The sequence below is a fragment of the Streptomyces sp. NPDC002790 genome (assembly GCF_040295505.1).
Taxonomy (GTDB): domain Bacteria; phylum Actinomycetota; class Actinomycetes; order Streptomycetales; family Streptomycetaceae; genus Streptomyces.
Map to the genome: position 1 here is coordinate 1 of NZ_JBEOVM010000029.1, position 57,671 is coordinate 57,671.

Here is a 57,671-nt window from a genome sequence, read left to right on the forward strand (position 1 = left end):
ACCGGGGCCGCCCGCCCCGCAGGGGGGGAAGGCGCGCCTGCTCCCTACCGGAGCCGCCCGCCCCGCAGGGGGGGGGAAGGCGCGCCTGCTCCCTACCGGAGCCGCCCGCCCCGCAGAGGCTTGAATGGTGCGCCTGCTGCCTACCGGGGCCGCCCGCCCCGCAGGGGGGAAGGCCTACTCGTCCTCGTCGTCGTCCTCGTCGTCGAGTCGTGCCAGCCATGTGGCGAGGCGCTCCACCGGGACCTCGAAGTCCGGGTTGAGGTCGACGAAGGTCCGCAGCTGCTCGGCGAGCCACTCGAAGGTGACCTCCTCCTCGCCGCGCCGCTTCTCCAGCTCTTCGATGCCGCGGTCCGTGAAGTACATGGGCTGTTTCTCCTGCGTGCGGGGCCCGCGCGGGCGCGCGGGCGTGGTGTCGACTGCCCACCAAGCCTATGGGGGCGGGCGACCATGAAGCCCGCCCGAGGGGTAGCCCCTGCTCATCCTGGGAAGGACCCTTGTCCCGCAAGGCAGGTCGCGGGGAACGGGAAACGGGGGAGCGGTATGGGGCAGGAAGTGACCAGGGTTGCGCGGATCGCGCTGCCGGACGGGACGCCGGTGTGGGCCCGGATATCCGGTTCGGCGGATGAACTGGGCGTACCCGAAGGGGAGTTGTCGTTCTCCGACACCGGATTCACGGATCGCGTGGAGGCGAGTGTCGAGAGTCTGCACGGGTTGGTGACGGGGGTCGCGCGCTCCCTCGCGCGGCCGCTGCGCGCCGTGCGCCCCGACGAGGTGAGCGTCGAGTTCGGTGTCGAGCTGACGGCGAAGGCGGGCAAGGTCGTAGGACTGCTCGCGGACGGTGAGGCGAAGGCGGGCATCAAGGTCACGCTGACCTGGAACGAAGGGCCGCCCGACCTGGAGAACCCGCAGGACCCCGCCGCCCGCGCGGCGGCCGCCGCACCACCCGCACCGCGCGCGGCCACGGGCGCGTCACCCGGCGCCCCGGCGCACGGGGGAGCCGACCCGACCGTCGCCGGGGCCGGGGCATGACACTCGGACGCGACGGGGGCGCACCGGGCCATCGGGATGCCGCCCTCCTTGCGCTGCGTGAACTCGTCATGGCGTCCACCGTGCGCATTCATCGCGTGCGGGCCGGGTATGCAGCGGACGAACCCGAAAGCTTCGTCGGGAGCGGCTTCTTCGTCGCCCCGAGCTGGGTTCTGACCTGCGCGCATGTGGCTCTCGGCGGGGAAGGGGGCGAGCTGACCGTGGCCTACGAGACCGGTCCCGGCCGCGGCACGTCCCGCGTGCCCGCGGAAGTCGTCGCCACGCTCCCCGAGCGCGTCGAGCAGGCAGCGCCCGGTAAATGGCCCGCCCCCGACCTGGCCCTCGTGCGGCTGCGCGAACCCGTGGACCATGAGTGCGCCTACGTAGCCGAGCGACCTGCCTCGTACTACAACGAAGGGGAGGTCTTCTACGCGGGCTGGACCGTTGTGGACGGACAGGTGTGCCGCCTCGACGGACCGATCGCGGTCAAGGGCACCATCGGCGACTGGTCGTCCGGCGTGCAGCTGCGCCTCGGCGAGAACGACCTGCCGTACGGGATCTCGGGTGGCCCCGTCGTCGATCCGGTGCGCGGCGAGGTCATCGGCGTACTGAAGTCGCGCGCCGACCACGGGCGGGGCGGCACATCCATCGGGATCGAGCAGCTGCGCACGCTGCCGGTGCCGGGGCAGGCGGTGCGGGCCGAGTACGACGACCTGTACCAGGCGGTGTTCCACGCGCACGACCGCTACCACCGGGACCGCCAGCGGCAGTCGGACGGTGGCAGGAAGACCTGGGCCGACGTGCAGAGCAGGCTCGGCGCGCGGCCGGGACGGACCCTCACTCCGGGCGAGCGCGCCCAGTTGCTCGGCCGGCTCGCGGATCTGCCGCCGCCGGTGAGCACGCGCGGTCTGCTCGACATCCTGGTGTCGCTCCCGGAGTACGAACCGGGCACGTCGCTGCCCGCGCCGCGCGGTTGGCGGGACGGCCTCGGGGCCCTCTACGAAGGCGCACACGACGACGGCGTGCGCGGGCTCGTACTCGACTACGCGATGCGGGCGCTGTCCGCCGAGCGCCCCTTCGTCACGCCGGGCACCCAGGACGCCGAGGCGGCCCTGTGGGAGTGGGTGCGGCAGGCCGGTGAGGGGTGTCTGGACGTCGGGCGCAGGCGGCGCATCGAGGCCCAGCGGAGCGAGCGCTTGCAGCGGCGCGGCTCGTCGGACGCCACGACGGCCGACCCGGCCGCCGACCGCGCACCCCGGCCGTCCGCCATGCTCGAACTCGTGGAGCGGGGCTGGGAGCGGGAGTACTGGGACTGGCAGGTGTACGTCGCCCGCCCTGACGGCTCGCGCGACTGCGTGCGGCAGGACGAGCGCACTCCTACGGAGGCGCTGCCCGGGCTGCTCGCCGCGCCGCTCGCGGAAGCGTTCCGCCAGTGCGACGAACCGGGGTGGCCCGCGGTCCTCCAGGTGGCGCTTCCGCACAACCGCCTGGACCTGCCGGTGGACGCCTGGCGGCTGGGACCCGGGGGGCCGCCGCTCGGCGCGCGCGGCCCCGTAGTGCTGCGCTGCGGCGACCGGGACCGGCTCCCCGGGGGCGGCGGATTCGCGGAGTTCGACCGGGCGTCGCCCGAATCGGGCACGGACCGGGTGGACCGCTGGCGCTGGCTGCACGCGCACGCCGCCAGGGCCGAGATCCTCGACTGCGACGGCGGGGTACCGCGGCCGGTCCCGGAGAGCGGCGAGTTGCGCAATCTGTCGCCCGCGTCCGTACCAGTGATGTGCCGCTATGGAGAGCACCGCTACGAGGACGACACCGAGGCGCTCGCCCGGATACTGCTCGGCGGGTTCGGAGTCGCCCTGTGGCGTCGCGGTCAGGCGCGGACCGCGGCGGTGTGCGGCGAGTTCCACCGCGGCGCCTCCGTCATGGTCGCCGACGCGCGCGGTGCGCGGCAACTCCCGGAGCGCGTCCACGAGTTGCGCAGAAAACTCCTGTCGAGCCGCACAGAGGCCTACTGGGCCGACGGGATCGCCCTCTACTACGACGATCCGCACCACGACCTGCCAGGCGCCGATGATCTTCTGGAGGCCCCGTGACATCAGTGTCCCGGCGACCACCCCTCTTACGCGGCCCACGATCCATCGATACCGTGAGGCACGTCCCTTCGACTGCCCCGCTGGACGAGCGACGACGAGGACCGGATCATGACCGAATCCAGTGAGTGGCTCATATACCGCGGCGCCGGCGAACCCCACGACGGGCTCGAGCGGTTGCCCGCGCCACCGCCCTGGCGCGACTTCTCGGGCCGGGACGCCGAGGGCACATCGGGCGGCTCCGAGGACCGCAGGCTCGGCGCGCACCGGCACCTCGCGGAGCTGCACAGGCCCGGTGCCGAAGAGCTCGAAATGATCAACGCGGCGCTCTACTTGCGCCGTCCGCTGCTCGTCACGGGAAGCCCGGGCTCGGGCAAGAGCACCCTCGCGCACTCGGTGGCGTACGAGCTGGGGCTCGGCAACGTACTGCGGTGGTCCATCGTCAGCCGCTCCACACTCCAGGACGGGCTCTACCACTACGACGCGATCGCCCGCCTCCAGGATGTGCAGATCGCGGCGCAGGGCGGGTACGGGTCCGCGGCCGGATCGCCGGGGGCCGTCGAGGGCATCGGGAGTTACATCCGGCTCGGTCCGCTGGGGACCGCGCTGCTGCCGTCGCCGACGCCGCGCGTGCTGCTGATCGACGAGCTCGACAAGAGCGACATCGACCTGCCGAACGACCTGCTGAACGTCCTGGAGGAGGGCGAGTTCGCGATACCCGAACTGGAGCGGGTCGCCGACCGGTTGCCGGACGGCGAGGCGGAGGTGCTCACCGACGACGGCGTGAAGGTGCGCGTCCGCGATGGCCGGGTGCGGTGCAACGCGTTTCCGTTCGTGGTGCTCACCAGCAACGGGGAGCGCGATTTCCCCGCCCCGCTGATGCGCCGCTGCATCCACCTCGAACTCGGCAGGCCCGACCACAACCGGCTCGCCACATTCGTACGCGCCCACCTCGGCGACGCGCTGGCGCGCGAGGGCGACGACCTGATCAACCGCTTCCTGGAGCGCTCCCGCAGCGAACTGCTCGCGACGGACCAGCTGTTGAACGCGATCCACCTCACCGCCGCAACCGGCACCCTCAGCCGCGACCGCCTCGCCGACCAGCTCATCCAGCGACTCGACCGCCCGAGGTGAACCGGTGAAACCCGACGCGACGGCGCGTCAGGGTGTCGGCGAGCCCGCGGAGCCCGGCCGCCCCGCGGGCGACCCCTTCGCCGATCTCATCGCCAGGCTGCGCCGGATCGGGCTCGACCCGGACGCGGAGGACCTGTGCGACGCGCTCTGGCTGGCCCGCCACGCCCGCCCCGCGCACGCCGCGGACCCGGCGGACACCGACCCCGGCGAACGGCCCGCCCGCGAAGGCGCCCGGCCGTCCCCGCTCCCGGCGACCCCGAGCCCCGCGCCCACGGAGCGCGAGCCGGAGCCACCGGCGCCCCAGGCGTATGAGGAGAGCGGCGACCGGCGCGTCGCGCTCTACCCCGTGCCCCGCACCACGTCGGGACCGGGGCGGAGCGGCCGCGCCACGCCGCTGCCGGTCGGCGTCCCGGCCGCGCCCGCGTTCCCCGCACCGCTGGAGCTCCAGCGCGCCCTCAGGCCGTTGCAGGGCTATCGCAGCGCCGCGCCGCCGCTGCGCGCGGTGCTCGACGAGACCGCGACCGCCGAGCGCACCGCACGGGCCGGCGGTCTGGTGCTCCCCGTGTACCGCGCGGTCACCCGGGCCGACGCGCGCCTGCGGCTCGTGATGGACGCCTCCTCGTCGATGCGCGTGTGGGACCGGATGTTCATCGAACTGGAGCAGGTCTTCGGCCAGTTGGGTGCCTTCTGGGACATCCAGGTCAGCTATCTGCACGAGGGCCCCGACGCGCAGGCCGCCGTCAGTCACAGCCCGGAGCTGTACGCGGCGCCCCTGCACTCCACCGACCGGCTCAGCGACCCCTCGGGCCGCCAGATCACCGTCCTCGTCAGCGACTGCGCGGGCCCGCTGTGGCGCAGCGGCCGGGCCCACCGCCTCCTGCACCAACTGGCCAGGCAGGCCCCAGCCGCCGTACTTCAGCCCCTGCCGCAGCGCATGTGGAACCGGACCCGACTGCCCGTCTCGTACGGGGAATTGAGCCGCGGCGAGGCCCTCGGAGGCGCCGCCGCGCTGCGGGTGCGGACGGCGACGGGGCCTTCCGCGCGGGACCGTGCGGGGGCGCTCCCGGTGCCCGTGCTGCCGCCCGAACCGGCGGCGCTCGGCGCCTGGGCACGGCTGCTCTCCGGGGCGGGCGCGGGGCCGGTCGCGGGGGCCGTCGGCTGGGTCAGGGCGGACCAGCGGCCGTCCACGGCGGGGCGGCAGGCGCAGCGTCCCTCGGTGCTCGAACTCGTCAGCCGGTTCCGCTCCACCGCGTCACCGGACGCGGGCCGGCTCGCCGGATTCCTCGCGGCGGCCCCGCTGTGCCTGCCCGTGATGCAGCTGGTGCAGCGGACGATGCTGCCCGGCTCCGGCCCGTCCGAGCTGGCCGAGGTGCTGCTCAGCGGCCTGCTCACGCGTGCCAAGGGGGAGCACGGCACGGACGACGTCCAGTGGTACGAGTTCGCTCCCGGCGTGCAGGAGGCGCTGCTCGGGCCGCTCGGCAGGGACGAGGCGATGCTGGTCCTCAAGCACTGCTCGGAGTACATCGAGGCCCGCTTCGGCAAGGGCGGCCCCAACTTCCCGGCCCTCGCCCTCGCGCAGCTCGGCGACGGCCGCGACGGCGCCGAACGCCCCACCGGCACCGGATACGGGCCGCCGCGCGCCGTCGACGGGGACAACGGCGACGCCGACCTCGTCCCGCAGCCCTTCGCCGAGGTCGCCGCGCGCGTCCTGGAGCGCTTCATGCCGCTGCCCGAACAGTTCGCGCTGTACGGGACCCCGGGCCACGGAGGGCCGTTGGAGACGCGCCCCACCCACCCCGCCGTCGTACGCGCACGCGCGCTGGCCGAGCGGTTCGACAGCGAGGGCATGGTGCAGGCCCTCATCGACGCCGTCCAGCTGCTGCGCGGCGCCACCGAGCACGAGCCGCCCACCGAGCGGGACTTCGAACTGTGGTCCGAGTACGCCCACTGCGTGCTGCGTCTGTGGGAGGTGCAGGGCGGCGCGGACCTGCTGCGCGAGGCGGAGCAGGCGGCCGAGCGCGCGGCCGCCCACCCGCACGCCCTGCGCGAACGCGCCGTCCTCGCGCGCGTACTCAGCACCGCCGCCACCGACCGCAGGCGCCGCGGCGACCGCCAGGGCGCCCTCGAACTGCTGCGCAGGGCCGACCGGGAGTACGCGGTGGCCTGCTCGGCCCCCGACCTGCCGGAGCCGGAGGCACTGCGCCTCACTCTGGAACGCGTCGGCGCACTGGAGGCGCAGTGGCGGCTCGGCGGGGACAGTGCGTTGCTGCAGGGGGCGGTCGGGATGCTGGAGGCGTTCGTGGACACGTGGCCGGATCGCCGGCACCCGCCCGAACTTCCGCTCACCCACGGCCGGATCCTGCTGCGGCTCTCCGGCGTGACGTCGGACGGCGAACAGGCACGCCGGTACGCGCGACAGAGCGCGCGATCGCTGCGGGACGGGCTCGACAGCGATCCGGCGGCCACCGCCCACCTGCCGCGGGTGCGCATCGTCCTCGACCTGGTGGACGCGCTCCTCGCGGCGGGCGGCGCGCTGGACGAGGCGCAGGCGCGCGTCGACGCGACTCTGCCGCTCGCCACCGACCAGGGACTGCGCGCCGGCCTGCTGGTACGCGCCGGACGCATCCGGGTGGCGCACTTCGACGAATCGGGCGACCCCCGCGAACTCCAGGAAGCCGCCGTGCATTTCGGGAGCGCGGCTCAGCGCATGTCCCGGGAGTCACCGGCCCACGCCGACGTGCTCGCCGAATGGGGCGAAGCCCTGCTGCGCCGGGCCGCGCTGGAACCGGTGCTGGTCACGCAGGCCGAGCCCGTCTCCCGCGCCATCCGCGTCCTGCGGGACTGCCGCACCGAGACAGCGGCGGGCAGTCCCAAGCTGGCCGGCCGGCTGCTGCTGCTGGGCCGCGCGCTGATGCTCCGTTACCGCACACGTGCCGACCGTGTCGACCTGCGCGAGGCCGAGCACCTCTTCGGCCTCGCGGCGGCCGGGGCCGACGATCCGCTGCTCGCCGCGCGGTGCCGGCTGGAGCTGGGCCAGGTGCAGTACGAGGTGTACCGGAGCCTCGGCCGGCCCGCCCGCCTCGACGAGGCCGTTGAGGCGTTCCGGTCGGCCGCGGACTGCGCCCGGGAGGCCGAGGAGACCGCGACGACCCACCAACGGCGCCGGGACGCCGTGGAATTGGGTGCGCAGGCGTTGCACTGGCGGGGTATGTCCTATGAGGCGGCGGCCCGCCCGCGGGCCGCCCGTGAGTCCTACCGCGCGGCGCGCGCTCGATGGTCGAAGCTGCCGGAGGGCAGCCTGGCCACAGGCGCGCCGACGGCTTTTGACACGGCGAAACGGCTGGCCGCGCTGGAGTGAGCGGACGGCGTAGGGACGCGAGGGGGACGGTGTGAACGGACACGATGAGCCAGTGGAAGCCGCGGCAGGGCCGGAGCCGGAGGGGCCGCTGCCCGATCTGACGACGCTCGCCCTGAAGGACCTGACGTCCATTCAGCATCCGGTACTGCGTGAGGTGTTGGCGGAACTGCGCGAACGTGCGGGGCATCCCGGCGAGACACTCTGGGGGTGGAACAACTCCTTCAGCTGACGCGCGGTGAGGGCGCCGTGCGGATTCGGTCGCGCGGTTTCGGTCGCGTGGTCAACCGAATCGGACAGTTCGACGGCACGGCGTTTGAGCCCGCCACCGCGACGGTAAGGGGTTCTCTGCCGGGGCGGTCGTGACACGGGCGTACGACATGGGGGTGCAGGTGTGTCCGGACAGACCGCTGCCCAGCCGAGCCCCGAACCGCCGTTCCCGTTCCGGCAGTTCGTCGTCAAGGTCCACGGCCGTTGCAACCTCGCCTGCCGGTACTGCTACCTCTACGAAGGCCCGGACGACACCTGGCGTACACGGCCCGCCGCCGCGTCCCGCGAAGTCCTGGACCGCACCGCGTCCCGTATCGCCGAGCACGCCCGCACCCATGGGCTGACCGCGGTCTCGCTGGTCTTGCACGGCGGAGAGCCGCTGCTGGCCACGGCCGCCGTGCTCGGCCGGTTCGCGGACCAGGTGCGCGAGCGGACGCCCGCCGGATGCGCGGTCCGCGTCACCGTACAGACCAACGCGACCCTGCTGACCGAGGGCCGCATGACGACCCTCGCCCGGCACGACATCAGCGTCGGTATCAGCCTCGACGGCGGCACCGCCGGCCGCAACGCGCTCCGTGTCGACCACGCGGGCCGCCCGTCCTGGCCTGCCGCCGCACGGGGCGCGCGGCTGGTCGCCGACCGCTTCCCGGCGTCCTACGCCGGGATCCTCGCGGTCGTGGACCCCGCGCAGGACCCCGTGGCGACGTACGAATCCCTGCTCACCCTGCGCCCGCCCGCCCTGGATCTGCTGCTTCCGCACGGCAACTGGTCGAACCCGCCGCCGCTCTGGGACCCGACGGACGCGGTCTACGGGGACTGGCTGTGCGCCGTCTTCGACCGCTGGTGGGAGGCCGGACACCGGGCGACACGCATCCGCCTCTTCGAGGAGTGCATCGCGCTGCTGTGCGGCCTCCCCGCGGCCACGGAGTCGCTGGGGCTCGCCCCCTTCGACGCCGTGGTCGTCGAGACGGACGGCTCGATCGAGCAGGTGGACTCCCTGAAGTCCGCCTACGAGGGCGCGTCCGCGACCGGCCTCGACGTCTTCCGGCACGACTTCGACGAAGCCCTCGGCCACCCGGGGGTGATCGCCCGGCAGTCGGCCGCGACGGCGCTGGCCGCGCGGTGCTTGGCCTGCCCCTTGCTGACGGTCTGCGGAGGCGGTCACTACGCCCACCGCTATCGGGTGGGCAGCGGGTTCCGCAACCCGTCCGTGTACTGCGCGGACCTGCAGCGGTTCATCCACCACGTGGCCGCGCGGGTCGCTGCGCCGCCCGCTGCCGCAGTCCCGGTCTCCCCCGGAAGGAGCACCCCGTGACGCTCTCGGAGATCCCGGACCGGGCCCTCGACGAACTCGGCAGGACCGAAGGAGGGCCGGACACCCTTGCGCTCCTCGTGCGCGACCAGGACTCTCGGCGCCTGCTGCTGCTCCGTGCACTGCTCGACGCGGCCGAAGCGGCCGACCCGATGCTGTGCTCCCCGGCGCAGAAGGCGCGGTTGAAGGACGACTGGGCGCTGCTGACCACGACAGAGGGGCCGGTGCGGGTGCCCGGACAGCCGCCCGCGTTCCCCGCCAGGGACCGGCTCCACTACCCGCTCACCGGCCCCTGGGCCCTGCGCTGCCTGCGCGGCCTCGACCGGCCCGCCGGAGCTCCCGGTCCGGGCGAGGCGCGCCAACTGGCCGCTGCCCTCGACCACTTCAGCGCCCTCGCCGTGGCATCCGCCGCCCGCGCCGGAAACCCCCTCACGGCGCGGCTGACCGCTCATGGCGGAACGCTCGCCCTCCCGTCCCTCGGTCGCCTGCGCACAGTCGGGGCCGGCGACGTACGGGTCGAAGTTCGGGTGAAAGACGGTCGGTTGACGCTGCGTCAGGACGGGGCGGACGACGTCACCGTCTGCCTGCAGGCCGGGTTCGGGGCGTGGTCGGGGACGCGCGCGTGGACGCCCGCGCACGCGCTTCCCGGGCTGACCCCGGAGGCCGCTCCCATGCCTCTGGACGACCTCGACCCGTACCGCGCGGGCCCCGAGCCCCGGCACCGCACCCAGAGCGGCCCGACGGCGCTGGACGACGCGGAGCGCAAGCGCTGGCTGACGGCCTGGTCGGGCACCGCCGGCGCCCTGTGCGCGGGCGGTGAACGTCGGCTGGCGGAGGCTCTGACGCTCATGCGCTGCCTGGTGCCCTTGGAGATGCCCCCGGGCGCGGAGGGTCGAGGGGGATGCAGCGCCACCCGGCGGGAGGCGTTCGGCGCGCTGTTCACCAGCACCCCGCCCTCGTCGGCCGCCTTCGCGGCGACGGTCGTCCACGAACTCCAGCACGCGAAGCTGGCCGCGCTGAGCGACACCCTGGTGCTCCATCAGGACGACGGTGTGCCAAGGCACTTCGCGCCGTGGCGCCCCGACCCACGCCCGTACGACGGCCTCCTGCAGGGCGCCTACGCGCATCTGGCGCTGGCGGACTTCTTCCAGCGTTGGGCGCTCACCGGGCCCTCCCGCAGGGAATCCGCATGGACCCAGTACAGCCGCTACCGGTCCCAGGTGGGGGCCGTGCTGCCGGTGCTCGTCGGATCGCCGTCCCTGACCGGCCGGGGACGCCGGTTCGTCGACCAGATGGTCGTCGCCCACGAACGGATGGCCGAGCATCCCGCGCCACGCGGCCATACGGCACGCGCGGAGGCGTACGTAGGTGCCGTCCGGGACCTGTGGAGGCAGCGGCAGTCCTCGACCGTCCGGCCGAATGAGTGAAGATGTCGGACGAGGGGTGTTCCGCTGCGCGAAGATCCTGGAACCAAGGCGTAGTTGGCGGTGTGACACTTACCAGCATCGCGCCGAGGTTCTACGATTTTTTTGCGACTACGCGCAGGAGGCCGCTGCATGCCTGGAACTCGTAAGCCGGTCGGCTCGACCGTGGGAGAAGCCGAGAGGCGGACGGTCACGGTCAGCTTCGCCGGGTTCAACCGTGCTTGGGCAGCCTGGATCGGGGACCGCTTGGAGCGGCGCGGCGTTCGAGTGGTGTACCAGCGCTGGGAGACCCCGGCCGAGACCCCGCTCGTCGACCTGCTGCGCGACCTGAGCCTGGCGGAGGGCCGGATTCTCATCATCGTCAGTGAGTGGTACTTCCAACTCGGCCCGCGCACGCACGAGGAGTGGAACGCCGCGCTGCGCGAGGTCGTCGCGCCCGACCCGTCCCGCTTCGCGGCTGTCTCCCTGACCACGGCCGCGGTGCCGTCCGCCGCCCCCGTGCTCGGCGCGGTCGGACTGATCAACCTGGGGGCGGAGGAAGCCGAGCGACGTCTGCTCGAACGGCTCGACCTGCCGACCGACCCGCTGCCCGCAGCCGCCGACGGCGCGCGGCGCGGCCCCCGGTTCCCGGCCACGATGCCCGAGGTGTGGGGCGGCGTGCCGCGGCGCAACACCCGGTTCACCGGCCGCGAGCCCCTCCTCAACGAGGCGTACCACCGGCTGACTTCGGCCGAACCGGGCGCGGGGGTGCTCACCCTCCACGGCATGTCGGGCGTGGGCAAGACACAGCTCGCCGCCGAGTACGTCTACCGCTTCGGCTCCGAGTACGACGTCGTCTGGTGGGTCAACGCGGAGAAGCGCGTCACCTACCGCCGCGGCCTCGCCGAACTCGCACCCAAGCTCGGTCTGCAGACCGGCCAGGAGTACGGCGAGCGGCTGCGCGCGGTCCGGGACTCACTGCGCCGGGGCGATCCGTACGCCCGGTGGCTACTGATCCTCGACGGCGCGGACGAGCCCGACCAGATCTGGGATCTGGTGCCGACGGGCCCCGGCCAGGTGATCATCACCTCCCGCAACCCGGAGTGGAGCGAGCACAACAGCATGCTGCTCGACGTGCCGGTCTACCAGCGCGAGGAATCGGTGGCGTTCATCAGGCGCCGGGCGCCCCGGCTGAAGGAGCGAGAGGCGAACCGGCTCGCGGAGGCCCTGGAGGACCTGCCGCTGCTGCTCGACCAGACGGCCGGCTGGCTGAACGACTCGGACCTCTCGGTCGAGGAGTACATCGGCCTCCTCGATGGCGGCGTCGACCAGGATGTCGTCAAGGTCTCGGCGGACTTCCCCGTCGCCTTCCAGACCGCCTGGTCGATACTGCTGAACAAGCTCCGCGACACCGTCCCCGAGTCCGTCGACCTGCTGCGCCTGTGCACGTTCTTCGCGCCCGGGTTCATCCCCGTACGGCTGCTGAAGGAGATGCCGAGCGACGACCTGCCCGAACAGGTCGCGGGACTGCTGAACGATCCGTTGCTGTGGAACAAGGCGGTCAACCAGCTGCGCCAGTACTCCGTGGTCCGCCTCGAATCCCACGAGACGGGGGCGGACGAGACGACGTCCTCCGGAGAGTCCCTGTATCTGCACCGCATGGTGCACCAGATCGTGCACGCCGACATGCCGGAGTCGGACCGGCGCGAGTTCAACGACGTGGTGCGAAGGGCGCTGGCCGCCGCGGACCCGCGCAGGCCGAGCGACACCCGCCTGTGGCCCGGCTACGCGGAGATCGCGCCGCACCTGAAGTACGCGGACGTGCTGGAGACCACGGATTCCGGCGTGCAGCGCCTGGTGCTCAACTGCCTGCGCTACATGTACTTCTCCGGCGAGTACACGGCCGGGATCAAGCTGGGCGAGCGGGCCATGAAGGCATGGCGGGCGCTGCTGGGCGAAACCCATCCGCGGATCTGGGAGCTGTCGTTCCACTACGTCAACCTGCTGCGCGCCGCCGGTGAGTACGCGCGCACGGAGGTCCTCAACCGCGCCGCTGTCGAGCATCTGCGTCAGGAGCGCGGCGCGGACGACCTGGAGCACCTGCGCGCCGCCAGCGGGCTCGCCGCCGACCTGCGCGGACTCGGCCGCTACGACGAGGCCCTCGAACTGTGCCGGTGGGTCCTGACGGCGTACCAGGGCCTCCTCGGCGACCAGGACTCGCGCACGCTGAACGCGCAGAACAACGTGGCAGTCACCCTGCGCCTGCTCGGCGTCTACTCCGAGGCCCTCGACATCGACCGCCAGGTCCTGGAGTCACGGCGGACCCTGCTGAAGGGGCGCCACCCCTGGACCCTCGACTCCCAGATCTCCTACGCCATCGATCTGCGGCTGACCGGCCGCTACGACGAGGCCGAGTCGAACCAGCTGCAGAGCCTGCGCGAGAACCGGCTCGTGATGGGGGAGAGCAACCCGCAGACACTCAAGGCCGAGTACAACCTGGCGCTGTGCCAGTACCGCAAGGGCGAGCGCGTCAAGGCGGGGAAGGTGCTCGCGAGCGTACTGGAGCGCGGCGAGCGTGTGATGGGCGAGACCCACCCGTGGACCCTCGTCTTCGCCTGCGCCCAGAGCTGCTTCGCCCGCGAGGACGGGGACATCGACGAGGCGAGGGAGCTCAGCGAGGCCATCATCTCCCGCTACGAGGTCACGCTCGCCGAGAGCCACCCCTTCGTCGCGGGCGTCCGTGCCAACCACGCCCTGATCCTGCGCAACGTGGGGGAGCGGGAGCACGCGCACGACCTCATCGAGCGGGCCCTCGCCGACATGACCGCCGCGGTGGGTGAGAACCACCCCTGGACGCTGGGCTGCGCCGTCAACGCCTCGGCGCTGCGCAACCTCGTCGGTGACACCGAATCCGCGGCCGAGCTCAGCAACGCGACGGTCACCCGCGCCATCGAGGCGCTGGGCCGCACCCACCCCCTCAGCCTGTCCGCGCGCATCGCGTTCGCGGCCGACCTCCGCGGCCTGCGGGAACGTCGGCAGGCGGAGAAGACCGAGCAGGAGGCCCTCTCGGACCTGGAGTCGACGCTCGGCAAGCAGCACGTGCACACGATCTCGGCCCGCGCCCGCAACCGCCCCCACTGGGATTTCGAACCCCAGACGACCTGAGCACAACCGAGCACGCACGCCAAAAGGCCCGGCCCCCGGAGAAGGGGGCCGGGCCTTCCGGCGTGCTCGTCGCGGTGTCGAGACCTACGCCTCGAACACCTCACGCACCAACTGCTCCTGCTCCGCCTGGTGCCGCTTGGCCGAGCCGACCGCCGGGGACGAGCCGTGCGGCCGCGAGATGCGGCGCAGACGCTCGGCGCCCGGGATGTCGGCGCCGACGGCCAGGTCCAGGTGGTCGATCAGGTTGAGCGCGATGAACGGCCAGGCACCCTGGTTCGCCGGCTCCTCCTGCGCCCAGAGGTACTTCTCGGCGTTCGGGAACTTGGCGATCTCGGCCTGGAGCTCGGCACCCGGCAGCGGGAACAGGCGCTCCACGCGGATGATCGCGGTGTCGGTGACGCCGCTCTTCTTCCGCTCTGCCTCGAGGTCGTAGTACAGCTTGCCCGCCACGAAGACGACCTTCTTGATCGCCTTCGGGTCCGTCGCACCCGAGTCGACCTCGGTGTCGCCGATGACCGGACGGAAGCCGCCCGTCGTGAACTCGTCCACCTTCGACGCGGCGGCCTTGAGGCGCAGCATCGACTTCGGCGTGAAGACCACCAGCGGCTTGTGGTGCGGGTTGTGCACCTGCCACCGCAGGAGGTGGAAGTAGTTGGACGGGAGGGTCGGCATGGCGACCGTCATGTTGTTCTGAGCGCAGAGCTGGAGGAAGCGCTCCACGCGCGCGGACGAGTGGTCCGGGCCCTGGCCCTCGTAGCCGTGAGGGAGGAGGAGGGTGACGCCGGACGTCTGGCCCCACTTCTGCTCGGCGGCCGAGATGTACTCGTCGACGATGGTCTGCGCGCCGTTGACGAAGTCACCGAACTGCGCTTCCCACAGGACGAGGGACTCGGGGCGCGCCAGCGAGTAGCCGTACTCGAAGCCCATGACCGCGTACTCGGAGAGCAGCGAGTCGTAGACGTTGTAGCGGGCCTGCTCCGGCGACAGGTAGAGGAGCGGGGTGAAGTCCTCGCCCGTCTTGTTGTCGATGAGGACCGCGTGGCGCTGGCCGAAGGTGCCGCGGCGCGAGTCCTGGCCCGACAGCCGGACCGGCGTGCCCTCCAGGAGCAGCGAGCCGAGGGCGAGGGTCTCGCCCATGCCCCAGTCGATCGTCCCGTCCTCGATCATCGACGCGCGGCGCTGCAGCTGCGGCAGCAGACGCGGGTGCACCGTGACGTTGTCCGGGATGTTCACCTGGGACTCGGCGATGCGCTTGACGACCTCCTGGGAGATCGCCGTCTGCACGGCCACCGGGAACTCGGCCTGCGGGTCCGGGACCTCGGCCGCGGCCGGGTGCGAGACGGCCTCGCGGACCTCGGTGAAGACCTTCTCCAGCTGGCCCTGGAAGTCCTGAAGCGCCTGCTCGGCCTCTTCCAGGGTGATGTCGCCGCGACCGATGAGGGACTCGGTGTAGAGCTTGCGCACCGAGCGCTTCTTGTCGATCAGGTCGTACATCAGCGGCTGCGTGAACGCCGGGTTGTCCGACTCGTTGTGACCGCGGCGGCGGTAGCAGATGAGGTCGATGACGACGTCCTTGTTGAACGCCTGGCGGAATTCGAACGCGAGGCGTGCGACGCGGACGACGGCCTCGGGGTCGTCGCCGTTCACGTGGAAGATCGGGGCCTCGATCATCCGCGCCACGTCCGTCGCGTACATCGACGAACGCGACGACTCCGGGGCGGCGGTGAAGCCGACCTGGTTGTTGATGACGATGTGGACCGTGCCGCCCGTGCGGTAGCCGCGCAGCTGCGACATGTTGAGCGTCTCGGCGACCACACCCTGGCCCGCGAAGGCCGCGTCACCGTGCAGGGCGACGGGCAGGACCGTGAAGTCCGTGCCGCCCTTGTTGATGATGTCCTGCTTGGCGCGGACGATGCCCTCGATGACCGGGTCGACCGTCTCCAGGTGGGACGGGTTGGCGGCCAGCGAGACGTTGATCTGCTCGCCGTCCAGGCCGGTGAAGGTGCCCTGGGCGCCCAGGTGGTACTTCACGTCGCCGGAGCCGTGCATCGACTTCGGGTCGAGGTTGCCCTCGAACTCCCGGAAGATCTGCGCGTACGACTTGCCGACGATGTTCGCCAGGACGTTCAGCCGGCCGCGGTGGGCCATGCCGATGACGACCTCGTCCAGACGGTTCTCGGCGGCGGAGTCGATGACCGCGTCGAGCAGCGGGATGACGGACTCGCCGCCCTCCAGGGAGAACCGCTTCTGACCGACGTACTTGGTCTGCAGGAAGGTCTCGAAGGCCTCCGCCGAGTTCAGCCGGCGCAGGATGCGCAGCTGCTCCTCGCGCTCCGGCTTGGCGTGGCCGCGCTCGACCCGGTCCTGCAGCCACTTGCGCTGCTTCGGGTCCTGGATGTGCATGAACTCGATGCCGGTGGTGCGGCAGTACGACTCACGCAGGACGCCGAGGATGTCGCGCAGCTTCATCATCGACTTGCCGGCGAAGCCGCCGACGGCGAACTCGCGCTCCAGGTCCCACAGCGTGAGCCCGTGCTCGGTGATGTCCAGGTCGGGGTGCTTGCGCTGCTGGTACTCCAGCGGGTCGGTGTCGGCCATGACGTGGCCGCGGACCCGGTAGGAGTGGATCAGCTCGAAGACGCGGGCGGCCTTGGTGACGTCGTCGTCGTGCGAGGCGTCGATGTCCTTGAGCCAGCGGACCGGCTCGTAGGGGATCCGCAGGGCCTTGAAGATCTCGTCGTAGAACTCGGACTCGCCGAGGAGCAGGTTCGCGACGACGCGCAGGAACTCGCCGGAGGCGGCGCCCTGGATGACCCGGTGGTCGTAGGTCGACGTGAGCGTCATGACCTTCGAGATGCCGAGCTTGTTGAGGGTGTCCTGGCTCGTGCCCTGGAACTCCGCCGGGTAGTCCATGGAGCCGACGCCCATGATGACCGACTGCCCGGGCATCAGGCGCGGGACCGAGTGGACGGTGCCGAGGCCGCCGGGGTTGGTCAGGGAGACCGTGACACCGGCGAAGTCGTCCATGCCGAGCTTGCCGTCACGGGCGCGCCGGACGATGTCCTCGTAGGCCTGCCAGAACTCGAAGAAGTTCAGCGTCTCGGCCTTCTTGATGCCCGCGACGACCAGCTGGCGGTCGCCGTTCGGCTTCACGAGGTCGATGGCCAGACCGAAGTTGATGTGCTCCGGCTTGACCAGCGTCGGCTTGCCGTCCTTCTCCGCGAAGGAGTAGTTCATCGACGGCATGGCCTTGATGGCCTGCACCATGGCGTACCCGATGAGGTGCGTGAAGGAGATCTTCCCGCCGCGGGCGCGCTTCAGGTGGTTGTTGATGACGATGCGGTTGTCGAACAGCAGCTTCACCGGGACCGCGCGCACGGACGTCGCCGTGGGGACCTCGATGGACTTGTTCATGTTCTTCGCGACGGCGGCGGCGGGGCCGCGCAGCGTCACGAGCTCGGGGCCGGTGGGGGCCTCGGTCGTCACTTCTTCAGCCTTCTTCGGTACGGGGGTGGCGGCAGCAGCCGGCTTCGGCGCGGTGGGCGCGGCCGGAGCGGCGGGCTCCGCGGGAGCGGCGGCAGCCTGTGCGGGAGCTGCGGCTGCGGCGGGCTTCGCGGGCGCGGCGGGTGCCTGCGCTGCGGGGGCGGCCGGAGCCGCTGGCTTCTCGGCCGGCTTCGGGGTCGTCGCGGCCCCCGCGGCCGCGGCACCTGGCTTGTAGTCGGCGAAGAAGTCCCACCAGGCTCGGTCAACCGAATTCGGGTCCTGGAGGTACTGCTGATAGATCTCGTCGACGAGCCACTCGTTGGGTCCGAACGCGGACGCAGGGTTTTTACCCTGCCCTGCTTGGTCGGTCTCGGTGGAGATGCTCGAGTTACTGGGGGACTGTGGCGACACGGCGTGAACCGCCCTCTTCCGCTTCTCACAAGGTGATGGACAGCGGGAATAAAGGCTACGCCTCCATCGGCGGGAGTTGCAGACCGGGCCGGTCATCCGTCACGTAAGTCACATCGGAAGTTGCGTTTCGGGCCGGGAAATGGCGGGAAACAACCGGGGTTTCGGTACGTTCGGATGCGCGCCCGGCGTGTTCGTGTGTGCCCGGCGCGCTCTTGACCCTTGCCTGACCGAAACCCTACGTCAACTTTGCGTTCCGGGCTCTCCCGGAAGGGTGACCTTGATCCGGCAGCCCCGAGCGGATTCGGCCACCCGGATCTGCCCGCCGTGCAGTTCCACGGCCCAGCGGGCGATGGCGAGGCCGAGGCCCGTGCCGCCGTCGCCCTTGTCGCCCGTGGCTGCGCCTTGGTTGAAGCGCTCGAAGACCTTGTGCCACTCGGACTGCGGGATGCCGGGGCCCTCGTCGAGCACCTCGAGTTCGAGGGACTCCGGGTAGGGGCCGCGGCGGGCGCTCACGGTGACGCGGCCGTGCTGCGGCGAGTGCTTCACCGCGTTGTCGATGAGGTTCGCGACGACCTGGTGGATGCGCTCCGGGTCCGCGTTCGCCGTCAGCTCGGGCGGCGAGACGTCGAGGTGCAGATGGACGTCCGTACGCGTATGGGTGCCGGAGCCCGAGGCGAGGCCCGCGCGCTGGGAGACCGCCATGTTGGCCTCCTTCAGAACGCCCGACAGATACGGCCAGACCTCGAAGCGGCGCGACTTCAGCGGCACGACACCGTTGTCCAGGCGGGACAGGTCGAGCAGCGTGTCGACGAGACGGCCGAGCCGCTCCGTCTGCTTGAGCGCCGTGCGCATCGTCTCGGGGTCGGCGGCCATGACGCCGTCGACGACGTTCTCCAGGACCGCGCGCAGGCCCGCGATGGGCGTGCGCAGCTCGTGCGAGACATTGGCCACGAGCTCTTTGCGCTGCTGGTCCTGGGCCGCCAGCTCGTCGGCCATACGGTTGATGGTGACCGCGAGGTCACCGATCTCGTCCCGCCGGCCCGCGCCGCGCACCCGGCGCGAGTAGTCGCCGTTGGAGATGAACCGGGCGACCGTGTTCATCTCGTCGAGCGGAGCCGTCAGCGAGTGCGCCACGAACTGCGTGATCAGCAGCGTGGCGATGATCGAGAACACCGTGATGAAGCGCAGCTCCGTCGCCGTGTACATCGCCACCATGAGCAGGCCCGTGGTGATGAAGACGGAGACGACGACGAGCGTGCCGAGCTTCGCCTTCACGGAGAAGGGGCGCAGACCGCCGGACGCCCACTGAGGGTTGAACGGCGGCCGGTGCGGCCGCCCGCCCGGTACCAGGTTCCGGTCCCCACCGTTCACGGGTTCGGCGTCTCCAGCGCGTAGCCCACGCCGTGCACGGTACGAATGCGCTCCGCGCCGATCTTCCGGCGCAGCGCCTTGATGTGGCTGTCGACCGTGCGGGTGCCCGAGGCGTCCGCCCAGTCCCACACCTCGGCGAGCAGCTGCTCACGGGAGAGGACCGCGCGCGGCGTGTTCGCCAGGCACACGAGAAGGTCGAACTCGGTGGGAGTGAGGTGTACGTCCTCGCTCCTGACCCGCACGCGGCGCTGCGCGTGGTCGACCTCCAGCTCGCCGAGCCGCAGGATGCCGCTGCGCGGCGTCGTGGCCGCGAGCGCCGCCCGCTCGACACGGCGCAGTAGCACGTGCACGCGCGCCGCCAGTTCCCGCATGGAGAACGGTTTGGTCATGTAGTCGTCGGCACCGACGCCGAGCCCCACCAACATGTCCGTCTCATCGTCGCGCGCCGTGAGCATCATGACCGGCACAGGCCGCTGGGCCTGAACGCGCCGGCAGACTTCGAGCCCGTCGAACCCGGGCAGCATGATGTCAAGGATCAGCAGGTCGGGCTGCCAGGCCTCGGCCGTGTCCACCGCCGCCGGACCGTCCTGCGCGGTTTGCACGAGGAATCCCTCGGCGCGCAGTCGGGCGGCGATGGCATCGACGATGGTCGGATCGTCCTCGACGACAAGGACCCGTCGCTGGGCTCCCTGAGTCGTCGTGGTGGTGTTGTGGGAGGTGTGTGTCTGCTCCATCGCCCCGCCCCTGAGTGCGCGCCGTCGTGACGCGCTTGACGCTTGAATGATCGGGTTTCGGACGTCAGCGTACGGGGAGTTACCGCCGGTCGGCTACGTGGGCCTCAGTGCGAGGTGCACCACGTCAGGGACGCCCCGGACAACCGGGATCTCTTCGGTGCGCACCGCCTGGAATCCGGCATTCCGCAAGGTTTCTTCGAAATTTGCTGACGGCTGTGCGGACCATACGGCGAGAACACCACCCGGGTCGAGTCGGTCCTTGCAGGCGGCCAGGCCGGAGGGTCCGTAAAGGGTGTGGTTGTCCTCGGTGACGGTCCAGTCGGGACCGTTGTCGATGTCGAGGCAGAGCGCGTCGTAGGTGTCCGTGGCCGTGTGCAGATGCCGTACGAGGTCGGCCTCGACGATTTCCGTACGGGGGTCGGCGAGGGCCTCGGCGGAGAGCTCGCGCAGCGGGCCGTTCCGATGCCAGTCGATGATCGCGGGCTCCCGCTCGACGACCGTGATGCCGCCCCAGCGCGGGTCGGCGGCCGCGTGCGCGAGGGAGAAGCCGACGCCGAGGCCGCCGATGAGGACGTGCGGCTTCTCGCGGGCGTCGGGGGCGGCTCGGGCGGCTCGGGCCGAGAGCGCCGAGTCGACGAGGCGCCGTTCGGAGCGGCCGTCGGAGGTGTCCATCAAAAACGTGCCGTTGGCGATGATCTGGAGCAGGTCGCCGTGACGGCGCAGGACCACCTCACCGAAGGGGCCTTCGCGGCGATCGAGGACGACGGGTGGAGCGGGGTCGTGCAGGGTCGTCATGACCGCCATTGTGGCCGACGAGGTGGGCGGCCCGCGGGGAGTTTCTGTGGCTCACGTCTCACATGGCACGCGTCACAGAGGGTGACTCATTCAAGCCCCGCCGGCGATTGAGGCGCGGGGTCCGGGGCGGAGCCCCGTGGCGTGGGGCCGGTCGACCGCTCCCAGTCGCGATCGCTGACAGCGAACGCTCCTGCCGGAACATCTCGGCGCCGCCGAGCATTGAGTCCATGTAACTCAACTTGACTGCCAAAGGGGAGATCATGGCATCGACGTCCACACCGCTCACCCTGCCCGTGCTGCCGCTCGACGACGAGGTCGTGCTGCCCGGAATGGTGGTGCCCCTGGACCTCAGCGACACCGACGTACGAGCCGCGGTGGAGGCCGCACAGGCCGCCGCGCGTACTGGACCGAGCAAGCCGAAGGTGCTGCTTGTTCCACGCGTCGACGGGACGTACGCGAACACCGGCGTGCTCGGCACCGTCGAGCAGGTCGGCCGCCTCGCCGACGGCGACCCCGGCGCCCTGATCCGCGGCGTCGGCCGCGTGCGCATCGGCGCCGGCACGACCGGGCCCGGCGCCGCCCTGTGGGTGGAGGGCCTGACCGTGGAAGAGGAGGTACCCGACCCGCTGCCGGGTGCGGTGACCGAACTCGTCAAGGAGTACAAGGCGCTCGCCACGAACTGGCTGAAGAAGCGCGGCGCCTGGCAGGTCGTGGACCGCGTCCAGGCCATCGACGACGTGTCCGCGCTCGCCGACAACTCCGGTTACTCCCCGTTCCTCACCACCGCCCAGAAGGTCGAGCTGCTCGAAACGGCCGACCCGGTGGAGCGCCTGAAGCTCGCGACCGGGCACCTGCGCGACCACCTCGCCGAGCAGGACGTCGCCGAGTCCATCGCCAAGGACGTCCAGGAAGGCGTCGACAAGCAGCAGCGAGAGTTCCTGCTGCGGCGCCAGCTCGACGCCGTCCGCAAGGAACTGCGCGAGATGAACGGAGAGAAGGACGACGGCGAGGAGTCCGACGACTACCGGACGCGCGTGGAGGCCGCCGACCTCCCGGAGCCGGTGCGTGAGGCCGCGCTCAAGGAGGTCGAGAAGCTGGAGCGGGCGAGCGACCAGTCGCCCGAGGGCTCCTGGATCCGCACCTGGCTGGACACCGTCCTCGAACTTCCGTGGAACGAGCGGACCGAGGACGAGTACGACATCCAGGGCGCCCGCACCGTCCTCGACGCCGAGCATGCGGGTCTGGACGACGTGAAGGAGCGGATCACCGAGTACCTGGCCGTGCGCAAGCGCCGCGCGGACCGCGGCCTCGGCGTGGTCGGCGGGCGGCGTGGCGGCGCCGTGCTCGCGCTCGTCGGTCCGCCCGGCGTCGGCAAGACCTCGCTCGGCGAGTCCGTCGCGCACGCGATGGGCCGAAAGTTCGTCCGCGTCGCCCTCGGCGGCGTACGGGACGAGGCCGAGATCCGCGGCCACCGGCGTACGTACGTGGGTGCGCTGCCCGGCCGCATCGTGCGCGCCATCAAGGAGGCCGGGTCGATGAACCCGGTGGTCCTCCTCGACGAGGTCGACAAGGTGGGCTCCGACTTCCGCGGCGACCCAGCCGCGGCGCTGCTCGAAGTGCTCGACCCGGCGCAGAACCACACCTTCAGGGACCACTACCTGGAAGTCGAACTCGACCTGAGCGATGTCGTGTTCCTCGCGACGGCGAACGTCCTGGAAGCCATTCCTGAGGCGCTCCTCGACCGTATGGAGCTGGTCCGGCTCGACGGCTACACCGAGGACGAGAAGGTCGTCATCGCCCGCGACCACCTGATGCCGCGCCAGCTGGACCGCGCGGGGCTCGCGGCCGACGAGGTCACCATCGACGACGACGCGCTGCGCAAGCTCGCCGGTGAGTACACGCGGGAGGCGGGCGTACGCAACCTGGAGCGGTCCGTGACGCGCGTGCTGCGGAAGGTGGCCGCGCAGCACGAACTGGGTGAGCGGGAGCTGCCGTTCACGGTTGGCGAGAGTGACCTGCGTGGGTTGATCGGGCGGCCGCACCACGTGCCCGAGTCGGCGCAGGATCCTGCCGAGCGGCGCACGTCCGTGCCGGGCGTGGCGACGGGGCTCGCGGTCACCGGGGCGGGCGGCGACGTGCTCTTCGTGGAGGCGTCCCTCGCCGACCCGGAGACGGGCGCGTCGGGTCTGACCCTGACTGGTCAGCTGGGTGACGTGATGAAGGAAAGCGCGCAGATCGCGCTCTCCTTCCTGCGCTCGCACGGCGCCGAACTGGAGCTGCCCGTCGCCGACCTGAAGGAGCGCGGCGCGCACATCCACTTCCCGGCGGGCGCCGTGCCCAAGGACGGGCCGAGCGCCGGCGTCACGATGACGACGGCGCTGGCGTCCCTGCTGAGCGGGCGGCTCGTCCGTACGGATGTGGCGATGACCGGTGAGGTGTCGCTGACCGGGCGGGTGCTGCCGATCGGTGGCCTCAAGCAGAAGCTGCTGGCCGCGCATCGGGCCGGGATCACGACTGTCGTCATCCCGAAGCGGAATGAGGCGGATCTGGACGATGTACCTGCGGAGGTGCTGGAGAAGTTGGAGGTGCACCCGGTGAACGATGTGCGGCAGGTTCTTGAGCTGGCGCTTGCGCCTGCCTCGGCGGATGTGTCGGTGCCGATCGCCGCTTGAGCCGCACCGGGGTTGAGGACGCGGGGCTCTGCCCCGGACCCCGCGCCTCAATCGCCGGCGGGGCTGGAAAAGATCGGGGCTGTGCCCAGGGCCCCGCTGTCTCTCGTCCGACAGCGGGGCTTGAAATGCGGGGCTGAAGCGGGTCAGCCGTTGGCGAGGGCGACTATGCGGTCGAGGGCGCCGTTGAATTTGTTGTGGTCGCCGACCGTCGGGCCCGTGGAGGTGTACTGCCACATCGTGTAGAAGCCCCAGCCGGCCGGGAGCGTCCCCACGGTGGAGGCGTACCGGGCGATCCACAGCGGGTTGTTGGCGGCGAAGGCGCTGGAGTTGCCCGTGCACTCCGTCCACCAGCTGGTCGCCGTGTAGATGACGGCGTCACGTCCCGTGCGGGCCTTGTACTGGTTCACGAAGTCCCGGATCCACGTCACCATCGCGGACTGCGACTTGCCGTAGCAGGAGGCCCCGTACGGGTTCCACTCGATGTCCAGCGCACCCGGCAGCGTCTTGCCGTCCTTGGACCAGCCGCCTCCGTGGTCCACGAAGTAGTTGGCCTGTGTGGCGCCGTTCGTGGTGTCCGGGGTCGCGAAGTGGTACGCGCCGCGGACCATGCCCACGTTGTAGGAGCCGTTGTACTGCTGCGCGAAGTACGGGCTCGTGTAGTACGTGCCTTCGGTGGCCTTGGTGTAGGCCCAGCGCACGCCGCTGTTCCAGAGCGTCGACCAGGCCACGTTGCCCTGGTGGCCGGAGACGTCGACGCCTTCGGTCTGTACGGCGTTGGTGCCGTTGGTGGGCGGCGGGGAGCCGACGCCGTCGTGTGCGGCGACCCCCATGCCCATGTGGGCCTCGCCCCGGGCGGGGGTGTCCGCGGCCTGCGCCGCGCCGGGCAGGGCGAGGAGGAGGGAGAGCGACGCGAGCAGGGTGCCGGTGATTCCGAGGCGGCTGCGGCGTCTGCGACGGGTGGGGACAGGTCTCTGCACGGGCATGAGCGGCCTCCGAGAACGACGTGGGGTGACGTGCGGTGGCGCCAGTGCGCTAGATGGTGTGTGCATGCCACGAATGGGCAGTGAAAAAACTCTACGCATGTAGACCCGTGGGTGGGAAGAGGGGTCGGTGTGTGCCGTTGGTCTACTCCTGCGAAATACTGGTGGAACTGCGGTGATGCCCGTGATGGGCGATAACTTTCAGACCCGGGAACCCCCGGGAAGTAGGGGAAAATCTGGTCATGGGTGCTGACGTGGGCGAAGACGGAAGCGGCGGGCGACGGAGCGCGGAAACCGAACCGCGACCCGCGGCCGTGCCGACGGCTGTGGACGGTGAGTTCCTCGCTCTTGAACGCGAGTTGACCGTCTTCCTGCGCCGGGCCCGGGCCAACTCCGGCGAGATGGCCCGCGAGGTCCACCCCGACCTGGAGCCGGCCGCGTACGGGCTTCTGGTGCGCCTGGAGGAGTGCGGGGCGCAGCGGGCCACCGAGCTCGCCGGGTACATCGGCGTCGGCAAGGCGACGATGAGCCGGCAGCTGAGGGCCCTGGAGGAGCTCGGCTTCGTCGACCGCGAGCCGGATCCCGCCGACGGGCGGGCGTGGCTGGTCTCGCTCACGGAGTCCGGGCGCGAGCACTTCGGGGAGGTGCGGGATGCGCGGCGGATGCGGTATGTGCGGCAGCTGGACGGGTGGGATCGGCGTGAGGTGGCGGAGTTGGCGCGGTTGTTGCACCAGTTGAATGTGGGCGCCGAATAGAGATTGCGCCGCACCGGCGTTGCGGTTGCGGGACTCTGCCCCGGACCCCGCGGGCTCTCGTCACAAGAGCGGGGCTTAACCGAGCTCTACGTAAGCCAAGGTCGCGTCGTCGTGGGTTTTGCTGCGGCGCAGGTACGTGCGGGTCTCCGCGTCCGCGTCCTCCAGGGCGCGGACCCGGGACACCACCGCCTCCGCGCCCTCCTTGCGTACGAGGGTGAACAGGTCCGCCCAGTCGCCCTCGCGGAACTTCTCCACCCAGCGCGTCACGCCGTCGGTCATCGCGGCGAGCGCCCGCACCTCGGCCCGGGGGAGCGTGCCGGTCACCGCGCGCCGTGCGACCGATGGATCCGCGGCGGCGGTGAAGAAGCCGCCCTCCTTGTTGCGCACCGTGGCGTCGGCCACCTCGTTCGATACGAGGTTGGCGCGCGGGACCCGGTCGAGACGGTCGTCGAGCAGCGGCGTGACCGCTCCGTCGGGGGCCTCGACGAGCAACGCCGAGTCGGAGAGCACCAGATGCTCCACCCGCTCCGCGTCCCAGCGAGCGATCACGATGGTTGCCTGCGGAGTACGCGGGTGAGAAAGGTCACACGTGTCGCGATGGGCGTCGGCGGTCCGGGTGATCGCCGCGCTGAGGGCGTCGGCCAGGCTCATGTCCCGCCGCGAAACGGACAGTTCGGCCAGCGCGCCGCCGAGCCGGGCGGTGAACCACGGCACGGAGTGCAGGCAGCCGGCGTCGGTGGCCGGAGGGGTGACCCCATCGAGCACGACGAGCGAACCGCCGTGCCCGGCGGCCGGTGCGGCAACCGATACGTAGTCCTCGTTGGGTCGTCCGGTAGCGCCCGGCTCGGTGGTCAGTTCGATGCGCATGCCGTCAGTCTGCATGAGGTGCCATCACGGGGTGGTGGCGCGCCACGAGTTGGGCCGGGTTCGACCGGTGGGGATTCCGGGCGGATCGCGCAGTGCCCCGAAGGGGCCCTCTGGGCGCCGGGATTGCGCGGAATGATCACTTCCGTCGGTGGTGTGGCGGGGCATCCTGCCAAAGGCCGCCGAAGACGTCCAACCGGCGCGCGGTTGACGGAGGGTGATCGCCACACGGGAACTTGCTCCCCAACTCCCGCTCGATGTTCACTCCTTCGGGTGGCGGGCTCGGTGATGAGCGCCCCCTGCTCACCGGCACTGGGAGGGTCAGGGGCCAGGCCAGGAGGGTCACGAGTGTTGACGCAGCGTCACCCGGGCCCATGCTGTAGGACGAGTCAGGAATGCGAGCACCAGTGGGGAACACCTCCGGCGGTAATGGGGCCATTGGGCCGGGCGGTCCGGACGCTGCGGCCGCACCGGGGTCGACGACTCGGGGCTCTGCCCCGGACCCCGCGACCCAATCGCCGGCGGGGCTTGATGGTTCGCCGGCGGGGCTGAATGTGGCGGGGCCGAAGGTGAAGGGCAAGCCCGCCCGCGTCCGGAATCGCTTGATCGTGGCGGTGGCTGTCGTTGCCGCGGCTGTCGTCGGTGCCGGGGCGCCGGTGATCGTCGGCGCCTCCGATCGCGTGGGCACGTCGCAGACCCTCGTCGACGACGCCCAGCAGACGCAGCGCTCGCTCGCCCTGTCGCACGCGCTCGCGGACGAGCGGGACGAGGTCACCCGGTTCATCGCAGCCGGCCGCTCCAAGGGGCAGGGGCTGAGCGAGGAGCGCGGAGCCCGCGTCGACCGGCAGGTCGACGAGCTGCGCGTGGACGCGCCCGCCCCGCTGCGCCGCACCCTCGACGACGTCGCCGCCGTGCGCCGCTCCGCCCTCACCGGCAAGGGCTCCGCCCTGGAGGCGCACACCGCGTACTCGCGCTCCATCGGTGAACTGCACGCGCGCGCAGAGGATCTGGCGGAGCGCATACCCGTGCGCGCCGGCTCCGGGGCGTACGCCCTCGCGGACCTGGACCGCGCCGTCGAGCAGGCGTCCGCCGCGCGCGGCCTGCTGCTCGCCGCGCTCGCCGTGCCGCGCACCACGACGACTCAGGTCAACCCGGCCACCGGGCTGCGTGAGCCGGTCGTCGGCGAGTCCTCCACCGCCGACGGGCAGCGCGACGCGCTCAGCGCCGCCGGCCAGCGGGCCAGGGTGCGCGAGCAGGCCGCGCTCGACGACTTCCACGACTCGGGGACGACCGCGGCCGTCGGTGCGTACGACTCCACGGTCACCGGCCCGGACGCCGCCCGCGCCGAGACGTACCTGAAGCACCTCGCCGACGCCCCGACGCTCAGCGCGGCCGAGCTGCGCTACAACCCCAAGAGCGTCGAGGCCGCCCTCACCGCCCGGATCGACCTCATGCGGGGCGCCGAGGCCGCGCTCGGGGACCAGCGGGTCAAGCGCCTGGAGCAGCTCCGCGACGACGACGTCACGGCGCTCGAGATCAGGATCGCGCTCGTCGGTTTCTGCCTGCTCGTCGCCGTCGGCGTGGCCATGGCGACGGCCCGCTCGCTGACCCACCCGCTCGCCGCGCTGCGGATCGGTTCCGCGCGCGTCGCGGGCGACCCCGCCGTCCAGGAACCGGTCAAGTACAAGGGGCGCAACGACGAGTTCGCCCAGGTCGTCGACTCGATCAACGCCCTGCACGCGCACGCCGTCGGGCTGCACGGACGCCTCGGCACCCTGGAGACCGACCGCAAGCACCTCGTCGGCGAGCGCCAGCGGATGGCCGACGAGCGGGACCGGCTGCGCGGCGAACTCCGCGACACCGCCGGCAAGCTGGACCGGGTCAAGCACTCGATCCACGGGACGTTCGTCAATCTGGCGCTGCGCACCCTCGGGCTCGTCGAGCGCCAACTCGGCATCATCGAGGGCCTGGAGGAGCGCGAGCAGGACCCGGACCGGCTCGCCACGCTCTACAAGCTCGACCACTCCGCCACCGTCATGCGGCGGCACAGCGAGAACCTCCTCGTCCTCGCGGGCACCGAGCGCGGGCCGCAGCACGGGGGCTCGGTGGCGCTCGTCGACATGGTGCGCGCCGCCGTCTCCGAGATCGAGCGCTACGAGCGGGTGCGGATCGCCGCGCTGCCGCCGCACGCCCACATCGCCGGATTCGCCGCCGACGACCTCAGCCACCTCATCGCCGAACTCCTGGAGAACGCCACGTCGTTCTCGCCGCCGGACGCCTCCGTCGAGGTCTCAGGCTGGCTCCTGGAGAGCGGCTCGGTCATGCTCTCCGTCCAGGACGAGGGCATAGGGATGACCGACGAGCGGATGCGCGAGCTGAACACGCGGCTCTCCTCCTTCGCCGTCGAGGAGGCGCACGACCCCGAGGACGTCGACGGGTTCGGGCTCGGCCTCTACGTCGTCGCGCGGCTCGCGGTGCGGCACGGCGTGCGCGTACGGCTGCGCGAGCAGAAGCAGGGCGGGGTGGCGGCGGTCGCCGTGCTGCCCGCCTCGCTCTTCGCCTCCGCGCCCGCCGCCTCGGTGCCGCCCGCCGTCCTGGTGCCCGGCGCCGCGCCCGCGGTCCGCCTCGCGGGCTCCGAGGCGGAGGCCAACTCCAATGAGCTGTACGGGCGTACGGAGCCGGAGCAGCAGCTTCCGGAGTACGGCGACCCGCTGATCGAGGCGGCCGAGCAGGCCGTGCGCGAGTCGGCCGACGCGGTCGAGGCCGCCGACGTGGTCGAGGCCGCCGACGTGGTCGAGCCGCCCGTGGAGTCTCCCGCGGAGACCCCCGCGGAAACGACCATGGAGCTGAGCACACCGGTCCCGCCGGAGCCGAAGCCGGAGCCGGAGCCCGTCGACCCGGAGCCGGAGCCGGAGCCGGAGCCGGAGCCCACCCCCGAACCCGTCGCCGAGCTGCCGCACCCGCGCGCGCCCCGCGATGAGCAGGACGGCCCCGCCGGACACCCCGAGCAGCCCGACCAGCTGCCCGAACGGGAGGCCGAGCCGGAGCCCGAGCCGGCCGAGCGCGTCACCGCCAAGGGGCTGCCCAAGCGCACCCCGAAGGTGGCCGCCCCCGCCTCCGCCCCGAAGCCGCGCGCCAGCTCCGTGGACGCGGAGGCGCTGCGCCGCAAGCTCGGTGGGTTCCACCGCGGCGCCACCGCGGGCCGTCGTGACGTGACGGCGGAGTTCGCCGAGAACCCGGGACGTAGCAGTGAATCCGAGGGGGACACAGCCGAGGAGGCAAGCAGTTGACTGCGCCCACCCCTGCACTCAACGGACCCAAGGGAATGAACGGTCTCAGTAGCGAGGCACGCAATCTGCACTGGCTGCTGACCGACCTGGTCGAGGAGGTGCCAGGCCTGCAGTCCATCGCGGTCGTCTCGTCCGACGGGCTGCTCCTGCTCTCCTCCGACCCGGGTCGGCACGACGCGGCCCCGGCGAACGACCCGAGCACGGGACCCAAAGGGTCGAGCGCCGACCTGGCGGCCATCGTGGCCGGGCTCGGTTCGCTGACCATCGGCGCCGCCAAGCTGATGGACGGCGGCGGCATCAAGCAGACGATGGTCGCGATGGACGAGGGGAGCCTCTTCGTCATGTCGATCAGCGACGGCTCCCTGCTCGGCGTGCACGCGTCCGCGGACTGCGACATGGGCGTCATCGCGTACCACATGGCGCTCTTCGTCGGCCGTGCCGGGCACGTCCTGACGCCCGAACTCCGCAGCGAACTGCGCCAGTCGATGGAGGCCACCCGATGACCCCGGGCACTTCAGGCAGTGCACACAGTACGAACGGAACGAGCAGGGCGTACGGCGCGAGCAGGCTTCCCGTGCGCGGTGGCGACCGCAGGCCCGCCCGCGTCCGCCCCTACTCGCTGACCGGCGGCCGCACCCGCTTCGGCCATGTGCTGCTCGTCGAGACGTTCATCTCCAGCACCGCGGCGATCGAGGGTCCTGAGGACCGTCCCGAGCTGGGGAAGGGCGGGCTCGCCGGCATCATGCCGGAGATGCGCGCCATCGTCGCGCTGTGCCGTCGCATGCGCACGGTCGCGGAGATCGCCGCGCTGCTCAAGATGCCGCTCGGCGTGGTGCGCGTGCTGCTCAGCGACCTCGCCGACCAGGGAAAGATCCGTGTATACGGAACAGGCCACGGCCCCGGACAGCCGGACCGGGCACTCCTCGAAAGGGTGTTGAGTGGACTCCGCCGCCTCTGAACTGCTCGACGAACTGCCCATGGAAGAGGAGCAGTTGCAGGCCTGGCAGACCGACAGGACCCGGGCCCCCGTCGCCACGAAGATCATCGTGGCGGGCGGCTTCGGCGTCGGCAAGACGACCCTGGTCTCCGCCGTGTCCGAGATCCAGCCCCTCGAGACCGAGGCGCTGATGACCCAGGCGAGCGAGGAGACCGACGACCTCACCGCGACGCCGGGCAAGACGACGACCACGGTCGCCATGGACTTCGGCCGCATCACGCTCGACGACGACCTGGTCCTGTACCTGTTCGGCACGCCGGGGCAGCAGCGGTTCTGGTTCATGTGGGACGACCTGGTGCGCGGCGCGATCGGCGCGGTCGTGCTCGCCGACACCCGCCGCCTGAAGGACTGCTTCCCGGCGCTCGACTACTTCGAGAGCTGCGGACTTCCCTACGTCGTGGCGGTCAACCACTTCGACGGTACGACGGAGTTCGCGCCCGACGACGTACGGGAGGCGCTCACCGTGCCGCCGCACGTTCCGGTGCTGATCATGGATGCGCGGCGCCGCATCGCGGCGGTCGAGACGCTCCTGACGCTGGTCGGCCACGCCCTGGACGCGACCCCCGAGTAGTCGCGCGCCGCCGTGTCCGCACGGCGGCACCGGACCCGCACAGTGGTCAAGATCCGCCCCTCACACACTAGTTACGGCAGTTAAGGCAGTCTCATATGTCGCGGAAGATACTCGTCGTGGGAGCCGGCCAGTCCGGCCTCCAGCTCGCCCTCGGCCTGCAGACCCAGGGGTACGAGGTCACCCTGATGTCCAACCGCACCGCCGACGAGATCCGTTCCGGGCGGGTCATGTCGACGCAGTGCATGTTCCACACGGCGCTCCAGTACGAGCGTGACCTCCAGCTCAACTTCTGGGAGTCGCAGGCCCCGCGGATCGAGGGCCTCGGCGTCTCGGTCGCCGCCCCGGGCTCGCACGACCCCGGCCCCACGCAGCGCGCCATCGACTGGGTGGGCAGGCTCGACGGCTTCGCGCAGTCCGTCGACCAGCGCGTGAAGATGGCCGGCTGGATGGAGACGTTCGCGCAGCGCGGCGGGCAGCTCGTCATCCACGGCGCGGCGGTCTCCGACCTCGACTACTTCTCGCGTACGTACGACCTGGTGCTGGTCTCGGCGGGCAAGGGCGAGCTGGTCTCGATGTTCGGCCGGGACGCGTCGCGGTCCCCGTACGCCGAGCCGCAGCGGGCCCTCGCCGTCGCCTACGTCCACGGGATGGGCGTCCGCCCCGAGCACCCGGACTTCGACGCGGTGCGCTGCAACCTGGTGCCCGGCGTCGGCGAACTCTTCGTGATGCCCACGCTCACCACCTCCGGCCGCGCGGACATCCTGTTCTGGGAGGGCATCCCCGGCGGTCCGCTGGATGCGTTCAAGGGCGTCAAGGACCCCTCCGAGCACCTCGCGCTGACGCTGGAGCTGATGGAGAAGTTCACGCCGTGGGAGTACGCGCGCGCCACGAAGGTCGAGCTGACGGACGCGAACGGCACGCTGGCCGGGCGTTACGCCCCGACCGTGCGCAACCCCATCGGCCGGTTGCCCTCCGGCGGTGCGGTGCTCGGTGTGGCGGACGTGGTCGTGGCGAACGACCCGATCACGGGGCAGGGCTCCAACTCGGCCTCCAAGTGCGCGGCGTCGTACCTCGCGTCCATCGTCGAGCACGGTGACAAGCCGTTCGACGAGGACTGGATGCGGTCGGCGTTCGACCGGTACTGGGAGACGGCGCAGCATGTCACGAAGTGGACGAACACGATGCTGCAGGCGCCGCCGGAGCATGTTCTGAACCTGATCGGTGCGGGGATGCAGTTCCAGCCGGTGGCCGACCGGTTCGCGAACGGGTTCAACGATCCGTCCGACTTCGAGAACTTCTTCTACGACCCGGCGAAGACGGGGGCGTATCTGGACTCGCTCACGGGCGCGTAACCGCTCCGCGGGTCTGCGGGTGGTGGTCCTCCGGTGCCGCGTGTCGGGGCGACGGCGTTGCGGTCTCGGGGCTCCGCCCCGGACCCCGCTGCTCAATCGCCGCAGGGGCTTGAATGGCTTACCCGCCGCAGGGGCTCAACCCGTCGGTGCACCCGCCGCCCCGTACCCCGTGCCGGCCCCGGCCTTTGCCCCCTCGGGCAGGGTCGGGGCGCGGTAGCCGGACATCGGTGACGACCCGGGGTCCGGGCGGACCGCTCCGAGGAGGGGGTTCGCCGCGATGGGGGAGACCTTGACGCGGGTGCCGGGGCGCGGGGCCTGTACCACCTTGCCTTCGCCCAGGTACATCGCCACGTGCGTGGCCTTGGGGAAGTAGATGACCAGGTCGCCGGGGCGCAGCTCCGACATGGGGATGTGTGGCAGGGACGCCCACTGTTCCTGTGAGGTTCGCGGAATCAACTGCCCGGCGTGGGCCCAGGCCTGCGACGTGAGGCCCGAGCAGTCGAAGGAGTCGGGGCCCTCCGCGCCCCAGACGTACGGCTTGCCGATCTGGCGGACGGCGTAGGAGAGCGCCTCGTCACCCGCCTTCGACGGCGCCCTGCCCGTCGAACTGAGCGCCCCCGACGCCATGAACGTCTGCTGCGCCCGCGACGTCCCCGCCGCCTCCAGGCGTGCCACATCGGCGAGTTGGTCGGCGGTGAGGGAGGCGAGCAGCTCCTCGACCTCCTTCAGCCGGTCCTGCACGGCGTCCCGCTCCTTCTTCTGCCGGTCCGCGAGCCGCAGCTGCTCGTCCAGCGCGCCCCGCGCCTTCGTAGCCAGCGCGTCGGCCTTCTTCTCCCGGCCCGTGAGCCGCTCCACGGTGGCCTGCCGCTCCCGCGCGGCCCGCCGCACCACATGACCCTCGTCGAGCGCCCGCTGCGGATCGCGCGCGAGGAGGAGGCGCAGGTACGGGGAGAACTCGCTGCGCCCCTGGTACTGCTCGCGCGCGAGCCGCCCGGCGTCGGTGCGGCTGCTGTGCAGCGACGACCGCGCGGCGGCCAGCTTCTTCGCGAGGCCGTCCGCCGCTTTGCGGCGCTCCTTGAGCGCCTCCTCCGTCGCGTTGTACGTCTCCGTGGCCGCCTCGGTGTCCTGGTACAGGCCCTGGAGATCGGTGAGGAGGTCGGCGACGGATCGCGTCCCGCCGGGTCCCGGACGCGGCTCGGGGCCGGGGGCCGCGCTCGCGGGCAGCGGCGTGAGCAGCGCCCCCGTGACGGCCGCCGTGCACGCCCACCGCACCAGCCTGCCTGACACCTGATCACCTCCGGTGCGGGACAACGTCTGTGCCCCACACCGTCAACAGGAACAGAAAGGCGCGCCGCCCACGCGCCGGGCTGCTCGCTTCGGCGCAACCAGGCCACCCGTCCGGTGCCCACCCGGCGCGCCGCCTTTACGCCTGCGGCGACCGGTTCCTCGACCACGGCCACCTGACGGTCCGCTCGACCTTCCCGTCCGGCGCGAACACGTACCGCCACTTCGCCAGGAGCCGCATCCGCTTCCCGCCGGGCGTGGCCTCCCGCACGTACACGAGCACGGTGTCCGGGCCCCCGCCGGCGTCCGGCACCGGCACCTTGTACACCTTGGGCGGATTCCCGGTGGCGGTCACGAACACGGGCAGCACCCGGCCGTCGAGGGGCCCGCCGGCAAAGGGGATGTCTTCGCTCTTCACGCCACCAGTGTCACGCAGGGCCCAGTGCAACGGTCACGCGGAGCGGCTCACAGCAGATGCGCCGCATCGCTCACCACCGGCAGCACCCGCCGCGCCAGTTCCCCCACGAGGCCCTCCCGTGACTCCATCGCGAGCGCGTACCGCACCACGTCCGCGGTCTGCGGGTCTCGGCCCGCCGTCGCCGTCAGGACCGCCAGGAACTGGTCGACGAGGCCGTCCCGCAGCTCGTCCAGCGGTGGCTGCTTGTCCTCGTCGAGCCAGATCAGCGAGGCGGCCTCCACCGCCGTGATCCACATGCGGACGGTCATCCGCAGGCGCGGTCCCGGCGCCGCCTGGCCGAGGTGGCTGAGGATGTGCTCGGCCGCGGCCCGCCGCACCCCGTCCACGATCGCCGTCGTACGGGAGGTCTCCGCCACGCTGCCGCCCTGGAGCAGCGCCGCGAAGCCCATGTCGTGCTGGTCGACGAAGCCCAGGTAACGGTCGAGCGCGCGGGTCAGGCGCGCGGTGAGCGGGCCCTCCGGGGGCTCGGCGAAGCACTGCTCCAGGTCGTCGGCCGCGGAGCGCAGCGCGGCCTCGTACAACTGCTGCTTGCCGCCCGGGAAGTAGCGGTACACGAGGGGCCGCGACACCCCGGCGGCCTCCGCCACATCGTCGAGCGAAACGTCTTCCGGAGCCCGGTGCGCGAACAACGACAGCGCCGCTTCGAGCAACTGCGCCCGCCGCTCCTCGACGCTGAGCCGTTTGTAGGCGGGCGTACCGGTGGCCGAGGTCATACCTCCGAGCGTAACCGGCACGTCGACCCCGCCGACTAGGCCAGAAGTCCCGAGGACCGCCACATCTGGCGGCCGACGCCGCGCAGGACGCCGATGTCGTCGAGGAAGTCCGTCAGGCGCTTGGCGCCGGTCTGCATGACCTCGCGGCGGTGGCCGCTGGCCTTGACCTGGGCCATGGCCTCCCGCTTGTCCAGGCCCACGTTCTCGTACACCTGGGGGTTGATGAACGCCACGGAGAAGACGCGGGCGAACTCGCCCGATGTGACGCGCGTGAACTCCTGCGACCAGCGCGGCGCCGTCATCATCTGGCGCCGCAACTCCTCGCGCGCGTACCGGACATGGCGTGCCTCCTCCACGACGTGGATGCGCGTCACGCCGCGGACCAGCGTCTGCACGCGCTCGTCGGGGAACGTCAGGCGCTGCATCCAGTCGAGGACCTCCTCGCCGAGCAGCGTCGCCGTGAACGAACCGGGCGTGGTGGAGATGGTCTTGAAGAGGCGGCCCAGGTTCTGGTGGGCGCGGCCCACCGGGTACCAGGGCGTGTCCCCGCGCGAGATCAGCCGCGCGAACATCTTCGAGTGCCGGCACTCGTCCTCGATCTCGGTCAGCGCGTAGCGCACGTGCGCGCTCGTCGCCGCCTTGTCGTACACGTGCCGCACGAGCAGCTGCATCAGGATCAGCTCGAACCAGATGCCGAGCGAGGCCAGGGCCGCAGCCTCGTGCTGCGACAGCCGGATCCGCTGTTCCTCGCCCATCCGCTTCCACAGCGGCGTGCCGTACAGGGACACCAGCTCGGGCGGCCAGAACCACTTGCCCTCCTCGAAGGGAGCGTCCCAGTCCAGCTCCTTGTCCGGGTCGAAGGAGTGCTTGGCGGAGGAGGCGAGCAGCCGCTCGGCCACCTGCTCCCGGTCCTTGAGCAGACCGAGCGCGTCGCGCAGTCCCGCGAGCGCGTCGGCTTCCGTCATGGTCGTCATGGCTGTCCCCACCTCGTCGTACGGGTTACCAGCGGTCACGCCTGTATCGATTCTTATGAGACTGCGCGTCAGCAAGCCCGTCAATCCCTTGCGCAGGACTCCGCACGACTTGTTGACCGCGCGTCTACCACCGTGTGAGCCTGCCAGCATGGCGACGCATGAGCTGTACACCAAGGCCCCGAACGGGTCCAACTGGCAAGTACCGTCCGCCAGTTCGGCTCGCCTCAGCTGGGAATACGACGACGGGCGCGACCGCCTCCTCTCCCTCTACCAAAAGGGCAAGGACAAGCAGTGGGACGGCGCCAAGCGCATCGACTGGGACCTGGAGGTCGACCCCTACGACCCCCTCGGCACCCCCGACGACGCGCTGGCCCTCTACAACACGCCCTACTGGGCGAAGATGACCGACAAGGACAAGGCCGAACTGCGCAAGCACTCCGCCTCCTGGCAGTTCAGCCAGTTCCTGCACGGCGAACAGGGCGCGATGGTGTGCGCCGCGCGGATCGTGGAGTCCGTCCCCGACCTCGACGCCAAGTTCTACTCGGCGACGCAGACCATGGACGAGGCGCGGCACGCGGAGATCTACGGCCGCTTCCTGCACGAGAAGCTCGGGATGCTGTACCCGATCAACGACAACCTGCAGTCCCTGCTCGGCGACACGCTCCGCGACTCCCGCTGGGACATGCCGTACCTGGGCATGCAGGTCCTCATCGAGGGCCTCGCCCTCGCCGCCTTCGGCCTGCTCCGCGACACCACGGACAAGCCGCTGCCCAAGCAGATCCTCGCGTACGTGATGCAGGACGAGGCCCGCCACGTCGCCTTCGGGCGGATGGCGCTGCGCGACTACTACAAGCAGCTCTCCGACGCCGAACTGCGCGAGCGCGAGGACTTCGTCATCGAGGGCTGCTACCTGATGCGCGATCGGCTGCGCGGCATCGAGGTCCTGGAGAACTTCGGCATCCCCAAGGCCGACGCGGAGAAGTACACGGAGCAGTCCGAATTCCTCGCCATGTTCCGGCAGTTGCTGTTCTCCCGGATCGTCCCGTGCGTCAAGGACATCGGCCTGTGGGGCAAGCGCCTGCAACAGGCCTACGTCGACATGGGCGTCTTCGACATGGGCAACTCCAACCTCGACCAACTCATGGCCCAGGACGAGGAAATCGCCGAAAAGCTCGACGCGGACCGCTTCGCCGCGGAGGAGCGGGAACGGGTGTCGGAGGTGGAGGAGGCCGTCGAGGCGGGCAAATCAACCTGACCAAGCCCAATTCAAGCCCCGCCGGCGGTCTTTCAAGCCCCGCCGGCGATTGAGGCGCGGGGCCCGGGGCAGAGCCCCGTGACCACGCCGCCGCTTCAGCTCAACCGTCGGACGACCCGAGCACCGCCTCCATCACCGCGCGGGCGATAGGCGCCGCGCTGCCTCCACCACTGATGTCGTCACGGTTCGCAGACGCGTCCTCGACCACCACGGCCACCGCGACCCCCGGCGCAGACGCGTCCTTCTCCTTGGCGTAGGAGATGAACCACGCATACGGCGTCCCCTCATTGTTCTCACCATGCTGCGCCGTCCCCGTCTTCCCCCCCACCGTCGCACCCGAAATCTTCGCCCCGGTACCGGTCCCCTCGGAGACGACGTCCTCCATCATCGTCTGCAACTGAGTGGCCGTGTACGGAGACATGACCTGCTTGTACGTGTCGGAGCCGGTCTCCGAGACCGTGTCCCCGTCACTCGACGTGGTCTTGTCCACGAGATGCGGCCGCATCAGCGCGCCACCGTTGGCGATGGCCGAGGACACCATCGCCATCTGCAGCGGCGTCGCGGCGGTGTCGTACTGGCCGATCGAGGAGAGCGCCAGCTGCGAATCGTTCATGTCGGTGTCGAAGTTCGACTTGGCGGCCGCCATCGGGACCTTGATCCCGCTGTCGTTGAAGCCGAAGTTCTCCGACATCTTCACCATGTCCGAGAGCCCGGTCTGCACCCCGAGGTTGGCGAACACGGTGTTGCAGGAGACCCGCAGCGCGTATTCGAGCGTCGCGTCCTTGCAGGCGGCCGACGCGGACTCGTTGGTCAGCTGCGTCGTCGTGCCCGGCAGGGTGTACGGGGACGGGGTGTCGGTCGACTCGTCGATGCCGTCCACCACGCTGTTCTCCAGGGCCGCGGCCGCCGTGACCACCTTGAACGTGGAGCCCGGCGGATACGTCTGGCGCAGCGCCCGGTTGAGCATCGGCTGCTCCTCCGACTTGTTCAGCGCGGCCCACGCCTCGGTCGAGGAGGAGTCGGTGCCCGCGATCCGCCCGGGGTCGTACGACGGGGTGGAGACCAGCGCCAGGATCTTCCCGGTCGACGGGTCGATCGCCGCGACCGCGCCCTTCTTGCCGCCGAGCCCGGAGTACGCGGCCTGCTGCGCGCGGGCGTTGATGGTGGTCTTCACGTTGCCGCCGGGTTCCTGGGAGCGCGAGATCTCGTTCCAGAACGGGATGGGGGAGAGCATCGGGTCGGCGCCGGAGAGGATGTCGTCCTCGGCGCTCTCCACGAACGTCGTGCCGTACGTCTGCGAGGCGTAGCCGGTGACGGGGGCGTACAGCGGCCCGTTCTTGTACGTCCGCTCGTAGCGCAGCGACTCCCCGGTGTCCTTGGAGCCGGTGACCGACTTGCCCTGGACGAGGATGTCGCCGCGCGGCTGCCCGTAACGCTGGATCGTGGTGCGGCGGTTGGCCGAGTTGTCGTCGAACTTGTCGGCCTGGAAGAACTGGACCCGGGCCGCGTTGATGAGCAGCGCGATCAGCAGGATCAGGCAGAACACCGAGGCCCGGCGGATGTACTTGGTCACTTGGCGCCCTCCACGGGGTCCTGGGCGCTCCCTGGGGACTCGGGCAGCAGCTGGCTCCGGGCCCGGTCGCTGACCCGGATGATGATCGCGACGATGATCCAGTTGGTGACGAGGGACGAGCCGCCCTGCGCGAGGAACGGCATCGCCATGCCGGTGAGCGGGATGAGCCCCATCACGCCGCCCGCGATGACGAAGACCTGGAGCGCGACGATCGAGGCGAGCCCGATGGAGAGCAGCCGGCCGAACGGATCGCGCAGCGCGAGCCCCGCCCGGTAGCCGCGCTCCACGAGCAGCGCGTACAGCAGGAAGATCGCGGTGAGCCCGGCGAGCCCCAGCTCCTCGCCGGCCGTTGCCAGGATGAAGTCCGACTTGGCGGCGAAGCCGATCAGGTACGAGTGGCCGAGGCCGAGCCCGGTGCCGAGCATGCCGCCCGCCGCGAACGCGAACAGCGACTGCGCGAGCTGGCTGGCGCCCTGACCGGCGTCGATGGAGGCGAAGGGGTGCAGCCAGTCCTCGACGCGGCTGTGCACATGCGGCTCGAAGGAGGCCACGAGGAACGCTCCGGCGGCCGCGAGGACGAGCCCGATGGCGATCCAGCTGCCGCGGCCCGTCGCGACGTAGAGCATGATCACGAACAGGCCGAAGAACAGCAGCGAGGTGCCGAGGTCGGTCTCCAGGACAAGGACGCCGACGGTCATCAGCCAGATCACCAGGATCGGCGCGAACACCCGCATCGTCGGCAGCTGGAACCGCCAGATCCGTTTGCCGGTGTACGCCAGCGCGTGCCGGTTCGCCGCGAGATAGCTGGCGAAGAAGATCGCGAGCAGGACCTTGGCGAACTCGCCCGGCTGGATGGAGAAGCTGCCGATCCGGATCCAGATCCGGGCACCGTTCACGGCGGGGAAGAAGATCGGCAGGATCATCAGCACCAGGGCCGTGACCACGCAGATGTACGCGTATCGCTGAAGCGCCCGGTGGTCGCGCAGGAACAGCACGGTGAGGATGAACAGGGCCACGCCGAGCGTCGACCAGATCAGCTGGGTGGGCGCCGCCTGGTCGCCCGGGGTCTCCTGGTCGAGCCGCCAGATCAGCACCAGGCCGAGTCCGTTGAGCAGGACGGCGATCGGCAGCACCAGCGGATCGGCGTACGGGGCGCGGAAGCGGACCACGAGGTGCGCGACGAGCGCGAGCGCCCCGAGCCCGGCGCCGTAGCCGAGCGCCCCGCCCGGGACCCTGTCGTCCTTGGCGAGCCCGACGTCGATGTATCCGTAGACGCTGAGCAGCACGGCAACGACGAGCAGGGCCAGTTCGGTGCCGCGGCGCCGGGGGACCCGGACGGCGGGCACCGAGGGGCGGGTGCTGGTTCCCGATGTACCCGACGATCCGGTCATACCGGGAACGTAGCAAGCAAGACCCCGATATCAGCTCATGTCAGCACCAGCGCGGCACGGCGCCGATGTTCTCGATGTACTTCGCCGAACCCCACGCCCACGTGCCGTCGGTGAGCAGGTACCAGTACGAGTTCCCGCCGACGTTGTCGCCCGAGGTCTTGCAGAAGATCGGGACGATCGCGTGGTACGGCTCGGAGCGGACGACCCTGGCGCCGCGGGCCGGGGCGTCGCGCAGCAGCAGCCCGGACTTCGCGATGACGCGGCCCTTGTAGACCGGCGGATTGTCGCCGCCGGGCGAGCTGCTCTGGGCAACGGCGGGGAGGGCGCTGGTGGCGACGAGGGCTGCTGCTGCGGCGACGCCTGTGCCGAGGCGGATGGCGAGCGACATACGAGACTCCTGAGGTGGGGGAGAGGGGTGAGAGGGAGCGAGAAGGGCGCCTTGAATGCCCGCTTTCACACTAAAAGCGGCACGCAGAGCGCGCAAAAGGTTACTCTCCGCTACGAACCCTCGGGCCCGGTCTCCTCGTACGGAAGTGTCAACGTCGCCACCGCGCCACCGTCCGACGCGTTCCCGAACTCCAGCCGTGCGCCCAGGACTTCGGCCTGCCCGAGCGCGATGGTCAGCCCGAGACCGTGCCCGCGGGCCCCGCCCTCCGTGCGGAAACGCTGCGGCCCGTGCTCCACGAGGTAGCCGGGATAGCCCGCGCCGTGGTCGCGCACCGTGATCACCGGCCCCTCCACGGTCAGCGTGACCGGCGCCGCGCCGTGCAGGTGCGCGTTCGCCACGAGGTTGCCGAGGACCCGCTCCAGGCGCCGACGGTCCGTCAGCACACAGACGTCCCGGACGAGTTGGACCTCGGTCGGGGTGCCGGACGCCCGCACCACCCGCTCGGCCACCGGCCCGATCCGGTTCTCGTCCAGATCGAGGCGCTCGCTGCGCGCGTCGAGCCGCGAGATCTCAAGGAGGTCCTCGGTGAGCGTGCGCAGCGCGGCGACCCGGTCCCGCACCAGCTCCGTGGGCCGGCCCGGCGGCAGCAGCTCGGCGGCGGCGTGCAGCCCGGTCAGCGGCGTGCGCAGCTCGTGCGCGACATCGGCGGTGAACCGCTGCTCGGTCAGGATCCGGGCCTGCAGCGAACCGGCCATGCTGTCGAGCGCGCCCGCGACATCGGCCACCTCGTCCTGGCGTCGCCCCGGATCCTTCGTCCGGCGGTCGTCGACGCGCGCGTCCATGTCGCCCGCGCTGATCCTGCGCGCCACCCGCGCCGTCGCGTGCAGGCGCCGCGTCACACGGGTCACGGCGAACGCGCCGACCAGCAGCGTCGCCCCGATCGCGAGCGCCGACGAGGTGAGGATCGCCCCGTCGAGCCCGTCGATGGTGCGCCGGCCCTGCGCGAAGTCGACCCGCACCGCGAGGGCCCGGCCGCCGGCCGCCGGGCCCGCCGCCCACATCGTCGGCCGCTCCGGGTGCGCCGCGACCATCGTGCCGCGCTCCCCGCGCGCGGCGAGGGCGCGCAACTCGGCGGGCAGGCCCGGCGGATCGAGGCCCGCGCCCGCGGCGAGCCTGCTCCCGGCCTCGTACCGCTTGGTGGTGGACTTCAGGAGGGTGAGCGCGCGTTCGCGGGCCTGACCCGTCGTCTGATCGGTGACCGAGACGTGCACGAGGACGCCGAGCAGCGCGGCGAGCGCACAGCACATCACGGTGATGAAGACCATCGCCTTCCACGTCAGGGAGGCGGTCCAGACCGGCAGCCGCAGCGCGCGCGGACTCATGAGCGGCTCGGTGACGGCACGGCAGGAGTGTGCGTGGACCCGGTGCGCAGGATCTCGTCGCGGGTCGGCAGCATCGCCTTCTGGTGGCCGTCGTACGACCAGGACGTGCGGTACTCGTACCCGGACAGGTCGGCGGCGGCGCGCACCACGATGCTCCGGCCCGCCAGATGCACGTTGATGACGGCGTCCTTGTCGTCCATGATCTGGGTCAGCTTCCCGCCGCGGTACGTGTACGCCTGCAAGTACGCCTGGCGGTGCGGGGCGCGCACGGCGACGAGCAGATCGTCCTCGCCGTCGCCGGTCAGATCCCGGTAGTACCCGCCGAGCACGGGACAGCTCTCGGACGCCTCTCCGGCCGCCGGACAGTCCGCCGCGACGTCCTTCGCGATGTCCTTGTAGTCGTCGGGCGCGGCGGTGACGCGGGCCCGCACGATCTTCGCCGGGGCGACCTCGCGCAGCTTCCCGCCGGGCACCTCGACGCCCTTGACCACGGCCGTCTCCCCGGCGCCGTAGTCGTCGGCGGCGCGGGTCGCGGGCGGCAGCGTGGGCCACAGACGCTCCGGGCCGACGGCCGTCGGCGTCGGGCCCGCGCTCTGAGGGCCGCCCTGGTCCCCGCAGCCGGCGCACGCCCAGAGCAGCGCGGCGGCGGGCACGGCGAGCACGGACCGGCCGAGGCGCCCGGGCGCTGTCTTCACTGCACTCCTGCCTGCCGGGTTGAACGGGTCGCGATGGTCATCATGCCGGGCCTGCGGGCTTCTTGCCCTGCGGCGGGCTTGCTGCTCCCATGGTCGTGGGGTGATGGGGCATGAGCGGACTGCGCGTCATACCGACCTGGCGGAACGGTCAGGAGTGGCTCTACGTGTGCGGGGACGACGGCGCGAACGTCGCCTGGTATGACCGGGACGCGGGCCGGGTGAACCTGCTCAGCGAGATCCGGCGGGCGGAGGTGCTCGACGTACTCCGCCCGTTCATCGCCGGCCAGGTCACCGTCGGACCGCCCCCGGTGCCGACCCCCGCCGAACTGGCCGGGCTCACCCTCCACCCCGACGACGACCTCGCGCCGAACCGGCCGGGCGAGGCCCTCGTCATCTCCTTGGACCGCGACCCTGGCCCGCAGCGCCGGCTGCGCGCCGACCCGCGGCGCACGGCGCTCGCCGCGCAGGCGCGGGTGGGCGAGGTCCTCGACGGGTTCGAGGCGGCGGGCTGGCGGGTGCTGCACTCGGTGCCGCTGCCCGGCGGATCCCACATCCACCATCTGCTGATCGGCCCCGGCGGCCTGTTCGCGCTGCACGTACTGCCTGTGCGCAAGCGACGGGTGCGGGTCGGCGACCCCTGGGTGACGATCGGCCGCGGCGAACCGCAGCCCCTCCTGCGCCGCGCCCGCGCCGACGCCTCCCGCGCCTCCTTCGCCCTCACCGCGGAGGTCCGCGCGGCCCTCATCCTGGTGGACCCGTCATCCGTGGAGGCGACACCCCCACCCCGCGACACCCACATCCTCACCACCACGACCCTCCCACCCCTGGCCCACACGGCCGGCCTCCTCAAACCCGCAGACGTCGAGGCACTCCACATGATGGCGAGGGCCAGGGCGACGTGGACCCGGGTGTGACCCGGCACCTTCTTTCAAGCCCCGCCGCCGATCGAGCCATCTCAAGCCCGCCGGCGGTTGGGCTTTCAAGCCCCGCCGGCGTTTGAGGCGGTCTTTCAAGCCCCGCTCTTGTGACGAGAGCCAGCGGGGTCCGGGGCAGCGCCCCGCGACCGCAACGCCATCCGCGTTCACGGCAGCACCCCCGCCCGCTCACCGTCGAACAACCCCCCGAGCAAATCCCCGTACCGCTCCAGCCGCGCCCCCACATCCCCCGCGACAAAAACCAGATCCCCCGCAGCACCACACCCCTCCACCTCCCCCCACGTCACCGGCGCCGAAACGGCCGGCAAGGCCCTCGCCCGCAACGTATAGGCCGCCGCCGTCGTCTTCGCGGCCGAGTTCTGACTGTGGTCGACGAACACCTTCCCGCCCCGCAGACTCCGCGCCATCCGATGCACCACGAGCCCCGGCAAGGCCGCCTCCGCCTCCCGCGCGAGTCCCTTCGCATACGCACTGACCCGCTCGGCCGCCGTGGGCACCAGCGGCACGAGCAGATGCAGCCCCTTCGACCCGGAGGTCTTCGCGTACGCCTCGAGCCCGTCCCGCGCCAACCGCTCCCGCAGCCACCCGGCCACCTGGCAGCACTGCACGATGTCGGCCGGCGCCCCGGGATCCAGGTCGAAAACCAGCCGGTCCGCCAAGCCGGGCGCGTCCACCCGCCACTGCGGCGTATGGAACTCGGCGACCAGGTTCGCCGCCCACATCAGCGTCGGCAGATCCTGGACGAGGACCTGCCGCGCGACCCCGTCCGAGCGCCGCACCTCCGCCGTCTTCACCCAGGAGGGTGACCCCGGTGGCACGTTCTTGGCGAAGAACTGCTGGCCCCCGGGCCCGTCGGGAAAGCGCAGGAAGGAGACGGGACGGTCCCGCAGATGCGGGAGCAGGGCCTCCGCGGCCGTCGCGTAGTAGTGCAGCAGCTCGCCCTTGGTGAACCCGGAGTCCGGATACAGCACCTTGTCCAGATTGCTGAGCGTGAGCCGCCGCCCCTCCACTTCTGTGATGGGCGCCATACGGTAATACTCTGGCAATCCAGCCCGCTATGTCTGCTATGTCGTTCATTGGCGACGCGAACCGGGAGGCCCACCGTGCGCTCCATATGGAACGGCGCCATCTCCTTCGGCCTGGTCAGCATCCCGATCAAGCTGGTCAACGCCACCGAGAACCACTCGATCTCCTTCCGCCAGATCCACCTGGAGGACATGGGTTCTCTGGGGGTATGAAGGGTGTCTCATCGTGGCTCGTGGCGTCTTCGCAGGTCACCGCCCTGGAAGCCCAAAGGAGTGATGCGACAGGTGTTGTGCGAGCTTCTGCGTTAGGAGGCCTTCTTAGAGGTGGCCTTCTTCGCAGGTGTCTTCTTGGCTGCGGCCTTCTTCGTGCTCGCCGTCGACTTCTTGCCGCCGGTGGCCTTGGGTGAGGTTGTGGCCTTCTTGGCCGCTGTGCCGGTGGCCTTGCGGGCGGGTGCAGCCTTCTTGTCCGCGGACTTCTTCGCGGTCTTCCGGGCCGACAAGGGACGAACTTCGGCGTCTCGCGAATGCTCATCGCTGCGGGATTCCTTGGCGGCTCGAACGCTGTTCTCCAGCGCCGCCATGAGGTCAATGACCTTGCCGGTTGCCGGGGCAGCTTCGGCCTCGTGAGGCGGCTCTACCCCTTGGAGTTTGGCCTCGACGACCTGTTGAAGGGCTTCTTGATACTCGTCGTGGAGAGATGAGAGGTCGAAGTCCTGCGAGAGGGTGTCCATAAGTGAACGAGCCATCTTGAGCTCTTGTGGACGGACAGTCACGTTGTCCTCGGGCGCGACTCCTTCAGTCGAGCGAACTTCGTCTGGCCAAAGGCAGGTCTGAAGCACCAGAGTGTTGTCGTGGACTCTCAGCACTGCTAGGGCTTCCCGAGAGCGCAGAGCGATTTTGGTGACCGCCACCTGATTGGATTCCGTCAAAGCATCCCGGAGGAGTGCGTAGGGCTTCGTTGCCGCGCGGTCCGACGAGCCGACGTAGTAGGCCTTGGAAAACATCAGCGGATCGATACTGCCGGCGTCCACGAAGGCCAATACGTCGATGACCTTCTTGCTAGGCAAGGGCAGGTCAGCGAGGTCGCTGTCGGTGAGAGTGATCATGCTCCCGTCGGGGGCCTCATACCCTTTAGCGATCTCCTCGTAGGGGATCTCCTTGTCTTCTGCTTCGCAGAACCGCCGTAGGCGAACGCGACTCCCGTCCTCGGCGTGAACTTGCCGAAGAGGGATGTCGTGTTCCTCGGTCGCCGCGAAGAGCTGGACTGGAATCGTGACCAGTCCGAAGGATATGGCTCCCTTCCAGGTCGCCCGCATACCGTGCTCCTCTCCTGGGTTTCCAGGCTATTCCGGAGTGAGCTGCAACGACACTTGGCATGGTCTAACGAGGTCCGTGGTTGAGGGCACGGGTCAGTTCACGGTTTGCCGCTCTGGCAGCTTGCAGTTCCTCGGCGCGTTCGTCGAGCTGACTGGTTTGGTCGACTACCTGTTGTTCGAGAGTGACGATCTGCCGCTGCAACTGATCGACGTCGATAGGGGACCCCAGCCCTGATTCGTGCCAAATCTGGTTCCCCAAGATCTCTGAGAGTCTCTTCTCTAGGCGGCGCACTTGAAGTGCGAGCCGGGCGTTACGCTCAAGGGCATTAGCCAGGTCTGCTTGCAGCGACGCCCGGGTGACAGCGGCAAACCCGTCGGAGGCAGAGGGGGCGACGGCGACTGAATGCACACGTTCCAAGAGGTCACGATGCCGATAGAGGAAGGACCGGTCGACTCTGGCCGTCCGCGCGATGGCAGAAACCGTCACCTCTTCCCCGTGGCTGATGGCAGCATTGATCGCTCCGATTACCCGTTGTCGACGACGAGTGGTCGCCGACTCTCGGCCGTCACTCATTGCACTCATGCAGACCTCGGCATCCGAATGTCCGGCAGAGGTTGCCGTACTCGCGGCATACCTAGAAGCACGCTCTGACGACCGCGGCGAACTACCGCCACTGCCTCATCGATCAGGACTCTCTGGTCTTCGTCCAAGTCGTCCAGTCCGTCCTTCACTTGCTGGATCAAGCGTCTGACCCGGCTGATCTCCTCGTCTGAGGGCATGGCCTCTTTCCTGGCCCATTCATCAGCATCTATGGCCGCCGTGAGTCGCTCGCGATTCCGGAGCAAGTCTGCAAGGTATGCCTCTAGATCCGGCAGGTAGGAAACATCGGTGCGGAAGTGTCCGCAGCCCACGCAGCGAAATCTGACAGGGCAATCCTGGCCGTCGGCAGCGACGTTGGCCGGCTCGGTGCAAACTCCGTAAGGAACGGCGATCTCGCCGACTGCGCGGCGGGCATGCTCTGAATCAAGAACCGCCTTTGCCTGCCGCCAGACACGTGTGCCGTTCTTGTCGAACTGCATGGTGGTGACGCGGTCCACGGCCTCGCGCCTTCGCTTCTCACCGACGCGGTAGTAGGCCTGGGTTGTGTCAAGGCGTCGATGGTCCATTAGGTCGCGCAAGACATCCACAGGGACCCCGGCGTCCGCATGGCGCTGACAGTAGGTGTGCCGATATGCGTAGGGGAATACCTTGGACTTGTCGAACGGCAGCATCTTCGTCACCGTGAGCCCATCGACTTCAACGGGAGTCGGGACATGGAAATCAGGAAGAGACTGGACCCACTCGCGATGCCGGGTGGAGAGCCAGCCACTAGTGATTGGCTTGCAGCCGTGCGGGTTGGCCCTCCTTGTCGGTAGAAGCATCAACTTTTCGACGGGAGTTGAAGGGAACTCGATCCGAGTTCGCTCCTGCTGTTGGACGATGACTCCAGCCGTGGACTGCGAGATCGGCAGACGGCGGCCTTTTCGGTTTGACTTGTAGTTGTCGTAGATCAGCACGTGCTGGCCGTCGGAATCCTGCTTAAGGCAATCCCATCGCAACTCGCAGATCTCCTGGGGCCGTCGACCAGTGTCGACCAGTAACTCCACCGCGACCCGGTTTAGTTGGCCCTGCGGCCCGCGGTATTCCAAAGACTGCAGGTGAGCGCAGAGCTCCCGCATGACCTGCAAGGGGAGATCTCTCCCCGCCTCCGTATCCTCCCAATCATCCGGGATGTCTTCGGGAAACAATGTGAAGTCATCGGGCAACCCGTGCAGTGGATTGCCGGGGCGCGTCATGCCCAGCGATCGCATTCGGCCCAAGTGGCGGACCACGAAGCGGCAGACGTTGACATGCTTGTGGGCTGAGATGGCTCCGGTGTGCTGCAAGTAGGCCAGCCGGTTCACGAACGCCGTCATGTCCTGACGGCCGAGCGCATGAATGTCCTGTCCACGATCATCTCGCTGCAGGCGAAGGCTCTCCGAGAGCATCCCAAATGCCCGCAGGATCTCTTGAACCGTTCCGATGGCTTTGCTGCCTCGACGCTGAGGGAGATAGACAAACGCCCAGTCTTTCGCTGCGTTCTTCAGCCAACCTTGATGGATTTCGGTGAAGTGGAGGCGGCCGCTGTGTCCGAAGACCGAACCTTCCCAGATGTCCTTCGCTCGCTCGCTCTCGGGCGTCCGCCCGAGCTGGCCAGCATAGGTGACCATGGTTCGGCAGAGTCCGTAGATCGCACGAGATAGGTGGCTTGCGTCAAGCTCGGCGAGTGAGGAGACCTCCAACTCCCTTGCCCGGTTTGTCAGGTTGCGGAGGGAGAGGTGGAGGGTGTGCAGGCCCTCTCTGGTTCGCGACTGCACTCCGTAGAGAATTTCAGCGACGACCCGGTCAGGAAGTCCTCGAAGGCTGACCTCATTGTTTCCCGTAACCGGACCGGTGGTTCGGCGCCACCTCTGTTCGGCGTCCACGGAGGCCGGCTTGCGCTTGACTGTGTGATACCAACGGACGCGATGGGCATGGCAGTAGTCCGAAGTCCTGCTGTCTCTCTTTCGATAGCAGGCGGCAACCAGGCAGAGGCCAAACCCAGGCAGGGGAGCCGCTTCCCCCGAAGCCGGGAAATCATCCAGCGGAATCCCTAGCTGCTTGGCCTGGTGCAGATGACTCGTGCAGAGTGGCCGCCGCCAGGAAGTGAAGGGGCGCTCGCAATCAGGTACTGAGCAGTCCTCGACCCCGTGTGTGCGGCCATGTGAATGGTCCCGCTCGGCAAATTCTTCCAGAGGAGGCTTACCCTCGCTCCGCCAACGCAGCCGGCAGCCTGAGCACATCCCTCTTGCGGAACTGCTCTGCTGGCAGCCCTTAACCCGACAGCATGGAGAACCTAGTTGTGGGTGATCGGTTGGGAAGACCAGGACCCGCAGCTCCGCCGACCATTCAAGAAGCGAGAGGAAATCGTCGTCCAGCGCGTGTAGTAGATCTACTGTCAGGCGGTCTTTTCCCACATCAAGTTGAAGGAGGGCCTGGGCCGTGCCAACAGACATTAGAACTCCTCCCTTGGTGAAGGGACACGTTCAACTGCGGCCCGGAGGCGGGAAGGTGAAGGGTGGAGATACGGTCTGGCAGATTCTGGATTCTTCTGCCCAAGAAGCATCTGGATCTCATCCAGGGAACCGCCAGAGTCAGCGACGTTGCTGGCCATGGCATGGCGCATCATGTGCGGTGCGATCTTCCGGCTGAGCTGTGCCCGAAGAGCAAGCGATTCCACAGTCTCACCGACGGCGTCAGGAGTGACAGGTGAACCCAGAGGGTTCCGGAATAAATTGACCAGGACGAAATCGCTTCCCGCAGTGCCCAGTACCTCGTGCCTCTCCAGCGCATACTGATCGAAGGCTTGGACCACTAGGAAGTCAACGGGCAGCACCACTGTGCGGCGAGACTTCGACCAGGCCTCATTTGGGTTCTGGCGTCGCACGATATGGAGATGAGCACCCTCGGCCCGACATCCCAGAGCCGCGGAGTCCATCAGGAGATGAACATCGCAACGCCGTAGCCCTGCCGCCTGGCCGCGACGCAGACCGACTCGAGACAGCAACAGAACCATGAGCCGATCCCGAGCCGAACGACAGGCCCGAAACATCGCAACGATCTCCTCATCGCTGGCTCGGTCCACCTCGCTCTCGGCTTCGGGAAGTCGGTGCTGAGCCTTCAAGCGATACCGGAACCTTCCGTCCTCAGCCTGAGCTTGAACGGGAAGATCTCGACTATCCCCGAGTTGGTAGAGCTGTTCCAGTACCCAGCCAGGGACGTCGCGCTCAGTGACCGCGTGGGAGAGGAAACCTCGTACGGCCACTAGTACGCCGTTGATTCGACGAGCCCCCCGGACTGCCTCAGCCCCAGGGCCGGGGATTGCGGTAGGAGCCTTTTTCGAATCAGCAGCCTTCCACTTCAGCCAGAGAATGAAGGAACTCAGATCACTAGCGGCTGTGCGCCAGTCTCGCCCTGTGTCATCGCACCAGCGCATGAATATTGCGATCGAGCCAGCGTACGATTTCGTCGTCGACTCCGCCCGCCCCTGGTTCAGTCGCAGCTTCCTCAGAAAGCGGTCGGCTACTTCCACGACCTGGAGCTCATCGTCAACCACTGTCCAGTACGCAGTACCGGACGGCAGACGAATGGCAAATGCCCGCATCCCAATGCTCCTTGCCTCGCGACGGATCGCCACAGTCCGCAGCGGAGCAACACCCCCTGAGAACCGCGCCGAGACCTTCAACGACGCGTTGCAGTGCTACGACACGCAACAACTTGCTGTCCCCCAAAGAACGGCGGCCGCATCCGCTATCACAAGGTGTGCGAGCTGGAGGACAAAGAGGTCGCGAACGACGAGATCGGCAAGGGGTACCAGGACGCCGACGGCTCGATCATCCCGATCACCGAGGACGACCTCGCCCAGCTCCCGATCCCGACGGCCAGGACCATCGAGATCGTCTCCTTCGTGCCGGCCGAGCGGATCGACCCGCTCCAGATGGGCACGGCGTACTACCTCCAGGCCAACGGCGTCCCGGCCGCCAAGCCGTACACGCTGCTGCGCGAGGCGCTCAAGCGCAGCAACAAGGTGGCCATCGCCAAGTTCGCGCTGCGCGGCCGGGAGCGGCTCGGGATGCTGCGGGTCGTCGACGACGTCATCGCGATGCACGGGCTGCTCTGGCCGGACGAGATCCGGGCCCCCGAGGACGCCGCCCCCGACTCGCACGTCACGGTCCGCGACGCCGAACTCGACCTGGCGGACGCCCTGATGGACACGCTCGGCGAGGTCGACATGGACTCCCTGCACGACGACTATCGGGACGCCGTGGAGGAGATGATCGAGTCGAAGGCCTCCGGCACGGAACCGGCGGAGCCCCCCAAGAAGTCGGGCGACGGAGGCGGCAAGGTCATCGACCTCATGTCGGCACTGGAGAGCAGCGTCCGTGCGGCCAAGAAGGCGAGGAACGAGGACGAGGACGTCGCCGAGGTAACGGACCTGGCATCACGTTCCCGCACGGCTTCTCGTACGAAGAAGGCCGCCGCCAAGAAGGGCACGGCCGCCAAGAAGGCGCCCGCCGAGAAGACCACGTCCGCGAAGAAGGCCACCGCCAACAAGTCGACCCCCGCGAAGAAGACGGCCTCGGCGAAGAAGACCACCGCGGCCAAGAAGTCGGCCTCGACAAAGAAAAAGCCGACGCCTCGCAAGAAGGCGTCGGCCTGATACATCAAGCCCCTGCGGCGTTTGAGCAGCGGGGTCCGGGGCGGAGCCCCGATCTTTTAAAGCTCCGCCGGCGCTTGAGGCGCGGGGCCCGGGGCGGAGCCCCGCGACCGCAACCATGTCGCCGGGCGAACAACAAGCGGCTACCGCCCCTTGGCCACCTTCGCCGCATCCCTCTTGAACGCCCACTCCATCTTGGGCTCCATCACAAACCGGAACATCCGCTGCACGGGCGGCGTGCACAACACGGTGATCAGGCTCGCCGCGAGCAGCGTCACCAGGACCTGCCCCCACGGCGTGTGCAGCCAGTCCGCCTCGTACCAGTCCCAGAAACGGGACCCCTTGGCGACGAAGCCGTGCAGCAGGTAGCCGTACAGGGTGCCCGCGCCGAGCGCCGTGAACCAGAGCTTCCGGCCCGGTACCCACGCGAAGAAGCACGCCGTGAGAATCACCGAACAGCCGAACATGGCCAGGGTCATGACGATCCCGGTCCAGCCGGGCGCGCCCAACTCCTGGGCACTGTCCCGGTGGTACGTCCACGCCGCGGTCATCCGCGGCGCCGCCCAGTACGCGAACAGCAGCGCGGCCGCGAAGACCGGCACCGCGATGATCCGCGCCTCCTTGCGGCGCACCAGCTGGAAGTGCTCCGGCTTCAGGCACAGGCCGAGGACGAAGAAGGGCAGGAACTGCAGCAGGCGCTGCATGTCCAGGTCGTCGCCGATGCTGGGGGAGACGGAGGCGAGCGCCGCGATGGCGAGCGCCACCGGCAGCGGCCAGCGGATCGTCTTCCAGATCGGCGTGCTCAGCCGCCACACGAACAACGACACCAGGAACCAGGTCAGATACCAGGGGTCGAGGAGGCTGAAGTCGTATCCCGGATCGTCACCGGCGTACCGCTTGAAGAGCGTGTAGACGATCTCGAACACCACATAGGGCACCGCCACGCCCGTGATCAGCCGCTTCAGCCGAGCAGGGCTCGCGTCGAACGACCGCGAGAAGTAGCCGGAGATCACGATGAACGCCGGCATGTGGAATGTGTACACGATCATGTACAGGGCGGCGGCCGCCCGGCTTCCACTGCGCAGCGGCTCCCAGGAGTGGCCCATCGCGACCAGGACGATCGCCAAATACTTGGCGTTGTCGTAGAACGCGTCACGGGCCTTGCCGGACTTCGGTGTCGTGGTGGTGGCCGGTGTGGCCGCCTGTCTCCTGGACGGAGTGCTCGCGGTCTGTGCGACGGCGTCCTGCTGATCGGGCAGCGGTGCCCGATGAGCCGCGAGCTGTACCGGTTCGCTCACGATCCCTCCCGAAGGGAACCCCGGCTACCGGATACGCATCTTCCTGGATTCGTGAGGTTCAAGTGGCTGCGAGACATCGACCGAACCGTAGTCATGCGGTGGGGCACGAGTAAACCTGGATCGTGCACGCGTGGCGGCTCTCACAGTCCTGATCAGGAATGACAGACACTCAAACGGGTTCCGTGCCGGTCGCCGTAGCGAGAAGTCGACAACGGCCGAAAACGGGCGTCACCCGAGCCCGGCCTCCGCGACCCGCCGCAACAGCCCGTGCAGCGTCTCGCACTCGTCCGCGTCCAGCGGCGCGAGCAGCTCGCTCGTCACGCGCAGCCCCGCCTCGTCGCTTCCGCGCAGGAAGTCCCGCCCGTCGTCCGTGAGCACCACGATCCGGCTGCGCCGGTCGCCGGGGGAGGGGCGCCGCTCGACGAACGAGGCCTTCTCCAGGTCGTCGACCAGGCCCACGATCGCGCTCGGGTCGTAGCCGAGCTGCACGCTCAACTCCCTTTGCAGGGCGCCTTCGACCGTGGCCAGGAAGCGCAGCACCGCGTAGTGGCGCAGGCGCAGCCCCGACTCCTGGAGCGAGGTGTTGAACAGCTGCCCGGAGCGCAGGCCGAGCCGGTACAGCAGATAGCCCGTGTCGGCGTGCAGCCCGCGCATCCATGGCTCGTGCGCGTCGATCGGGGCGGGGGTCATGGGGTCTCCCTGGGGGTGGGCCTGCGGTCTTCCGCGACAGTCTCTCGCACCTGCGGGTCGGCGACAACTATTGACGTCACCAATCATTGCTCTTAGCTTCTTTCTTGCTCCACGCATCCTCGGCAGGAAGGGATTCACACGTGTCCATCGATCTCACCCGAAAGGTGGCCGTCGTCACCGGCGGCGGCCGCGGCCTGGGGCTCTCCTACGCCCATGCCCTCGCCGCCCACGGCGCCTCGGTCGTCGTCAACGATGTGGACGAGGCCGTCGCCGAAGCGGCCGTGAAGTCGATCCGGGAGGCGGGCGGCACGGCCGTCGCCGAGGTGGTCCCGGTCGGCACGGCCGAGGCCGCGGACCGCCTGGTGGCGCGGGCGGCGAGCGAGTTCGGCCGCCTCGACGTCCTGGTCACCAACGCCGGCATCCTGCGCGACAAGGTCCTGTGGAAGATGACCGACGACGACTTCGACGCGGTGCTCACCACCCACCTGAAGGGCACCTTCACCTGCGCCCGCGCCGCCGCCGTCCGGATGCGCGAGCAGGGCGAGGGAGGCACGCTCGTCCTCGTCGGCTCGCCCGCGGGGCAACGGGGCAATTTCGGCCAGACGAACTACGCCGCCGCGAAGGCCGGCATCGTCGCCATGGCCCGCACCTGGTCGATGGAGCTGGCGCGGGCGAACATCACGGTCAACGCGATCGTGCCGGTCGCCGCGACGGCCATGACGGAGACGATCCCGGCCTTCGCCCCGTACATCGAGGCGATGCGCGGCGGCGAACCGCTCCCGTCCTTCCTGCGCAAGGGCGAGGGCTTCGGCACACCGGAGGACTGCGCGGCCCTCGTTCCCTTCCTCGCCTCCGAAGCGGCCCGCTCCGTGACGGGCCAGGCGATCGGTATCGGCGGCGACCGGCTCACCCTCTGGTCGCACCCGCAGGAGATCAAGTCGGCCTACGCGGACGGCGGCTGGACCCCGGACGCGATCGCCGAGGCGTGGCCGACGTCGGTCGGCGCCGAGCCGGAGACGGTCGGCATCCCGGCACCGAAGCTCCCGGAGGCGTGATGAACATCGACGACCTCACCGCCATCGACGTACACACCCACGCCGAGGTCTCTTCGCGCGGCCACGGCTCCCTCTCCGACGACCTCCACGAGGCCTCGTCCGCGTACTTCAAGACCGAGGGAAACCGGAAGCCGACCTTGGAGGAGACCGCCGCGTACTACCGCGAGCGGAACATGGCCGCCGTGATCTTCACGGTCGACGCCGAGTCGGCGACGGGCACGGAGCCGGTTCCGAACGAGGAGGTCGCCGAGGCGGCCGCCGCCCACCCGGACACCCTCATCCCCTTCGCCTCGATCGACCCGTTCCGCGGGAAGGCCGGGGTGAAGCAGGCCCGCCGCCTCGTGGAGGAGTACGGGGTGAAGGGCTTCAAGTTTCACCCCTCCATCCAGGCCTTCTTCCCCAACGACCGCGCGGTCGCATACGAGTTGTACGAGCTGATCGAGGAGACGGGCACGATCGCCCTCTTCCACACCGGCCAGACGGGCATCGGCGCGGGCGTGCCGGGCGGCGGCGGCATCCGCCTGAAGTATTCGAACCCCCTGTACGTGGACGACGTCGCGGCCGACTTCCCGCACCTGAAGATCATCCTTGCGCACCCCTCGTTCCCCTGGCAGGACGAGGCGCTGGCGGTCGCCACGCACAAACCGGGCGTGCACATCGACCTCTCGGGCTGGTCCCCGAAGTACTTCCCGCCCCAGCTGATCCAGTACGCGAACACGCTCCTCAAGGACAAGGTCCTCTTCGGCTCGGACTACCCCGTCCTGACCCCGGACCGCTGGCTCGCGGACTTCGCGAAGCTGGACATCAAGGAAGCGGTCCGCCCCAAGATCCTCAAGGAGAACGCGGCTCGTCTGCTCGGACTCACCAAGCCCTGACCCGGACTCACCAAGCCCTGAAGGGGACCGGTATGCGCAACGAGGGACTGGGATCATGGCCCGCACGCCGGGCCCGCAAGACTCCGCACCGCACCGCCCTGATCCACAACGGCACGGGGTACTCGTACGCCGACCTGCACGACCGTACGACCCGCCTCGCGCATGTCCTACGGGCGCAGGGCGTCCGCCGCGGTGACCGCGTCGCGTACCTCGGCCCGAACCACCCCTCGTATCTGGAGACGCTGTTCGCGGCGGGCACTCTGGGAGCGGTCTTCGTCCCGCTCAACACGCGCCTGTCGACCGTCGAACTCGCTTACCAAATAGGGGACTCGGGAGCGAAGACCCTCCTGCACGCCGGCGGCGGGGACCGGGCGAAGGCCCTGTCGGTCCCTGTGACGATCGAGGCCGACGGCAGCGGGTACGAGGAACTGCTCGCCGCCGCCCCCTCGGACACGATCGACGAGGCGGTCGGCGGCGACGACCTCTGCCTCATCATGTACACCTCGGGCACGACGGGCCGCCCCAAGGGCGCCATGCTCACCCACGCCAACCTGACCTGGAACGCGGTCAACGTCCTGGTCGACCACGACCTGATCGCGGACGAGGTCGCCCTCGTCTCGGCGCCGCTGTTCCACACGGCGGGCCTGAACATGCTGACGCTGCCGGTGCTGCTGAAGGGCGGCACGTGCGTCCTGGTGGGTTCCTTCGACCCGGCGGCGACATTCGAGCTTGTGCGGCAGCACGGGGTGACGTTCATGTTCGGCGTTCCGACCATGTTCGACCTACTGACCCGGCAGCCCGCCTGGCCGACCGCCGACCTCTCCTCCCTTCGCATCCTGACCTGCGGAGGAGCCCCGGTGCCGCCCCCGCTGATCGCGGCGTACCAGGAACGCGGCCTCACCTTCCTCCAGGGCTACGGCATGACGGAGGCGGCCCCCGGAACCCTCTTCCTCGACGCCGAACACGCGGTGACGAAGGCGGGCTCGGCGGGCGTGCCGCACTTCTTCAGCGACGTACAGGTCGTGGGCCAGGACCTCACCCCGGTGGGCACGGAGGAAACGGGCGAGGTGGTGGTCCGCGGCCCGCACGTGATGCCGGGCTACTGGGGCCTGCCGGCGGAGACCGAAGCCGCCTTCTCCGACGGCTGGTTCCGCACCGGGGACGCGGCACGGGTCGACGCCGACGGCTACGTCACCATCGTCGACCGCTTCAAGGACGTGATCATCTCCGGCGGCGAGAACATCTACCCCGCGGAGATCGAGGCAGCGCTCCTGGCCCACCCCGATGTGGCGGAGTGCGCGGTGATCGGCGTCCCGGACGAGAAATGGGGCGAGGTCCCCCGGGCCGTCGTCGTCCCGCGCACGGGCGCCACCCCGCCGCCCGAGTCCCTCCTGGCCTCCCTCTCCGGCCAGTTGGCGAAGTACAAGATCCCCAAATCCCTGATCCTGGCCGGCGAACTCCCGCGCACGGCCTCCGGAAAGCTCATCAAGTCCCGCCTGCGCACGACGTACGGCACCGACGAACAGGACACCTCACAGCAATGAAGACCCTCACGGTGAACGGCCTGGCCGAACTCACGAAGATCACCGGGACCGACCTCGGCACCAGCGACTGGCTCGAGATCACCCAGGACCGCATCAACACGTTCGCCGACGCGACGGGCGACCACCAGTGGATCCACGTCGACCCCGAACGCGCCGCCGCCGGCCCCTTCGGCGCCCCGATCGCCCACGGCTACCTGACGCTCTCCCTCTTCATCCCCCTCTTCACCGACCTCCTGGACGTCCAGGGCGTCACCACAAAGGTCAACTACGGCCTCAACAAGGTCCGCTTCCCCTCCCCGGTCAAGGCGGGCTCCCGCATCCGCCTGGCGGCGCGGGTGGCATCGGTGGAGGAAGTAGCGGGCGGGGGAGCCCAGATCACGATCGACGGCACCATAGAAATGGAGGGCGCCCCGAAGCCGGCGGCAGTCCTCCAGAGCGTCTCCCGCTTCTACGCCTGACCGCGCTACGCAACCGCACAAAAAAAGACCCCGCACTCAGCGATACGCTGATGGCGGGGTCTTTAAGGCACCTCGTACAAGGTGCCCCCGGCAGGATTCGAACCTGCGCACCCGGCTCCGGAGGCCGGAACGGTCCCACGCGTTTTCGCAGGTCAGAGCGTTATCTGACGCTTCGTTAGCGGCCTGGTCCCGCGCATGTCCCGCGGGTTGGAAATCGCCATATACGCGACACATGTCCGATGTGTCGCATCTCGTGTGTCCCGCAGGACGACTCAGGCGACGCGGGGAAATAATCCGGCAACACCGAACGTTGGGCCTCCTCACTGTAGAGATCGGGAGGGGACGGTGTCGGGCCTGAAGCTGTTCAACACGAAAAACGGCATGACGGAGGTCATGCCGCGTCTGGCGGGTATCGAGGCGGATGTGCAGGGCCTCATCGAGGCGCACATGGAGACGATGCTCGGCGTGCGATTCCTCGCGAGCGAGTACGTCATCGGCTGTGTCGACGGCGGGCGGATCGACTCGCTCGGCATCGACGAGAACGGCGCGCCGGTGATCGTCGAATACAAGCGAGGCACTGATGCCGGTGTGATCAACCAGGGTCTGTACTACATTGCGTGGCTGACCAGGCACCGGAGCGCCTTCGACGGCCTGGTCCGCGACCGGCTCGGGGTCACGGCCGCGTCCCAGATCCTGTGGAGCGCGCCGAGGCTGATCTGCGTGGCCGGCGACTTCACCCGCTACGACGCGCACGCTGTACACGAGCACCGACGCAGTATCGACTTGGTCCGCTACCGGTACTTCGGCACTGACCACATCAGCCTGGAGACAGTGGTCTCGGTCACAGGCCGGTCGGATGCTGTAAACCGGCGCACCCGGCGACACGCGCAGTCGAACGCGCCCCGTGCGCTCCACGAGCGCAAGGACGCCATGGCGGAACTGGCTGTGGCTGCCGACGAGACGCTCCGTGGCCTGGGAGACGGCATCACGCGGGTTCAGCGGAAGCAGTACGCCGCCTACCAGCGGCTGCGAAACT

The 57,671-nt window shown here is 69.9% G+C and carries 45 protein-coding genes, 1 tRNA gene and 2 pseudogenes (1 of these 48 running past the window's edge); 24 read left to right on the forward strand and 24 right to left on the reverse strand.

The window, feature by feature from the left end:
- Positions 1-174: 174 nt before the first annotated feature.
- Positions 175-363: a DUF6104 family protein gene (locus ABT004_RS15985; RefSeq protein ID WP_351336564.1), complete on the reverse strand. Its 189-nt coding sequence runs from the start codon at positions 361-363 to the stop codon at positions 175-177.
- Positions 364-540: 177 nt separating this feature from the next.
- Between ABT004_RS15985 and ABT004_RS15990 the strand changes: the two genes are divergently transcribed.
- The 8 genes from ABT004_RS15990 (at position 541) to fxsT (ending at position 13,755) form a co-directional block, all read left to right on the forward strand.
- Entirely contained in the window at positions 541-1,029 is a 489-nt protein-coding gene (locus ABT004_RS15990) for a CU044_2847 family protein (protein WP_351336566.1), read from the forward strand.
- On the forward strand, positions 1,026-3,119 hold the full coding sequence (locus ABT004_RS15995; protein ID WP_351336569.1) for a VMAP-C domain-containing protein: 2,094 nt from the start codon (positions 1,026-1,028) through the stop codon (positions 3,117-3,119). The genes ABT004_RS15990 and ABT004_RS15995 overlap by 4 nt, the downstream gene beginning before the upstream one ends.
- A 108-nt stretch (positions 3,120-3,227) precedes the next feature.
- Positions 3,228-4,250 carry an AAA family ATPase gene (locus ABT004_RS16000; protein WP_351336571.1) on the forward strand — a complete coding sequence of 341 codons (1,023 nt, stop codon included), beginning with the start codon at positions 3,228-3,230 and terminating at the stop codon, positions 4,248-4,250.
- A 4-nt stretch (positions 4,251-4,254) separates the two neighbouring features.
- Positions 4,255-7,608 carry an SAV_2336 N-terminal domain-related protein gene (locus ABT004_RS16005; protein WP_351336574.1) on the forward strand — a complete coding sequence of 1,118 codons (3,354 nt, stop codon included), beginning with the start codon at positions 4,255-4,257 and terminating at the stop codon, positions 7,606-7,608.
- A 52-nt stretch (positions 7,609-7,660) separates the two neighbouring features.
- A complete protein-coding gene (fxsA, locus tag ABT004_RS16010; RefSeq protein ID WP_351336576.1) occupies positions 7,661-7,837 on the forward strand; it encodes an FxSxx-COOH cyclophane-containing RiPP peptide in 177 nt (58 codons plus the stop codon).
- 162 nt (positions 7,838-7,999) lie between these two features.
- Entirely contained in the window at positions 8,000-9,190 is a 1,191-nt protein-coding gene (locus tag ABT004_RS16015) for an FxsB family cyclophane-forming radical SAM/SPASM peptide maturase (RefSeq protein WP_351336579.1), read from the forward strand.
- Positions 9,187-10,614: an aKG-HExxH-type peptide beta-hydroxylase gene (locus ABT004_RS16020; RefSeq protein WP_351336581.1), complete on the forward strand. Its 1,428-nt coding sequence runs from the start codon at positions 9,187-9,189 to the stop codon at positions 10,612-10,614. The genes ABT004_RS16015 and ABT004_RS16020 overlap by 4 nt, the downstream gene beginning before the upstream one ends.
- A gap of 129 nt (positions 10,615-10,743) precedes the next feature.
- Complete coding sequence (gene fxsT / locus ABT004_RS16025) at positions 10,744-13,755, forward strand: FxSxx-COOH system tetratricopeptide repeat protein (RefSeq protein WP_351336584.1); 3,012 nt, start codon at positions 10,744-10,746, stop codon at positions 13,753-13,755.
- A gap of 84 nt (positions 13,756-13,839) precedes the next feature.
- Here fxsT and ABT004_RS16030 read toward each other — a convergent pair whose 3' ends face one another.
- From ABT004_RS16030 to ABT004_RS16045, 4 genes are all read right to left on the reverse strand, one after another.
- Positions 13,840-17,649, reverse strand: a complete 3,810-nt coding sequence (locus ABT004_RS16030) for a multifunctional oxoglutarate decarboxylase/oxoglutarate dehydrogenase thiamine pyrophosphate-binding subunit/dihydrolipoyllysine-residue succinyltransferase subunit (protein WP_351336587.1) — start codon at positions 17,647-17,649, stop codon at positions 13,840-13,842.
- A 240-nt stretch (positions 17,650-17,889) separates the two neighbouring features.
- Positions 17,890-18,999, reverse strand: coding sequence for a HAMP domain-containing sensor histidine kinase (locus ABT004_RS16035; protein ID WP_451190664.1), 1,110 nt, complete (start codon positions 18,997-18,999; stop codon positions 17,890-17,892).
- 17 nt (positions 19,000-19,016) lie between these two features.
- On the reverse strand, positions 19,017-19,754 hold the full coding sequence (locus tag ABT004_RS16040; protein ID WP_351336590.1) for a response regulator transcription factor: 738 nt from the start codon (positions 19,752-19,754) through the stop codon (positions 19,017-19,019).
- 93 nt (positions 19,755-19,847) lie between these two features.
- Positions 19,848-20,549 carry a spermidine synthase family protein gene (locus tag ABT004_RS16045; protein WP_351336592.1) on the reverse strand — a complete coding sequence of 234 codons (702 nt, stop codon included), beginning with the start codon at positions 20,547-20,549 and terminating at the stop codon, positions 19,848-19,850.
- Between the two features lie 260 nt (positions 20,550-20,809).
- Between ABT004_RS16045 and lon the strand changes: the two genes are divergently transcribed.
- Positions 20,810-23,221: an endopeptidase La gene (gene lon, locus ABT004_RS16050; protein ID WP_351336595.1), complete on the forward strand. Its 2,412-nt coding sequence runs from the start codon at positions 20,810-20,812 to the stop codon at positions 23,219-23,221.
- 143 nt (positions 23,222-23,364) lie between these two features.
- Here the strand turns inward: lon and ABT004_RS16055 are convergent, their stop codons facing one another.
- Entirely contained in the window at positions 23,365-24,204 is an 840-nt protein-coding gene (locus ABT004_RS16055; protein WP_351336598.1) for a lysozyme, read from the reverse strand.
- Positions 24,205-24,455: 251 nt separating this feature from the next.
- Here ABT004_RS16055 and ABT004_RS16060 point away from each other — a divergent pair, with 251 nt between their 5' ends.
- Positions 24,456-24,956 (forward strand): MarR family winged helix-turn-helix transcriptional regulator, encoded by a 501-nt coding sequence (locus tag ABT004_RS16060; RefSeq protein ID WP_351336716.1) that lies wholly within the window; start codon positions 24,456-24,458, stop codon positions 24,954-24,956.
- 75 nt (positions 24,957-25,031) lie between these two features.
- Here the strand turns inward: ABT004_RS16060 and ABT004_RS16065 are convergent, their stop codons facing one another.
- Entirely contained in the window at positions 25,032-25,823 is a 792-nt protein-coding gene (locus ABT004_RS16065; RefSeq protein ID WP_351336600.1) for a protein phosphatase 2C domain-containing protein, read from the reverse strand.
- 392 nt (positions 25,824-26,215) lie between these two features.
- Between ABT004_RS16065 and ABT004_RS16070 the strand changes: the two genes are divergently transcribed.
- From ABT004_RS16070 to ABT004_RS16090, 5 genes are all read left to right on the forward strand, one after another.
- Positions 26,216-29,110: a sensor histidine kinase gene (locus ABT004_RS16070; RefSeq protein ID WP_451190622.1), complete on the forward strand. Its 2,895-nt coding sequence runs from the start codon at positions 26,216-26,218 to the stop codon at positions 29,108-29,110.
- Between the two features lie 35 nt (positions 29,111-29,145).
- On the forward strand, positions 29,146-29,613 hold the full coding sequence (locus tag ABT004_RS16075; protein WP_351336606.1) for a roadblock/LC7 domain-containing protein: 468 nt from the start codon (positions 29,146-29,148) through the stop codon (positions 29,611-29,613).
- Positions 29,610-30,068: a DUF742 domain-containing protein gene (locus tag ABT004_RS16080; protein ID WP_351336609.1), complete on the forward strand. Its 459-nt coding sequence runs from the start codon at positions 29,610-29,612 to the stop codon at positions 30,066-30,068. The genes ABT004_RS16075 and ABT004_RS16080 overlap by 4 nt, the downstream gene beginning before the upstream one ends.
- A 19-nt stretch (positions 30,069-30,087) precedes the next feature.
- Positions 30,088-30,678, forward strand: coding sequence for a GTP-binding protein (locus ABT004_RS16085; RefSeq protein ID WP_351336719.1), 591 nt, complete (start codon positions 30,088-30,090; stop codon positions 30,676-30,678).
- A gap of 95 nt (positions 30,679-30,773) precedes the next feature.
- A complete protein-coding gene (locus tag ABT004_RS16090; protein ID WP_351336612.1) occupies positions 30,774-32,030 on the forward strand; it encodes a styrene monooxygenase/indole monooxygenase family protein in 1,257 nt (418 codons plus the stop codon).
- A 135-nt stretch (positions 32,031-32,165) separates the two neighbouring features.
- On the opposite strand, the gene ABT004_RS16095 is transcribed toward ABT004_RS16090, so the two are convergent.
- From ABT004_RS16095 to ABT004_RS16110, 4 genes are all read right to left on the reverse strand, one after another.
- Positions 32,166-33,317: a C40 family peptidase gene (locus ABT004_RS16095; RefSeq protein ID WP_351336615.1), complete on the reverse strand. Its 1,152-nt coding sequence runs from the start codon at positions 33,315-33,317 to the stop codon at positions 32,166-32,168.
- 136 nt (positions 33,318-33,453) lie between these two features.
- Entirely contained in the window at positions 33,454-33,732 is a 279-nt protein-coding gene (locus tag ABT004_RS16100; RefSeq protein ID WP_351336618.1) for a DUF8847 domain-containing protein, read from the reverse strand.
- 47 nt (positions 33,733-33,779) lie between these two features.
- On the reverse strand, positions 33,780-34,505 hold the full coding sequence (locus ABT004_RS16105) for a TetR/AcrR family transcriptional regulator (protein ID WP_351336620.1): 726 nt from the start codon (positions 34,503-34,505) through the stop codon (positions 33,780-33,782).
- A gap of 35 nt (positions 34,506-34,540) precedes the next feature.
- Positions 34,541-35,479, reverse strand: a complete 939-nt coding sequence (locus tag ABT004_RS16110) for an AurF N-oxygenase family protein (protein ID WP_351336623.1) — start codon at positions 35,477-35,479, stop codon at positions 34,541-34,543.
- A 148-nt stretch (positions 35,480-35,627) separates the two neighbouring features.
- Between ABT004_RS16110 and ABT004_RS16115 the strand changes: the two genes are divergently transcribed.
- Positions 35,628-36,734, forward strand: coding sequence for a ferritin-like domain-containing protein (locus ABT004_RS16115; protein ID WP_351336625.1), 1,107 nt, complete (start codon positions 35,628-35,630; stop codon positions 36,732-36,734).
- Between the two features lie 100 nt (positions 36,735-36,834).
- On the opposite strand, the gene ABT004_RS16120 is transcribed toward ABT004_RS16115, so the two are convergent.
- The 5 genes from ABT004_RS16120 to ABT004_RS16140 form a co-directional block, all read right to left on the reverse strand.
- A complete protein-coding gene (locus ABT004_RS16120; RefSeq protein ID WP_351336627.1) occupies positions 36,835-38,307 on the reverse strand; it encodes a peptidoglycan D,D-transpeptidase FtsI family protein in 1,473 nt (490 codons plus the stop codon).
- Complete coding sequence (locus ABT004_RS16125; RefSeq protein WP_351336628.1) at positions 38,304-39,698, reverse strand: FtsW/RodA/SpoVE family cell cycle protein; 1,395 nt, start codon at positions 39,696-39,698, stop codon at positions 38,304-38,306. The genes ABT004_RS16120 and ABT004_RS16125 overlap by 4 nt, the downstream gene beginning before the upstream one ends.
- A gap of 40 nt (positions 39,699-39,738) precedes the next feature.
- On the reverse strand, positions 39,739-40,086 hold the full coding sequence (locus ABT004_RS16130; protein ID WP_351336631.1) for an SH3 domain-containing protein: 348 nt from the start codon (positions 40,084-40,086) through the stop codon (positions 39,739-39,741).
- Between the two features lie 110 nt (positions 40,087-40,196).
- The gene (locus ABT004_RS16135; protein ID WP_351336633.1) at positions 40,197-41,468 is read right to left on the reverse strand and encodes an ATP-binding protein; all 1,272 of its coding nucleotides are present in this window, start codon (positions 41,466-41,468) and stop codon (positions 40,197-40,199) included.
- Positions 41,465-42,163, reverse strand: a complete 699-nt coding sequence (locus ABT004_RS16140) for a hypothetical protein (protein ID WP_351336635.1) — start codon at positions 42,161-42,163, stop codon at positions 41,465-41,467. The genes ABT004_RS16135 and ABT004_RS16140 overlap by 4 nt, the downstream gene beginning before the upstream one ends.
- Before the next feature lie 110 nt (positions 42,164-42,273).
- Here ABT004_RS16140 and ABT004_RS16145 point away from each other — a divergent pair, with 110 nt between their 5' ends.
- The gene (locus ABT004_RS16145; protein ID WP_351336638.1) at positions 42,274-43,077 is read left to right on the forward strand and encodes a nuclease-related domain-containing protein; all 804 of its coding nucleotides are present in this window, start codon (positions 42,274-42,276) and stop codon (positions 43,075-43,077) included.
- A gap of 167 nt (positions 43,078-43,244) precedes the next feature.
- Here ABT004_RS16145 and ligD read toward each other — a convergent pair whose 3' ends face one another.
- Positions 43,245-44,126 carry a non-homologous end-joining DNA ligase gene (ligD, locus tag ABT004_RS16150; protein ID WP_351336641.1) on the reverse strand — a complete coding sequence of 294 codons (882 nt, stop codon included), beginning with the start codon at positions 44,124-44,126 and terminating at the stop codon, positions 43,245-43,247.
- Between the two features lie 75 nt (positions 44,127-44,201).
- Here ligD and ABT004_RS36400 point away from each other — a divergent pair.
- Positions 44,202-44,327: pseudogene (locus ABT004_RS36400) on the forward strand (non-homologous end joining protein Ku); the annotation flags it as partial.
- A 101-nt stretch (positions 44,328-44,428) separates the two neighbouring features.
- Here ABT004_RS36400 and ku (ABT004_RS16160) read toward each other — a convergent pair.
- From ku (ABT004_RS16160) to ABT004_RS16175, 4 genes are all read right to left on the reverse strand, one after another.
- Positions 44,429-45,439 (reverse strand): non-homologous end joining protein Ku, encoded by a 1,011-nt coding sequence (ku, locus tag ABT004_RS16160; RefSeq protein ID WP_351336644.1) that lies wholly within the window; start codon positions 45,437-45,439, stop codon positions 44,429-44,431.
- Between the two features lie 64 nt (positions 45,440-45,503).
- Entirely contained in the window at positions 45,504-46,013 is a 510-nt protein-coding gene (locus tag ABT004_RS16165) for a DUF6262 family protein (RefSeq protein WP_351336646.1), read from the reverse strand.
- A 5-nt stretch (positions 46,014-46,018) separates the two neighbouring features.
- Positions 46,019-47,689 (reverse strand): tyrosine-type recombinase/integrase, encoded by a 1,671-nt coding sequence (locus ABT004_RS16170; RefSeq protein ID WP_351336649.1) that lies wholly within the window; start codon positions 47,687-47,689, stop codon positions 46,019-46,021.
- Positions 47,690-48,513: 824 nt separating this feature from the next.
- On the reverse strand, positions 48,514-49,662 hold the full coding sequence (locus ABT004_RS16175; RefSeq protein WP_351336651.1) for a tyrosine-type recombinase/integrase: 1,149 nt from the start codon (positions 49,660-49,662) through the stop codon (positions 48,514-48,516).
- Positions 49,663-49,791: 129 nt separating this feature from the next.
- Between ABT004_RS16175 and ku (ABT004_RS16180) the strand changes: the two are divergent.
- Positions 49,792-50,718: pseudogene (gene ku, locus ABT004_RS16180) on the forward strand (non-homologous end joining protein Ku); the annotation flags it as partial.
- 140 nt (positions 50,719-50,858) lie between these two features.
- On the opposite strand, the gene ABT004_RS16185 reads toward ku (ABT004_RS16180), so the two are convergent.
- Positions 50,859-52,013 (reverse strand): acyltransferase family protein, encoded by a 1,155-nt coding sequence (locus ABT004_RS16185; protein ID WP_351336654.1) that lies wholly within the window; start codon positions 52,011-52,013, stop codon positions 50,859-50,861.
- A gap of 228 nt (positions 52,014-52,241) precedes the next feature.
- Entirely contained in the window at positions 52,242-52,703 is a 462-nt protein-coding gene (locus ABT004_RS16190) for a MarR family winged helix-turn-helix transcriptional regulator (protein ID WP_351336657.1), read from the reverse strand.
- 140 nt (positions 52,704-52,843) lie between these two features.
- On the opposite strand from ABT004_RS16190, the gene ABT004_RS16195 reads away from it, so the two are divergent.
- From ABT004_RS16195 to ABT004_RS16210, 4 genes are read left to right on the forward strand one after another with little or no spacing between them, the layout of a single operon-like run.
- Complete coding sequence (locus tag ABT004_RS16195; protein WP_351336659.1) at positions 52,844-53,758, forward strand: SDR family NAD(P)-dependent oxidoreductase; 915 nt, start codon at positions 52,844-52,846, stop codon at positions 53,756-53,758.
- On the forward strand, positions 53,758-54,633 hold the full coding sequence (locus ABT004_RS16200) for an amidohydrolase family protein (protein WP_351336662.1): 876 nt from the start codon (positions 53,758-53,760) through the stop codon (positions 54,631-54,633). Before ABT004_RS16195 ends, ABT004_RS16200 begins: the two co-directional genes overlap by 1 nt.
- A gap of 32 nt (positions 54,634-54,665) precedes the next feature.
- Positions 54,666-56,177, forward strand: coding sequence for an acyl-CoA synthetase (locus tag ABT004_RS16205; protein WP_351336665.1), 1,512 nt, complete (start codon positions 54,666-54,668; stop codon positions 56,175-56,177).
- Positions 56,174-56,635: a MaoC family dehydratase gene (locus ABT004_RS16210; RefSeq protein ID WP_351336668.1), complete on the forward strand. Its 462-nt coding sequence runs from the start codon at positions 56,174-56,176 to the stop codon at positions 56,633-56,635. The genes ABT004_RS16205 and ABT004_RS16210 overlap by 4 nt, the downstream gene beginning before the upstream one ends.
- An 85-nt stretch (positions 56,636-56,720) precedes the next feature.
- Here the strand turns inward: ABT004_RS16210 and ABT004_RS16215 are convergent.
- Positions 56,721-56,779 (reverse strand) — tRNA-Arg (locus ABT004_RS16215).
- 201 nt (positions 56,780-56,980) lie between these two features.
- Between ABT004_RS16215 and ABT004_RS16220 the strand changes: the two genes are divergently transcribed.
- Positions 56,981-57,671, forward strand: partial view of a DUF5655 domain-containing protein gene (locus ABT004_RS16220; protein WP_351336671.1) — the 5' portion only. 206 nt of this gene lie beyond the right edge of the window; the window shows 691 of its 897 coding nt (coding positions 1-691); its start codon is at positions 56,981-56,983; the stop codon falls past the right edge of the window.

What these genes read in the sequence shown, in the direction of transcription:
- ABT004_RS16070 (WP_451190622.1), top strand. Translation starts at nt 26,216, where the DNA reads ATGCGAGCACCAGTGGGGAACACCTCCGGCGGTAATGGGGCCATTGGG.
- ABT004_RS16190 (WP_351336657.1), bottom strand. Translation starts at nt 52,703, where the DNA reads ATGACCCCCGCCCCGATCGACGCGCACGAGCCATGGATGCGCGGGCTG.
- ABT004_RS16115 (WP_351336625.1), top strand. Translation starts at nt 35,628, where the DNA reads ATGGCGACGCATGAGCTGTACACCAAGGCCCCGAACGGGTCCAACTGG.
- lon (WP_351336595.1), top strand. Translation starts at nt 20,810, where the DNA reads ATGGCATCGACGTCCACACCGCTCACCCTGCCCGTGCTGCCGCTCGAC.
- ABT004_RS16055 (WP_351336598.1), bottom strand. Translation starts at nt 24,204, where the DNA reads ATGCCCGTGCAGAGACCTGTCCCCACCCGTCGCAGACGCCGCAGCCGC.
- ABT004_RS16135 (WP_351336633.1), bottom strand. Translation starts at nt 41,468, where the DNA reads ATGAGTCCGCGCGCGCTGCGGCTGCCGGTCTGGACCGCCTCCCTGACG.
- ABT004_RS16040 (WP_351336590.1), bottom strand. Translation starts at nt 19,754, where the DNA reads ATGGAGCAGACACACACCTCCCACAACACCACCACGACGACTCAGGGA.
- ABT004_RS16110 (WP_351336623.1), bottom strand. Translation starts at nt 35,479, where the DNA reads ATGACGACCATGACGGAAGCCGACGCGCTCGCGGGACTGCGCGACGCG.
- ABT004_RS15985 (WP_351336564.1), bottom strand. Translation starts at nt 363, where the DNA reads ATGTACTTCACGGACCGCGGCATCGAAGAGCTGGAGAAGCGGCGCGGC.
- ABT004_RS15995 (WP_351336569.1), top strand. Translation starts at nt 1,026, where the DNA reads ATGACACTCGGACGCGACGGGGGCGCACCGGGCCATCGGGATGCCGCC.
- ABT004_RS16130 (WP_351336631.1), bottom strand. Translation starts at nt 40,086, where the DNA reads ATGTCGCTCGCCATCCGCCTCGGCACAGGCGTCGCCGCAGCAGCAGCC.
- ABT004_RS15990 (WP_351336566.1), top strand. Translation starts at nt 541, where the DNA reads ATGGGGCAGGAAGTGACCAGGGTTGCGCGGATCGCGCTGCCGGACGGG.
- ABT004_RS16165 (WP_351336646.1), bottom strand. Translation starts at nt 46,013, where the DNA reads ATGAGTGACGGCCGAGAGTCGGCGACCACTCGTCGTCGACAACGGGTA.
- ABT004_RS16105 (WP_351336620.1), bottom strand. Translation starts at nt 34,505, where the DNA reads ATGACCTCGGCCACCGGTACGCCCGCCTACAAACGGCTCAGCGTCGAG.
- ABT004_RS16090 (WP_351336612.1), top strand. Translation starts at nt 30,774, where the DNA reads ATGTCGCGGAAGATACTCGTCGTGGGAGCCGGCCAGTCCGGCCTCCAG.
- ligD (WP_351336641.1), bottom strand. Translation starts at nt 44,126, where the DNA reads ATGGCGCCCATCACAGAAGTGGAGGGGCGGCGGCTCACGCTCAGCAAT.
- ABT004_RS16065 (WP_351336600.1), bottom strand. Translation starts at nt 25,823, where the DNA reads ATGCGCATCGAACTGACCACCGAGCCGGGCGCTACCGGACGACCCAAC.
- ABT004_RS16145 (WP_351336638.1), top strand. Translation starts at nt 42,274, where the DNA reads ATGAGCGGACTGCGCGTCATACCGACCTGGCGGAACGGTCAGGAGTGG.
- ABT004_RS16080 (WP_351336609.1), top strand. Translation starts at nt 29,610, where the DNA reads ATGACCCCGGGCACTTCAGGCAGTGCACACAGTACGAACGGAACGAGC.
- ABT004_RS16210 (WP_351336668.1), top strand. Translation starts at nt 56,174, where the DNA reads ATGAAGACCCTCACGGTGAACGGCCTGGCCGAACTCACGAAGATCACC.
- ABT004_RS16170 (WP_351336649.1), bottom strand. Translation starts at nt 47,689, where the DNA reads ATGGTCACCTATGCTGGCCAGCTCGGGCGGACGCCCGAGAGCGAGCGA.
- fxsT (WP_351336584.1), top strand. Translation starts at nt 10,744, where the DNA reads ATGCCTGGAACTCGTAAGCCGGTCGGCTCGACCGTGGGAGAAGCCGAG.
- ABT004_RS16205 (WP_351336665.1), top strand. Translation starts at nt 54,666, where the DNA reads ATGCGCAACGAGGGACTGGGATCATGGCCCGCACGCCGGGCCCGCAAG.
- ku (WP_351336644.1), bottom strand. Translation starts at nt 45,439, where the DNA reads ATGCGGGCGACCTGGAAGGGAGCCATATCCTTCGGACTGGTCACGATT.
- ABT004_RS16075 (WP_351336606.1), top strand. Translation starts at nt 29,146, where the DNA reads ATGAACGGTCTCAGTAGCGAGGCACGCAATCTGCACTGGCTGCTGACC.
- ABT004_RS16200 (WP_351336662.1), top strand. Translation starts at nt 53,758, where the DNA reads ATGAACATCGACGACCTCACCGCCATCGACGTACACACCCACGCCGAG.
- ABT004_RS16000 (WP_351336571.1), top strand. Translation starts at nt 3,228, where the DNA reads ATGACCGAATCCAGTGAGTGGCTCATATACCGCGGCGCCGGCGAACCC.
- ABT004_RS16045 (WP_351336592.1), bottom strand. Translation starts at nt 20,549, where the DNA reads ATGACGACCCTGCACGACCCCGCTCCACCCGTCGTCCTCGATCGCCGC.
- ABT004_RS16085 (WP_351336719.1), top strand. Translation starts at nt 30,088, where the DNA reads ATGGAAGAGGAGCAGTTGCAGGCCTGGCAGACCGACAGGACCCGGGCC.
- ABT004_RS16175 (WP_351336651.1), bottom strand. Translation starts at nt 49,662, where the DNA reads ATGCGGGCATTTGCCATTCGTCTGCCGTCCGGTACTGCGTACTGGACA.
- ABT004_RS16125 (WP_351336628.1), bottom strand. Translation starts at nt 39,698, where the DNA reads ATGACCGGATCGTCGGGTACATCGGGAACCAGCACCCGCCCCTCGGTG.